General features: G+C 73.8%; 50 protein-coding genes and 1 pseudogene. 23 read left to right on the top strand and 28 right to left on the bottom strand.

What is annotated here, in order from left to right:
* Positions 1–686: 686 nt before the first annotated feature.
* Positions 687–1,949: a lanthionine synthetase LanC family protein gene (locus tag KV557_RS24970; protein WP_218203720.1), complete on the bottom strand. Its 1,263-nt coding sequence runs from the start codon at positions 1,947–1,949 to the stop codon at positions 687–689.
* Entirely contained in the window at positions 1,946–5,395 is a 3,450-nt protein-coding gene (locus KV557_RS24975; RefSeq protein ID WP_218203721.1) for a lantibiotic dehydratase, read from the bottom strand. Before KV557_RS24975 ends, KV557_RS24970 begins: the two co-directional genes overlap by 4 nt.
* A 268-nt stretch (positions 5,396–5,663) precedes the next feature.
* Between KV557_RS24975 and KV557_RS42960 the strand changes: the two genes are divergently transcribed.
* On the top strand, positions 5,664–5,795 hold the full coding sequence (locus tag KV557_RS42960; RefSeq protein ID WP_256177917.1) for a hypothetical protein: 132 nt from the start codon (positions 5,664–5,666) through the stop codon (positions 5,793–5,795).
* Between the two features lie 51 nt (positions 5,796–5,846).
* Here KV557_RS42960 and KV557_RS24980 read toward each other — a convergent pair whose 3' ends face one another.
* The 3 genes from KV557_RS24980 to KV557_RS24990 form a co-directional block, all read right to left on the bottom strand.
* Positions 5,847–6,764, bottom strand: a complete 918-nt coding sequence (locus KV557_RS24980) for a cupin domain-containing protein (protein WP_218203722.1) — start codon at positions 6,762–6,764, stop codon at positions 5,847–5,849.
* A gap of 510 nt (positions 6,765–7,274) precedes the next feature.
* Positions 7,275–7,619 carry a hypothetical protein gene (locus KV557_RS24985; RefSeq protein ID WP_218203723.1) on the bottom strand — a complete coding sequence of 115 codons (345 nt, stop codon included), beginning with the start codon at positions 7,617–7,619 and terminating at the stop codon, positions 7,275–7,277.
* A gap of 95 nt (positions 7,620–7,714) precedes the next feature.
* Positions 7,715–8,248 carry a hypothetical protein gene (locus KV557_RS24990; protein WP_308130059.1) on the bottom strand — a complete coding sequence of 178 codons (534 nt, stop codon included), beginning with the start codon at positions 8,246–8,248 and terminating at the stop codon, positions 7,715–7,717.
* A 578-nt stretch (positions 8,249–8,826) separates the two neighbouring features.
* Here KV557_RS24990 and KV557_RS24995 point away from each other — a divergent pair.
* Both KV557_RS24995 and KV557_RS25000 read left to right on the top strand, forming a co-directional pair.
* The gene (locus KV557_RS24995) at positions 8,827–8,970 is read left to right on the top strand and encodes a hypothetical protein (RefSeq protein ID WP_218203725.1); all 144 of its coding nucleotides are present in this window, start codon (positions 8,827–8,829) and stop codon (positions 8,968–8,970) included.
* A gap of 78 nt (positions 8,971–9,048) precedes the next feature.
* Positions 9,049–9,882, top strand: a complete 834-nt coding sequence (locus KV557_RS25000) for a PIG-L family deacetylase (RefSeq protein WP_218203726.1) — start codon at positions 9,049–9,051, stop codon at positions 9,880–9,882.
* Positions 9,883–10,298: 416 nt separating this feature from the next.
* On the opposite strand, the gene KV557_RS25005 is transcribed toward KV557_RS25000, so the two are convergent.
* Positions 10,299–10,646 carry a peptidoglycan-binding domain-containing protein gene (locus KV557_RS25005; protein ID WP_218203727.1) on the bottom strand — a complete coding sequence of 116 codons (348 nt, stop codon included), beginning with the start codon at positions 10,644–10,646 and terminating at the stop codon, positions 10,299–10,301.
* A gap of 419 nt (positions 10,647–11,065) precedes the next feature.
* Between KV557_RS25005 and KV557_RS25010 the strand changes: the two genes are divergently transcribed.
* Positions 11,066–13,297, top strand: coding sequence for an ArnT family glycosyltransferase (locus KV557_RS25010; protein ID WP_218203728.1), 2,232 nt, complete (start codon positions 11,066–11,068; stop codon positions 13,295–13,297).
* Positions 13,298–13,363: 66 nt separating this feature from the next.
* On the opposite strand, the gene KV557_RS25015 is transcribed toward KV557_RS25010, so the two are convergent.
* From KV557_RS25015 to KV557_RS25040, 6 genes are all read right to left on the bottom strand, one after another.
* Entirely contained in the window at positions 13,364–14,893 is a 1,530-nt protein-coding gene (locus tag KV557_RS25015; protein ID WP_218203729.1) for an AMP-binding protein, read from the bottom strand.
* A gap of 22 nt (positions 14,894–14,915) precedes the next feature.
* A complete protein-coding gene (locus KV557_RS25020; protein WP_218203730.1) occupies positions 14,916–16,202 on the bottom strand; it encodes an acyl-CoA dehydrogenase family protein in 1,287 nt (428 codons plus the stop codon).
* A 74-nt stretch (positions 16,203–16,276) separates the two neighbouring features.
* Positions 16,277–17,092, bottom strand: a complete 816-nt coding sequence (locus tag KV557_RS25025) for a 2,3,4,5-tetrahydropyridine-2,6-dicarboxylate N-succinyltransferase (RefSeq protein ID WP_218203731.1) — start codon at positions 17,090–17,092, stop codon at positions 16,277–16,279.
* Between the two features lie 331 nt (positions 17,093–17,423).
* Positions 17,424–19,829 (bottom strand): FtsX-like permease family protein, encoded by a 2,406-nt coding sequence (locus KV557_RS25030; RefSeq protein ID WP_218203732.1) that lies wholly within the window; start codon positions 19,827–19,829, stop codon positions 17,424–17,426.
* Positions 19,830–19,833: 4 nt separating this feature from the next.
* The gene (locus tag KV557_RS25035; protein WP_218203733.1) at positions 19,834–20,598 is read right to left on the bottom strand and encodes an ABC transporter ATP-binding protein; all 765 of its coding nucleotides are present in this window, start codon (positions 20,596–20,598) and stop codon (positions 19,834–19,836) included.
* Positions 20,595–21,098 (bottom strand): PadR family transcriptional regulator, encoded by a 504-nt coding sequence (locus KV557_RS25040; RefSeq protein ID WP_218203734.1) that lies wholly within the window; start codon positions 21,096–21,098, stop codon positions 20,595–20,597. The genes KV557_RS25035 and KV557_RS25040 overlap by 4 nt, the downstream gene beginning before the upstream one ends.
* A 134-nt stretch (positions 21,099–21,232) precedes the next feature.
* On the opposite strand from KV557_RS25040, the gene KV557_RS25045 reads away from it, so the two are divergent.
* The 6 genes from KV557_RS25045 to KV557_RS25070 all read left to right on the top strand — a co-directional run bounded on the left by KV557_RS25045 (position 21,233) and on the right by KV557_RS25070 (position 29,906).
* Positions 21,233–22,537 carry an ABC transporter substrate-binding protein gene (locus KV557_RS25045; protein WP_218203735.1) on the top strand — a complete coding sequence of 435 codons (1,305 nt, stop codon included), beginning with the start codon at positions 21,233–21,235 and terminating at the stop codon, positions 22,535–22,537.
* Between the two features lie 172 nt (positions 22,538–22,709).
* Positions 22,710–24,410: a glycoside hydrolase family 13 protein gene (locus tag KV557_RS25050; protein WP_218203736.1), complete on the top strand. Its 1,701-nt coding sequence runs from the start codon at positions 22,710–22,712 to the stop codon at positions 24,408–24,410.
* 50 nt (positions 24,411–24,460) lie between these two features.
* Complete coding sequence (locus KV557_RS25055) at positions 24,461–25,786, top strand: ABC transporter substrate-binding protein (protein ID WP_218203737.1); 1,326 nt, start codon at positions 24,461–24,463, stop codon at positions 25,784–25,786.
* A gap of 6 nt (positions 25,787–25,792) precedes the next feature.
* Entirely contained in the window at positions 25,793–27,103 is a 1,311-nt protein-coding gene (locus KV557_RS25060; protein ID WP_218203738.1) for a carbohydrate ABC transporter permease, read from the top strand.
* Positions 27,100–28,035: a carbohydrate ABC transporter permease gene (locus KV557_RS25065; protein ID WP_218203739.1), complete on the top strand. Its 936-nt coding sequence runs from the start codon at positions 27,100–27,102 to the stop codon at positions 28,033–28,035. The genes KV557_RS25060 and KV557_RS25065 overlap by 4 nt, the downstream gene beginning before the upstream one ends.
* Before the next feature lie 221 nt (positions 28,036–28,256).
* On the top strand, positions 28,257–29,906 hold the full coding sequence (locus KV557_RS25070; protein ID WP_308130060.1) for an LCP family protein: 1,650 nt from the start codon (positions 28,257–28,259) through the stop codon (positions 29,904–29,906).
* Between the two features lie 193 nt (positions 29,907–30,099).
* Here the strand turns inward: KV557_RS25070 and KV557_RS25075 are convergent, their stop codons facing one another.
* Both KV557_RS25075 and KV557_RS25080 read right to left on the bottom strand, forming a co-directional pair.
* A complete protein-coding gene (locus tag KV557_RS25075; protein ID WP_218203740.1) occupies positions 30,100–30,273 on the bottom strand; it encodes a hypothetical protein in 174 nt (57 codons plus the stop codon).
* A gap of 209 nt (positions 30,274–30,482) precedes the next feature.
* Positions 30,483–30,923, bottom strand: coding sequence for an arsenate reductase/protein-tyrosine-phosphatase family protein (locus KV557_RS25080; RefSeq protein ID WP_218203786.1), 441 nt, complete (start codon positions 30,921–30,923; stop codon positions 30,483–30,485).
* A gap of 89 nt (positions 30,924–31,012) precedes the next feature.
* Here KV557_RS25080 and KV557_RS25085 point away from each other — a divergent pair, with 89 nt between their 5' ends.
* Positions 31,013–34,120: an amidohydrolase family protein gene (locus KV557_RS25085; RefSeq protein WP_308130061.1), complete on the top strand. Its 3,108-nt coding sequence runs from the start codon at positions 31,013–31,015 to the stop codon at positions 34,118–34,120.
* Positions 34,121–34,174: 54 nt separating this feature from the next.
* Here KV557_RS25085 and KV557_RS25090 read toward each other — a convergent pair whose 3' ends face one another.
* Entirely contained in the window at positions 34,175–34,993 is an 819-nt protein-coding gene (locus KV557_RS25090; protein ID WP_218203742.1) for an SDR family NAD(P)-dependent oxidoreductase, read from the bottom strand.
* A gap of 258 nt (positions 34,994–35,251) precedes the next feature.
* Here KV557_RS25090 and KV557_RS25095 point away from each other — a divergent pair, with 258 nt between their 5' ends.
* The gene (locus tag KV557_RS25095; RefSeq protein WP_218203743.1) at positions 35,252–35,602 is read left to right on the top strand and encodes a hypothetical protein; all 351 of its coding nucleotides are present in this window, start codon (positions 35,252–35,254) and stop codon (positions 35,600–35,602) included.
* Between the two features lie 18 nt (positions 35,603–35,620).
* Here the strand turns inward: KV557_RS25095 and KV557_RS25100 are convergent, their stop codons facing one another.
* Both KV557_RS25100 and KV557_RS25105 read right to left on the bottom strand, forming a co-directional pair.
* A complete protein-coding gene (locus KV557_RS25100; RefSeq protein WP_218203744.1) occupies positions 35,621–36,376 on the bottom strand; it encodes a S1 family peptidase in 756 nt (251 codons plus the stop codon).
* A gap of 288 nt (positions 36,377–36,664) precedes the next feature.
* Positions 36,665–37,933 (bottom strand): MFS transporter, encoded by a 1,269-nt coding sequence (locus tag KV557_RS25105; RefSeq protein ID WP_218203745.1) that lies wholly within the window; start codon positions 37,931–37,933, stop codon positions 36,665–36,667.
* Between the two features lie 109 nt (positions 37,934–38,042).
* On the opposite strand from KV557_RS25105, the gene KV557_RS25110 reads away from it, so the two are divergent.
* A complete protein-coding gene (locus tag KV557_RS25110; RefSeq protein ID WP_218203746.1) occupies positions 38,043–38,933 on the top strand; it encodes a winged helix-turn-helix transcriptional regulator in 891 nt (296 codons plus the stop codon).
* Positions 38,934–39,062: 129 nt separating this feature from the next.
* Here the strand turns inward: KV557_RS25110 and KV557_RS25115 are convergent, their stop codons facing one another.
* The gene (locus KV557_RS25115; RefSeq protein ID WP_256177918.1) at positions 39,063–40,046 is read right to left on the bottom strand and encodes a transcriptional regulator; all 984 of its coding nucleotides are present in this window, start codon (positions 40,044–40,046) and stop codon (positions 39,063–39,065) included.
* A 60-nt stretch (positions 40,047–40,106) separates the two neighbouring features.
* The gene (locus KV557_RS42965; RefSeq protein WP_308130062.1) at positions 40,107–40,319 is read right to left on the bottom strand and encodes a helix-turn-helix domain-containing protein; all 213 of its coding nucleotides are present in this window, start codon (positions 40,317–40,319) and stop codon (positions 40,107–40,109) included.
* Between the two features lie 494 nt (positions 40,320–40,813).
* Here KV557_RS42965 and KV557_RS25120 point away from each other — a divergent pair, with 494 nt between their 5' ends.
* The 5 genes and pseudogenes from KV557_RS25120 to KV557_RS25140 all read left to right on the top strand — a co-directional run.
* Positions 40,814–41,017, top strand: a complete 204-nt coding sequence (locus tag KV557_RS25120; protein ID WP_218203747.1) for a hypothetical protein — start codon at positions 40,814–40,816, stop codon at positions 41,015–41,017.
* Positions 41,010–41,204, top strand: a complete 195-nt coding sequence (locus KV557_RS25125; protein WP_218203748.1) for a hypothetical protein — start codon at positions 41,010–41,012, stop codon at positions 41,202–41,204. The genes KV557_RS25120 and KV557_RS25125 overlap by 8 nt, the downstream gene beginning before the upstream one ends.
* 244 nt (positions 41,205–41,448) lie before the next feature.
* Positions 41,449–42,018 carry a glycine-rich domain-containing protein gene (locus KV557_RS25130; RefSeq protein WP_256177919.1) on the top strand — a complete coding sequence of 190 codons (570 nt, stop codon included), beginning with the start codon at positions 41,449–41,451 and terminating at the stop codon, positions 42,016–42,018.
* A 35-nt stretch (positions 42,019–42,053) separates the two neighbouring features.
* Positions 42,054–42,281 (top strand): hypothetical protein, encoded by a 228-nt coding sequence (locus KV557_RS25135; RefSeq protein ID WP_218203749.1) that lies wholly within the window; start codon positions 42,054–42,056, stop codon positions 42,279–42,281.
* Positions 42,282–42,362: 81 nt separating this feature from the next.
* Positions 42,363–42,799: pseudogene (locus tag KV557_RS25140) on the top strand (helix-turn-helix domain-containing protein); the annotation flags it as partial.
* Between the two features lie 39 nt (positions 42,800–42,838).
* On the opposite strand, the gene KV557_RS25145 reads toward KV557_RS25140, so the two are convergent.
* From KV557_RS25145 to KV557_RS25170, 6 genes are all read right to left on the bottom strand, one after another.
* A complete protein-coding gene (locus tag KV557_RS25145; protein WP_218203792.1) occupies positions 42,839–43,201 on the bottom strand; it encodes a hypothetical protein in 363 nt (120 codons plus the stop codon).
* A 164-nt stretch (positions 43,202–43,365) separates the two neighbouring features.
* Complete coding sequence (locus tag KV557_RS25150) at positions 43,366–44,223, bottom strand: hypothetical protein (RefSeq protein ID WP_218203750.1); 858 nt, start codon at positions 44,221–44,223, stop codon at positions 43,366–43,368.
* A gap of 55 nt (positions 44,224–44,278) precedes the next feature.
* A complete protein-coding gene (locus tag KV557_RS25155; RefSeq protein WP_308130063.1) occupies positions 44,279–46,090 on the bottom strand; it encodes a protein kinase domain-containing protein in 1,812 nt (603 codons plus the stop codon).
* A 405-nt stretch (positions 46,091–46,495) separates the two neighbouring features.
* Positions 46,496–47,188 (bottom strand): hypothetical protein, encoded by a 693-nt coding sequence (locus tag KV557_RS25160; RefSeq protein ID WP_218203752.1) that lies wholly within the window; start codon positions 47,186–47,188, stop codon positions 46,496–46,498.
* Positions 47,189–47,326: 138 nt separating this feature from the next.
* Complete coding sequence (gene cynS / locus KV557_RS25165; protein ID WP_218203753.1) at positions 47,327–47,797, bottom strand: cyanase; 471 nt, start codon at positions 47,795–47,797, stop codon at positions 47,327–47,329.
* A 57-nt stretch (positions 47,798–47,854) separates the two neighbouring features.
* Positions 47,855–48,469, bottom strand: a complete 615-nt coding sequence (locus KV557_RS25170) for a carbonic anhydrase (protein WP_218203754.1) — start codon at positions 48,467–48,469, stop codon at positions 47,855–47,857.
* Positions 48,470–48,602: 133 nt separating this feature from the next.
* Between KV557_RS25170 and cynR the strand changes: the two genes are divergently transcribed.
* Positions 48,603–49,511, top strand: coding sequence for a transcriptional regulator CynR (gene cynR, locus KV557_RS25175; RefSeq protein WP_256177920.1), 909 nt, complete (start codon positions 48,603–48,605; stop codon positions 49,509–49,511).
* An 85-nt stretch (positions 49,512–49,596) separates the two neighbouring features.
* On the opposite strand, the gene KV557_RS25180 is transcribed toward cynR, so the two are convergent.
* Together KV557_RS25180 and KV557_RS25185 are read right to left on the bottom strand one after the other, a co-directional pair.
* On the bottom strand, positions 49,597–51,024 hold the full coding sequence (locus KV557_RS25180) for a condensation domain-containing protein (RefSeq protein WP_256177927.1): 1,428 nt from the start codon (positions 51,022–51,024) through the stop codon (positions 49,597–49,599).
* Positions 51,021–52,457, bottom strand: coding sequence for a condensation domain-containing protein (locus tag KV557_RS25185; RefSeq protein WP_218203757.1), 1,437 nt, complete (start codon positions 52,455–52,457; stop codon positions 51,021–51,023). The genes KV557_RS25180 and KV557_RS25185 overlap by 4 nt, the downstream gene beginning before the upstream one ends.
* 256 nt (positions 52,458–52,713) lie before the next feature.
* Here KV557_RS25185 and KV557_RS25190 point away from each other — a divergent pair, with 256 nt between their 5' ends.
* The 4 genes from KV557_RS25190 (at position 52,714) to KV557_RS25205 (ending at position 56,452) form a co-directional block, all read left to right on the top strand.
* Positions 52,714–53,574 carry a class I SAM-dependent methyltransferase gene (locus KV557_RS25190; RefSeq protein WP_218203758.1) on the top strand — a complete coding sequence of 287 codons (861 nt, stop codon included), beginning with the start codon at positions 52,714–52,716 and terminating at the stop codon, positions 53,572–53,574.
* An 86-nt stretch (positions 53,575–53,660) separates the two neighbouring features.
* Positions 53,661–53,930, top strand: a complete 270-nt coding sequence (locus KV557_RS25195) for an acyl carrier protein (protein ID WP_218203759.1) — start codon at positions 53,661–53,663, stop codon at positions 53,928–53,930.
* Between the two features lie 41 nt (positions 53,931–53,971).
* On the top strand, positions 53,972–55,204 hold the full coding sequence (locus tag KV557_RS25200) for a beta-ketoacyl-[acyl-carrier-protein] synthase family protein (protein ID WP_218203760.1): 1,233 nt from the start codon (positions 53,972–53,974) through the stop codon (positions 55,202–55,204).
* A gap of 165 nt (positions 55,205–55,369) precedes the next feature.
* The gene (locus KV557_RS25205; RefSeq protein WP_218203761.1) at positions 55,370–56,452 is read left to right on the top strand and encodes a BTAD domain-containing putative transcriptional regulator; all 1,083 of its coding nucleotides are present in this window, start codon (positions 55,370–55,372) and stop codon (positions 56,450–56,452) included.
* Between the two features lie 145 nt (positions 56,453–56,597).
* Here the strand turns inward: KV557_RS25205 and KV557_RS25210 are convergent, their stop codons facing one another.
* On the bottom strand, positions 56,598–56,837 hold the full coding sequence (locus KV557_RS25210) for a hypothetical protein (protein ID WP_218203793.1): 240 nt from the start codon (positions 56,835–56,837) through the stop codon (positions 56,598–56,600).
* Position 56,838: the final 1 nt, after the last annotated feature.

Genomic DNA, 56,838 nt, shown 5'->3' on the forward strand with positions numbered 1-56,838 from the left:
CGCCCGACGGATGACCCGGCGCAAGTCGAGCACCGAACTGGTGCTCGCCCGACAGGCCGCCTGCTGATCACCCACCAGCCGACCCACCAGGCCAGCACACCCCGACGTCAATTTCTCCCAACGCCGTAAGCCGACCAGTCACAACCGCCGGACGGCCGGCGCCCGGCCGCACCCCGGTGCGAGCCGCCCGACACGGCCGGCCGACCTGCACGCGCGACCTGACCACTCCCCTTCACCCCGGGGCCGGACAGGGGCCACCAGGGGGACCCAGCAGGGCCCGTACCCACGCGGACGCGTGGGTACGGGCCCTGCTGGGCTCTGGGCGTGCGCGCCGAGTTCGGCGAGGGGTGGGCCCCGGCCCGACGGCGGCCGGACCGGGGCCTGAGGGTACGTCAGGCGGTGGGGTTGAGGCTCCAGCGCTGGTTCGCGTGGTTCTCCGCGTACCACTGGATCACCGGGGTGCCATCGCGCGGGGCCCCTGCTCCACCGGAGTGATGGTTCAGGGCCTGCCCGTCGCCGCTGGCCGCCCATGTGGCCGGGTCGTGAGGGAACCGGCCTCCCGGGACGGACCACGCACGGGATGCGTGTCGCCCAGCGGGGTTGAGTACGCCGGGGACCAGTGCGCCCAAGACCGTTCGGGGCGTGCGGCTCATCGGGAGTCACTCCTGATCAGTCCAAAGGAACGGTCAGCCGATCAGGAGGAAGGCGTCCCACTCCGCCGCGGGGTCGGCGGTGGTGGTGCGGGTGTAGCCGTGGAGGGCGAGGGCGGCTCCGGCGGTGCCCTCCAGGAGGCCGGAGGGGTGACCGGCGGCGAGGGCGGTGTCGAGTTCGGCCCCGACGGTGGCGGCGAGCGCGGGCAGGTGTGCGGCGAGTTCGGCGGAGCCGGACTCCTCGGCCGTGCGCTGGGTGATCCGCAGCAGGCCGGCGGTGCCGTGGCAGAGGCCCGGGCCGTCGAGGTTCCAGCCGCACGGGTCGGCGGCCAGGGTGCCGGCCAGGGCCGCGACGGCGGTGGCCTGCCAGTCGGGGCGGCGCAGGGCGGCGCCGGCGAGGAAGAGGGCGCGGGCGGCGCCGGGGGTTCCGTAGCACCAGGCGGCCCGCGTCGGCGGATCGGCGGGCGGGCGGCCGGCCCGTTCGTCCTCGACGCGCAGGGTCATCGGCCAGGAGCCGGTGGGGGTTTGACGGGCGGCGAGCCAGCTCGCCAGGGCCTCGATCGCCTCGTCGATCGCCTCGTCCTGACCGGGCAGGCCGACCCCGCGCAGCCTGGCCAGGGCCAGCAGGGCGAGCGGGCCCGGGATCCCGTGCGCCAGGCCCAGGTTGAGATGCCCCTGAGGGAAGTCGGGGTCCGCGCCGGGCAGTCCCGGTCCCCCGGCGGTCCACCAGCGCGGGAGCGTGGTGCCGGTCGGCTCGGCCAGCTCGACGAGTGCGGTGAGCAGGTCGGCCAGTGCCGGGCCGTCCGGCTCCAGGGCGAGCAGCAGCCGGCCGAGGCCGGCCACGCCGGAGACGGTGTCGAAGGTGTGCGCGCGCAGGCCCGCGCCGGCGGCCAGGTCGGCGCGCAGCTCGGCGACGCGGGCGGCGGCGGCCTGCCGGACCCGGGGGGCCAGCGCGTCGAGCAGCGAGCGGTACTCGCCGGGGCGCCGGGCCATGGTGCGGGCGGCGAAGGCGAGCGCGGCGGCGCCGGAGAAGAGCCCGCCGCCGCGGGTCCCGCCGGGGGACTTCACGGCGGCCGCGAGCTGGCCGTGCGCGGCGCGGCGCAGCTCGGCGGCTGCCTCCGGGGCACCCTCGGCGTCCTCGTGGTCGGCCAGGACGGCGAGGGCAAGCGCGGTGCCGGTGCGGCCGGCCGCGAGGGCGTGCTCCGCGCCCTGGTGGGGAGCGGGCGCCGGGGGTCGTCCGGGGGTGCCGGGCCGGCTGAGGAGCTCGGCCACGGTGCGGATCCGGTCCGTCGTGCTCAACGTGCCTTCCCGGGGTTCGAACGGCGGGCGCGGTGGGCTTCGACCGCGCCCCTGGCGAGGGCGTAGGCCCGGCGCTCGGCCTCGCGGTCGATGCCGACCAGACGGTTGTGGCCCATGTGCAGCAGCGAGGCCAGGACCGGGTCGGCCGACGGCGCGTCCAGTCGGACGGCGTAGCGGGCGAGGGCGGTGGCCCGGTGCTGCCAGGCCTCGGTCAGGCCGGGCTCGGCGGACAGCAGGCCGCCGGCCGGGAGGGTCGGCCCGTCGGGGCCGATCGCCCTCAGTGCGGCTGCACGCTGGGAGCGGAACGCCTGGTGGTGCCGCTCGGACTTCGGGTACACCGCCGCCAGCCAGGCGCCGACCGGCGGTGCGCCGGGTGTGGCGGCGGTGGCGGCAGCGGCGGTGGCGGCGGTCGTGGCGGTGGCGTGGTGGTCCGCCGGGTGGGCGGCGCGGGCGGCCAGGAAAGCCTGCGCGGTGCCGGCGATGTTCACGGCGGCGAGCAGTTCCCGGGAGAGCCGGCGATCCGCCCGGGCCTGACGCAGCGCGGCGAGGGCGACCAGGCTGTCGGCGTGGAAGACCCGTTCGGCGTCGGCGAGGACCTCGGCGCCGCCGTAGCGGTCGGTCTCCGGCGCGTAGCTGTCCAGGCGCAGGTCGGCGGCGAGACCGGCTCGGCGCAGCTCCAGTGCCCAGTCGTGCAGGGCGGGCAGCAGGGCGGTGGCGAGGGTCGGCGGCGCGCCGTGGAAGCGCAGCCGCAGATGCGGTGCCGGATCCTGGTAGCGGACGAAGAACCAGCGGTCCACCTCGGCCGGCAGCGCCTCGACCAGCCCGGGCAGGTGCTCGGCGAGGATCTCCTCCTGGCGCGCCTCGGTGGCCGCCAGCCGGGCGAACAGCCAGGGCCCTCCCGGCAGTTCGGCCATGCGGGGACGGCTGACGGGAAGCCGGCGGCGGGTCCGTACCGCGGCCGGCGGGTCCGTCCGACGGCGCAGCGGGACCACCAGTTCGGCGGTGCGGGCGCCGTCGGGCCCGTGCAGCCAGCCGTGGTCGCCGGCGGGGGCGAGGTCCTCCTGAAGCACGGTGTGTTCGGCGGAGCGCGCGTGGCTGTGCAGCAGGCGCCGGTGCCAGGGGAGGTCGAGGTCCAGGCTGATCCGCTGGTCGCCGCTGACCAGTTGGACGGCAACCGGCACCCCCCAGCGCCGGCGCCAGCGGGCCAGTCCCTCGGCCCACTGGGCGAAGGGGGCCGAGGCCGCCGGGACGGGAGCGGTCAGCCGCCAGGTGGCGGGCGCCAGCACCACCCGGCCCCGGCGGACCCGGGGCAGCGCGGGTGCGCTGACGGCCGAGCCCCAGTCCCAGGGCTGCCAGGGCCGCTGACCGATGAGCGCGACCTCCTGGAGGAAGCGGGCCGCGTTGGGCGCGCCGGTACGGAGGTTGAGCACGTGGTGGGCGGCGGCGCGGACCTCTCGGCCGAGGCGGCGGGAGTAGACGGCGAGGCGCTCGAGGTCGGCGAGCACGACCAGATCGTCCAGCGGCAGCACGGAGGGGCCGCCCGGGTCGGCGAAGGCGCTGACCACCACCCGGTGGTCGAGCCAGCGCGGGGTGAGCGCGATGTTGGCGTGGCGGGGCCGGTAGGGGGTGAACTCCAGGTGCGCTTCGAGCGCGTCGTCGTCGCCTGTCCCAGCGCTGGGGCTGGAGTTGGGGCCGGGGCCGGCGCCGGGGCTGGAGTTGAGGCCGGGGCCGGGGTCGGCGCCGGGGATCAGGCTGGAGCTGGGGGTTTGGCCGGCGCAGGGGGCGAGGCCGGCACCGGCGGCCTCGGCGAGCAGGGCACCCGGAGCTGATGGGCCATCATCTTCGGCGTCGGCAAGCAGGGTTGCGAAGCGGCCGAAGGTGGCCCCGGCGCGGTCGCTGCCGGCCACCGGGGAGAGCACCAGCCGGAAGTCCCCGGCGGCCAGCGCCTCGGCGGAGTCGGCCGCCAGCTCGGCGTACAGCTCCAGGGAGGCGGGCGGGGTGTCGGCGGCGGCGTCGGCCCCCTCGCGGGGCGGCGCGAGGCGGGCCAACAGGTCGTCGTCCAGGACGACTTCGGGCAGCAGGCCGTCCGGTCCCCGGTCGGCGAGGGCGCCCGCCGCGAGCTCGGCCAGCAGCCGGTCGCGGGCCGCGTCGGCGTCGGTGCGGGCCCGGGAGGGCTGCGGGTTGGCCGCGCCGCGGCCGCCGACCGGGCGCCGGTAACCGGCCGGCGCCCCGAGGCCGGTGTCGGGGTCGAGCAGTTCGGCCAGCGGGACGGGGCTGTCCGCCCCGTACCGCTCGACGAACTCCGCGTGGTAGGTGCGCAGATGCTCCGGCGCGGAGGTCGGCGGCGAGAGCTGCCACAGGACGGACGCGGCCTGCTCCAGCTCGGTGCGGACCTCGTCCGGCAGGACCACCTCGGCGTCCAGCGCGAGGTCCGCGTGGAGTGGGCGGTCGGACGGGGCGAGGCGGGTCATCCGGGCCCGCGCCTGGCGCAGCAGCCCGGTGGCCCGTCCGCGTGGCAGTGCGGACGCGCGCGCCAACAGCTCGCGGACGGCGGCCAGTTCGGCGTGTGCCGGGTGGCCGGCGGGCAGCCGGTCGAGCACATGGCCCAGCAGGTCGGTGCAGTCCGGCGGGGGCGTCAGGTCGGTGAGCAGGAAGCCCTGGGCGACGAGCGAGCGGACCAGGCCGACGACCGCCTCGGCCGGGGCCGCCGGGAACTCGGCGGCCAGCGCGGCGAGCAGCTCGGCGTGCCGCAGCGGCTCGGCGGCGGCCCGGACGGCGGCCCGCACCACGGCGGTCGCCCGGACGGTGCGCTCGGCGACCGGCTCCGCCTGGGCGCCGGTGGCGGGGCCGCCGGCGGCGGGGCGGCGCCCGGGCAGGTAGGGCAGGATCAGCCGGTCCCCGCGCAGGTGGACCTGCTGGTCCACCGCCAGGCGAAGGCCGGGCAGCACCGTGGGGTCGGTCCGCAGCCGGTCCAGCAGCGGGAGCAGCCAGCCGAGGTCGGGGCGCAGGGCGCGGCGCTCGGCCCTGTCCCAGCGGATCTCGGCCGCCGCGCCGAAGCGCCCGCGTGCCACGGCGGCCATCAGCCCGAAGGGGGTCGGCCGGGTGGCCATCCGCAGGCGGTAGCGGCTGACCGCCTCGGCCGCCCGGCGCAGGGCAGCGGGGCGCAGCGCGGCGGCCTCGGCGGGTGTCGTGCCTGCCGCGGCCTGGTCGAGCAGGTCGGCCAGGGAGGGGCTGGAGACCTCGATCGCCTCCCGCAGGGCCGGGTCGGCGGCGGCCTCGGCGAGGTACGCCAGCAGCGCGGCGGCGTCGGGCTGCGCTGCCGGCTGGTCGGCGGAGGTGGCCGGAACGCTGTGCCGGTCCGAGCGCGGCAGCGCCGGCGTCCGCAGCAGGACCGGGCCGGTCGCGGTGAAGAGTTGGTCCTGCCGCGCTCCGTGCGTCTCGCCCACCGTGCTCCTCGTGCCGTGTGCCGTATGCGCCGTGCCGTGTGCCGCCGCCGGGTGGGCGGCGCCGGGCGCCGTAGGCCGCTCCGGCCGGCGGGTTGGGTCGTGTCTATCCCGACGATCGAAAGCTGTCCACCGATGATCAGCCGGCGTTCATATTTGGCTGAATTCGTCTATTCATCTGCGCGCAATCATTGTCGGTGCCATGCACGAGTACCTAACGTCCGCTGCAGTCCGCCGCGATCAGACGCGGTACCGACGAAGGGAGGCCCCCATGGCCACCGACATGCAGGAGCTGTTCGACCTCGACGTGCAGGACCTGGTCGCGACCGACACCGTCGAGCAGGAGGAGTCCTTGATCAGCATCTCCTGTGACGGCTCCTGCTTCCGCCCGTACTGCATCTGACTCTGACCCAGAGGCAGCACCGCGCCCTCGCGCGTTCCCGTCGGCCGTTCCCTAGACGGTCAGCGGCCCCCGGCCCGGCGCCGCCGCATCATCCCCGACCGGCTCGGGCAGCGGCCCCCGGGCCAGTCGCAGCAGTTCCTCCGCCGTCAGTTCGGCCAGCCGGGCGCGGCCCAGCCGGAGCACCTCGGCGGCCGTGGCCAGCAGCTCCGCCTCCGTCGCCGGGCGCTGCGGCAACGCGTTCGCCCAGCCGCCCGCGGCCAGCCACTCGCCCACGGCGTCGCGCAGCCGCCCCGTTCCCGCCTCGCGGATGGTGAACGACAGGTGCACGGAAAGCCCCTGCCGGCCCGTCGCCATATGCGGCGCACCGCGCGGCACGTACAGCACCTCACCCGGCCGAAGCACCGACTCGAGCGCCACCGCGCCGGGTTCGGGGGCCGGCCCCGGGTGCCAGCGCCCGTCGGCGGGCGCCTCGTGGACCGTCCACTCCTTCTCCCCGGCGAGCTGCACGACCAGCACGTCCGCGTCGTCCCGGTGCACGTCCAGCCCGCGCCGGCCGGCGCCCGTCGCGAAGCAGAACGCCTCGGTCCGGCGGCCCAGTTCGAGCGCGATGCCGGTGGCCAGCGCACGCACGGACGCGTGCCACTGGTCCAGCTGCGGCAGCAGCAGTGTGGCCCCGTCGGCCAGCAGCGCGGCGATCCGGTCCGGGTCGGCGAAGCCCCCCTCCCTGCGCCCGGCCACCGTGCGGGCCGTACAGAACTCGGCGGCCGGGACGACCTCGCCCGCCCGGACCATCTCCACGTACGGCACCCGCAGCAGTCCGCCGCGCAGCACGGCGTCCAGCTCACCCGTCCGGGGCAGCCCCGGCGGCCACTCCTCCGTGCGGAACACCTGCGGCCGGCGTTCCTCCAGCACCTTGCGGAAGACCTCCGTGTCCCCCACCAAGCCGGCCAGTACCCGCGTTCGCTCCATAGTCCGTACCTCCGTCCAGCGGCCCGCCACCGGCCGGCCGTCGCACAACCTACGGATGGACACCGGGAGTCGGTTCACCGGCGTGTCGCCGGCCCGATCAGGACCGGCCAGCTTCACGCCTCGCCCCGCCGCCCGCCGCCACCCGCCCGGACCTGGCCCGACGCAACGTCACCCCGCCGACCACACCCGGCCCGGGACTCCGCAGGGCGTCCGCGGAGCCTCCGTGGGAAACATCACACCCGGCGGCGCGGCCGGTCAGACGATGCGACGGGAACCGCTGACAGACCACGTCGGGCGGGAGCGCCGGTCGCCACGCCGGGGCGCAGAGGCGCAGCCCTTCGCGCTCACGGACTCCACCTCCGCGAGCGGCGAATCCTCAGGACCGCCGGCGGCGAGGTACCAGGCGGTGGAAGCCAGGGGCCCCGCGGCACCGCGGCCCGTCCGTGAGGTACGCGTGGCCCGTGATGTCGAAGCGCCGGCGTACCCCCTTCCGCCTGTCCGCGCGAGCTCTCAGAGGTAGTTCCCGTCGAAACCGCGCTCGCCGGCCGCGGCGCACGTGTCGTCGCAGTCGTGGGCGACGTCGGCCAGCCAGCCCAGCAGCGGCGCGCACACGTCGTCCGCCGCCCCTCCGCGTTGTGTTCCGCGGCGGGCGAGAAGCGCTGCGACAAACAGGGCGACCGGCGCGGTGGCCTCGTGGATGCTGTTCTGATGACGCACCAACTCGAGGCCGCCAAAGGCGGCACGGGCTTCGGGCACGGTCGGGCCCGGGTCGAGGAGCCGGACCAGGCACGGGTACAGCTCCTCGCCGGTCCCGAAAGCGGTCTCCGGCGATGCCCAGTCCGTCCCGCGCAGCACGGCCCACGGGCCGGGCGGTGCGCGAGCGGATTGCCGTGCCGCGTCCGAAGGCCAGGACCTCGACCCGGCGGCCGGCCGGTTCCCCCGAGGCCGGCTCAAACGGGCCCTGCCGCCGTCCTTCGCGCCCGGGCCCGCGCCCACGACCACAAACCCGCGCCCACCAGCAGAGCCGCCCCCAACGCGTACACCGGCAGCCAACGCGTCGTCGTCGCCGCCAGGCAGTCGTTGACGGCCTGGCGGCTCTGCTCCCTCTGCATGTACGCCAACGCGTCAGCGTCACGACCGGCCAGCTCCCCCAGAGTGGCCTGCGTCCGCAGACTCCCGTAGCGGCCGGACTCCACGCACCCGCGCCGGGCGCCCGGCATGGGGAACAGCCAGTCCCAGCGCTGCAGTGCCGGAGCCAGCGTCAGTGCCACGCACAGACCCACGACCAGCGAGTACGCCGCCAGACTCCACGCGTAGGCAGCCCGTCGACCCGGCTCCGGCACCGGCGCACGGCCGAAGGACAGGACCACCGCGAGAAGCGTCACACCGAGATAGGTGGAGAACCACTCCCACGAACCCTGCGCGAGCGAGAACGCCAGCACCACGGCAAGCGCGGTCCCCAGCACACCTGCATCACCGGCCACCCGCTCCCCGCCCACGGCCATGGGGCGACGGACATCTCGACGGCTGCGCCCACCCACATGCTCTCCCGCTCTCCAGTCCGCCTCCAGGGCACCAGCCTCCCGCCACCACCCGCCACCACCCCCTGCCACCACACCGGTACACCCCTGCCCCCACTCGCCCGGCCCAGCCACCCCGGGACACCAGGACCCGGACAGGGCGAACCCACGACAGGCCCCAACGGCCACGCCGCAGCCCGGGACGATTGACTTCCTCCCCGGGCTAAGGCACGGGGATTCCGGCCGCGCGTGCCGCGCGGGGGCTTCGCCCCGTGCGTGTGCGCAGGTCCTGACCGGAACCGGCGATGCCACGATCCTCTACACCGACATGCACTCCCGTTACTGGAGCCAGCACGACCGGACCGGACGCAACTGGGCGGGACGACTCCTCGAACTCGTCCGCGCCGAACTCGCCGCGCAGCGGCACGGCCTGACCTGCTGAACGGCGCCGGTCATGGTGGCGCCGGCGCGAGCCGACCCACTGCCTGCCGTGGCGGCCCGTCCGTATCCACCCATACGCTGCATGTCAGGGCACCGCCGTGATGTCACCCTGCCCGGCCGAACTGACCGCCGACGGCGGGCCGCTGGACCGGGCCGTGGCCGTCTACCGCCTCGTGCTCGCCCACACCCTCGGCTCCGTGCTCCACGAGGTCCCGCGCACCGGCGCCGCCCCGGAAAGGGACTGACGGGAGGCCAGGTGCCGGCGGGTGCCGGCCCGGCGCAGACTGGGACCGATCGTTTCGACCGACCCGAGGACGGATCCCATGGCCGACCGGCCCCTGACACTGATGGCAGTGCACGCCCACCCGGACGACGAGGCCACCGCGACGGGCGGCGTCCTCGCCCGCTACGCCGCGGACGGCGTCCGCACCGTGCTCGTCACCTGTACCGACGGCGGCTGCGGCGACGGTCCGGGCGGTGTCAAGCCGGGCGAGGCGGGACACGATCCGGCCGCCGTCGCTGCGCTGCGCCGCAAGGAGCTCGAAGCCAGCTGCCAGGTTCTCGGGGTCAGCCACCTCGAACTGCTCGGATACGCCGACTCCGGGATGATGGGCTGGCCGGCCAACGACGCCCCCGGGTCGTTCTGGAGCACGCCGGTCGCCGAGGGGGCCGCCCGGCTCGCCGAACTGATGCTCCGCTACCGGCCCGACGTGGTGGTGACCTACGACGAGAACGGATTCTACGGCCACCCCGACCACATCCAGGCGAACCGGATCACGACGGCTGCGCTCTCGCAGGCCGGGCTGACGCCCAAGGTCTACTGGACCACCGCGCCGCGTTCGACGATGAAGAAGTTCGGCGAGATCATGCGCGAGTTCGGCGCGGACTGGGAGGAGCCGGACCCGTCCGAGGACGGGGCGCGGCCCCAGATCGGGCTCCCCGACGAGGACATCACCACCTGGGTGGACACCACGGAGTTCGGCGGCCGGAAGTACGACGCGCTGCTCGCGCACGCCAGCCAGAGCGAGAACATCTTCTTCCTGCGGATGGGCAAGGAGAGGTTCACCGAGCTGATGGGCGTGGAGACGTTCGTCCGCGTCCACGACACCACCGGCGCGGCACTGCCCGAGCGGGACCTGTTCGCCGGACTGCGCTGATCCCCGGCATCGAGTCCACCCCGCGCGAGGCCCACGACCGCGGCTGCACCGCCCACGTCGTCCACGTCGTCCACGACGCCTGCGCGGCCTTCACCCGCGCCCGGCAGGACCACGTCCGCGAGCACGTGATCCACCACTTCGGCGCCGGGACCGACGCCGCCGCTAACGAGGTCCGGGCGGTGATGCCGGCCGCTGCGATCCGGCACCCGCTCAGCGGCGAAGGCCGACGGCCGTGCGGCTGGACCGAGTTGCAGGGGCAGCGGATGGGAACGGCGAAGGGGCGGTCTGCGCGGCGGGTGCGGGCGCGCACGCGACGGTGTTGCGGGCGGCCGGCCTCGCGCTGCTCGCCGCCGGCACGGGCCGAGGCCCGGCCCCGCCCGGGTGGGGCCGGGTGGGGCCGGGCCGTTGGCAGTGGGTCAGCAGGCGTAGTCGGAGGCGGTGGTCCAGTAGTCGAGCGCCGCCCAGGTGTTCGGGCCGACGATGCCGTCGACGTCGAGGCCGGCACACTGCTGGAACCGCCGGACGTCGTTCAGCGTGCCGCCGCCGAAGATGCCGTCACGGGTCAGGTTGCTGCCGGTCATCGAGTAGTGGAGTTCGCACTGGAGCTGCTTGACGGCGGTGCCGGTGGAGCCCCGGGACAGGGTCGGCTCGCTGTTGGTGTAGCTGCACGAGCTGGAGCTCTGCGCGGAGGCGGTGGGCGCGGCGGCGACGCCGAGGGAGAGCGCGAGTGCGGCGACGCCGAGCGCGGCGGTGATCTTCTTCATGGTGCCGTCCCCCTTCAGGGATCATCTGGAAGCCGGGTGCATGACAAAGCATCCGGCGGGCCCGCTCCGGCAAGGAGCCGGGCGGACGCCGGACGGGCGGCGGCGGGAGGCCACCCCGGTCGGCCTCCCGCCGGCGCGCCCCGTCCCGGCGCTCCCATCGTGCCGACGGCTCCGGGACGTTGTCGCCGTGCTTCGGCGTCAGCCGAAAAAGGACAGATCCTCCGGCCCGGCTGCGCGGCCGGGACGGTCACGTCCTGTCGTCCGGTGCCGCGTCCCCGGCCAGGAGATGCACCGTTTCTTCACAGACCAGCCGAACGGCGGGAGCGCAGTGCGCCGATCGGCGCGCCGTAGGTATAAAAATGCCCAAACCGGGGCGCTTTCCAAGGGAACTCTCATCGACGCAGCCGAGGGTGCCGCCCATGGCTACCAATGTCCTCACCGTCCCCCGGGAGTCCCCGCTCCCCCCGCCTCCCCGCCGCAGAGCGCCGTGGAAGTCCCCCGACGGCCAGCCGTCCTACGCCCGCCCCGCCCTGCTGGGGATCGCGGCCGTCGCCGCCGTGCTGTACGCGTGGAACATCAACCACAGCCAGTACCACAGCTTCTACGCCGATGCCGTGCGCAGCATGACGGAGAGCTGGAAGGCGTTCGTGTTCGGGTCGTTCGACCCGGCGAGCACGATCACGCTGGACAAGCTGCCCGGTTTCCTGTGGCCGCAGGCGCTGTCGGCGCGGGTCTTCGGCTTCCACCCGTGGGCGCTGACCCTGCCGCAGGTGGTCGAGGGCGTGCTGGCCGTTCTGGTGCTGTACCGGGTGGTGCGCCGGTGGGCCGGGGCCGACGCCGGGCTGCTGGCGGCCGCGGCGTTCACCCTGACGCCGGTCGCCGCCGGGCTGTTCCGCACCGCGGTCGAGGACGCCGCCTTCACGTTGCTGCTCCTGCTCGCGGCGGACGCGGCGCAGCGGGCCGCCCACACGGCGCGGCTGCGGCCGCTGCTGCTGGCCGGGGTCTGGGTGGGGCTGGCGTTCCAGACGAAGATGGTGGAGGCGTGGGCGGTGCTGCCCGCGCTTGCCGCGGTGTACCTGCTGGCGGCGCCGACCACGTTGCGGCGGCGGCTCGGGCATGTCGCCGTGGCCGGGCTGGTGGCCTTCGCCGTGTCGGCCTCCTGGATGCTGGCCGTCACGCTCACCCCGGCGCAGGACCGTCCGTACGTGGACGGCACCACGGACAACTCGGCGTTCAGCATGGTGGTGGGCTACAACTTCCTGAACCGTTTCTCCTCGCTGGGGATGAGTGCGGCGCAGACCGGCAGTGTCCAGGCTGTCCGGGGCGGTGACGGGGGCCGCGTTGTCGGGGCCGGTGGGGGTTCCGGTGCGGGTTCGCAGGGCGGGCAGTCCCCGTCCGCGGCGCAGAGTTCTTCCGGGGCGTCCGGCCAGGGCGGCGGGGGCGGTCAGGGCGGCAATGCGGGTGACGGCGGGTGGACGAAGATGTTCGGCTCGCAGTTCGCCCCGCAGACCGGCTGGCTCTATCCGCTCGCCGCCGTCGCGCTGGTCTGCGGACTGGCCTGGCGGCGCCGTGAGCCGCGCACCGACGTGCTGCGGGCCGGCTACGTCCTGTGGGGCACCTGGCTGGGCGTGTTCTTCCTGGTCTTCAGTGCGGGCAGCGTCGGCGGGCACAGCTACTACATGGGTGTGATCGCCGCTCCGCTGGCGGTCCTGGGCGGCGCGGGGACCGTGCTGCTGTGGCGGGGTTTCCGCGACGGCGGTGTGCGGGCGTGGGCGCTTCCCGCCGCGATCGCCGGCACCGTCGCCTGGTCCGCGTTCCTGGCCGGGGAGTTCCCGGGCTTCCTGCCGTGGCTGGCGCCGACCGTGATCGCCCTGGGCGTTGTGGCGCTGGCACTGCTCGGGGCGGCCAGGCTGGGCCGCTTCCCCGGCCGGCGGCTTGCGCTGGCGGGTCTGCTGGCGGGCGTCGCGGCGATGCTGGTCGCACCGGGCGCCTGGGCGTCGTCGGTGCTGAGCTCGACGTACGGCAACTCGGGCATGGGCACCGTCGGCCCCGCCAAGGGCGGCCGGGGTGGCGGTGGCCGTCACTCGTTCCCGGGGGCGGCGTCCGCTGCGGGCGCCGGCGCCGAGCGGGTGCAGCGCGGCGGGTTCGGCGGCTCCTCGGAGCACCTGACGGCGTCCCAGCAGGCTCTGTTCGACTACCTGAAGGACCGTCGGAGCGGCGCCCGTTACCTGTTCGCCGCGACCAGCTGGAGCGCCGCCTCGCCCTTCATCCTGGCGACGGGCGAGGAGGTCCTGCCGATGGGCGGCTTCAGCGGCTCGGCGCCGTCGCCGACGCTGGATCGGTTCCGACAGCTCGTCGGGACGGGCGAGTTGCGGTACGTCCTGCTCGGCGCCGACCGCGGCGGCAGCGGCCGGCACGGCGGCGCAGGCGGTGGTGGCGGCGGTGGCGGCGGTGGCGGTGGTGGCGGCGGTGGCGAGTCGGCCAACCCGACGACGGCGCAGATCCAGTCCTGGGTGCGGACCGGTTGCACCGCGGTGCCGGCGGCCGAGTACGGCGGCGGCGCGGTCGCGACGGCGTCGGCCGCCGCCGGTGCGCGAGGCGATGACGCCACGGGCGCCCAGCAGCTCTACCTCTGCACGCACGCGGGCTGACGGATCGATCGGTTCATGATTCACGGGAACGCGGGGCGGCACTGCCCCGCGTTCCCGTGGATGCGGCTACCGGGTGGCGGCCTGCTCGCGGAGGAGCTTCTTGTCGGGTTTGCCGGCGTCGGTGAGCGGGAGTGTGCGGGCGAAGGTGAGGTGGGCCGGCTCGTGGAGGGGGCCTCGGCGGGTGCGGACCAGGCTGCGCAGGTCGTCGGGGTCGAGCCGGGCGCCCGGGACGGGCACGACGACGGCGTGGATGCGTTCCACCTGGTTGGCGTCGGGGACGCCGAAGACCGCGCTCTGGCGGACCTGGGGGTGGGAGTTGAGCAGGTCCTCGACCTCGGAGGTGTAGACGTGGCCGCCACCGGTGTTGATCAGGTCCTTCAGCCGGTCGACGATGTGGAGATAGCCCTCGTCGTCCAGGTAGCCGACGTCGCCGGTGTGCAGCCAGCCGTCCTTGAGGACGGTGGCGGTCAGCTCGGGCTGCTTCCAGTAGCCCGACATCAGGCTGTCCGAGCTGACGCAGACCTCGCCGCGCGCACCGGCGGGCAGGTCCCGGCCCGACTCGTCACGGATCGCCACCCGGTACCCGGGCGCGATCCGGCCGACCGAGCGCAGCCGCTGCGGGCGGCCCGGGTCGTGGTCCTCGGCGTCGAGGACGCTGATGATGCCCGCCTCGTGCTGCCCGTAGAGCTGCACCAGCACCGGGCCGAAGCGCCGGATCGCGTCGGTGAGGCGGGCCGGTGAGGCCTGGCAGCCGCCGTAGGTGAGGCGGCGCAGGCTGCTGGTGTCGGTGTGCGCGCACTGCGGGTGGTCCAGCAGCTGGTAGAGCAGCGGCGGCATCAGGAACACGTCGGTGATGCGTTCCTGATCGATCGCCGCCAGGACGGCGCCCGCGTCGAAGCCGTCCAGCAGCACCACACTGCCGCCGGCGCGCAGCGCCTTGTCACTCATCTGTCCTGCGGCGTGGGCGATGGTGGTGCAGACCAGCAGCCGCGGCGGGTTCTGCGGGTCGCCGGGCAGGTCGGGGCCGAACGGGCGGTGCTGCCCGTAGGTGATGCAGATCCCCTTGGAGTGGCCGGTGGTACCTCCGGAGTGGCGGATGGTCCGTACGTCCTGCGGCCGGGCCCGGCTCGGGAAGGGGTCGGCCGGCTGGGCGGCGGCGAGTGCCAGCAGGTCGGTTCCCACGGTGCCGGGGCCGAGGACCAGGACGGTCCCGACGGGGGCTCGCCCGATGATCTCGGCGGCCCGGTCCGCGTGGCGGGGATCGACGATCAGCGCGTGCGTCTCGACGTCGCGGACCATGACGGCCTGTGTCTCGGCCGGCAGCCGGGTGTAGAGCTGGTTGACCCGGCAGCCGATCAGGTTGGCGGCGTACCGTGCGGCGATCGCCTCCGGCAGGTTGCCGGTCAGCAGGGTCACCGTGTGGTGGCGGTCGATGCCCCGGGCGCGCATGGCCCGCGCGAGGCGGTGGGTGAGGTCGCGGAGTTCTCCGGCGGTGGTGGGCCGTCCCTGGTGGACGACTGCCTCCCGCTCGGGAGTGGCCCCCAACACGTCCAGGATTTCCGTGACTTCGGTGCGGAAGGGCGGAGCGGCTGGCATCTGCGGTTCCTTGCGCCTCGGGTCAGTGGTGGGCGAGGAGCTGGACGTCCTCGGCCGGCCGGTGCTCGGTCTCCTCGGTGGGCCCGTGCCCGGCCCCCTCGGTCAGCAGGGAGTGGGCCAGCACGCTGTAGAGGGTGTCGTTGGGCCCGTCGGCGATGCGCAGCCCGCGGATGTCGCGCAGGCGCTTCTCCATCGGGGTCCGCTTGGTGTAGCCCTCGCTGCCGTGCAGTTGGAGGGCGAGGTCGACGGCACGGTAGGCGGCGTCGGTGGCCAGGGCTTTGGCGGCGGAGCACGCGGCGACGTCGGTCTCACCCTGGTCGATGCGCTCCAGCAGTGTGAAGCACCATGCGGTGGCGGCTTCGACCTCGGCGGCGGCGGTGCCCAGGCGGGCGGCGACGGAGGGGATGCCGGCCAGCGGCATCCGTCCGACGGTGCGACTGCGGGTGCGGGCGGCGGATTCGAGGATCGCCGCCACGGCGGCGCCGAGGCAGACCAGGGACATCATCAGCCGCCAGGCGGAGAAGTGCTCGTCGAAGATCCGGCGGCCGTCGCCGGGTTCGCCGAGCAGGAAGTCCTTGTCGAGGCGGGTGTCGACGAAGTGCAGGTGGCCGAAGCTCCATCCGCGCATGCCCAGCGGGTCGGTGGTCTCGCTGAGCACGCCCGGGGCGTTCGTCGGGACCCAGACCGCGGAGAGCGGCACGGCCCGCAGGTCGGCCCGGCCGACGTCCTGGCGGTCGATCAGCTTGCAGAAGACGACGAAGCCGTAGGCCTCCTCGACGCGGCTGATCAGGCCCTTGGACCCCGAGAGCGTGTAGTGGTCGCCGTGGTCGACCAGGACGGTGCGAAAGCCCCGCAGGTCCGAGCCCGAGTGCGGTTCGCTGGACGCGATGCCGGCCAACTTGCCTGCCGTGACGACCTGTTCGCGGGTGCTTTGGACGAGCGTGGGCGAGCCGTGGCGCAGCGGCATCGCGGCGTGCCCGGTGCTGAAGATCTCGCGGGCGTCGCAGTCCCGTTGTCCGGCGAGGAACATGGCCATGCCCTGGGCGACGCGTCCGGTCACGCCCGGCGCGTCGGGCTCGGTCGGATCGCCCGGCTCACCCGGCTCACCCGGCTCGCCCGGGGAGGCGAGGTCGATGCCGGTGAGCCCGGCGGCGGCGGCCTGCGCCCGCAGGGAGAGCCAGTCGGGGCGGGGGTCGTTCTCGCAGACCGGGTTGGGCAGGTGGGTGTCCAGAAATGCTGTCAGCCGGGAGTGGAGGTCCCCGAGTTCGGGGTGACGAGCCAGAAGCGGGCTGATGCCGGTGGCGTGCATGGGTGAGGGTTCCTCGGGAGTCGTCAAGGAGCCGGCGTGAGGCGGCTGAGGCGGCGTGAGGCGGCGGACCTGGGTCAGAGGATGACCGGGGGCTGGGTGCGCACCGCGTCGTTGAGCTTGGCCTTGTCGTGCCGCTCGCCCTTCTTGAGGTGCTTGATCACCAGCAGGCAGGGGAGGCCGAATGTGCCACCGGCGAACTCGCGCGGACGGCTGGCGGGGACGGCGACCGTCCACGGCGGCACCTCGCCGCGGCCGAGCTCCTCGCCGGTGGCCGCGTCGATCACGGGGATCGTGTCGGTCAGCAGGGCTCCGGCGCCGAGCAGGGCGCCCTCGCCGACCCGGGCACCGCTGTAGATCATCGAACGGGCGCCGATGAACGCGTCGTCCTCGATCACCACCGGCCTGGCCATGGGAGGTTCGATCATGCCGCCCAGCCCGACCCCGCCGGACAGGTGGACGTTGCGGCCGATCTGGGCGCACGAGCCGATGCCGACCCAGGAGTCCACCAGGGTCCCCTCGCCCACGTACGAGCCGATGCCGATGTGACTGGGCATCACCACGGCACCGGGCTCCTGGTAGCTGCCCCGCCGGATCACCGCGCCCGGCGACACCTGGACCCCCGAGCCGTCGATCCCGGTCTTCAGCGGGATCTTGTCGGCGCACTGGAACGGCCCGAACTGCGAAGTCTGCGGCGAGGCCTGCTTGTAGAGCAGCAGGATCGCGTTCTTCAGCCAGTCGTGCACCACGACCTCGCCCTCGACCAGCTCGGCCACCCGCGCGCGACCGGTGTCCAGCAGGTCGATCGCCGCGTCGACGGCGGCCACCGCCTCGGCGGACTGCAGCGAGACCTCGTCCCGCCGCTCCCAGAGGTCTTCGAGCTCGCTGCGCAAGCCCGCCACATCGACACCACGATTCCGCATCGCACCCCACGCATTCCAGATCGGATGGACGGCCCTTCCGGCGAGAGCCGGGGCCGGAGCCGGACCGCATGCACGCACTGTCCCCGTACGCGGTCTCCGGCTGCCGTGCGACGCCCCCATCCCTCCCCCGGGGACGTCCGCACGAGAACGGCACTGCGGTTACCGGTTGGTAACGGAGCGCCAGGCACAGCCTCGCATACCTGCGATTCGCAGAGCAAACCGGAGATTCTGGCATTGATATCAAGCTTGAAAAGTGAATCAATCTTGGAAAAGTAAATCTATGCCTCTGCTGAAGGCACCCTTATCGGCCGTCAGGACGGCCGGGATCGTGCCCGGCGGTGCCGTCCTGGGCCCGGGCTGACGGGGCGACACGCAGGACCGGCAGCGCGGAGAGCGCGGCCGCCGCCGTAGCGCCGGCGGCGGCCATGGCGAGGACCGTCCAGGCGGACGGGCCGTGGGCGATGCCGGCGCCGATGCCGCCCAGCTCGCCCTGCCGGTCGATGACCCAGCGGGCGAGCGGGATGCCGACGGCCGAGCCGGCGGCGACCGTGGCCAGGGCGATGGCCGTCCCCCGGGTGGCCAGCACGACGGCGCACTGACCCGGTGTCAGGCCGATCGCCCTGAGCAGCCCGAGATCCCGGCGGCGTTCGAGGAAGCCGGCGGCGGCCGTGGTGAGCAGGTCGACCAGGCAGATGAGCGCGAGCAGGACCAGGAGGCCGACCACGCAGACCCGCAGGGCGTCGGGCCGGGTCACGGGACCGTTGGGGAGGCGGATCTCCACCTGCCCGGCGAGGCCGACGCGGGCGGGGAGGTCGCGCTGGACCTCGGCCGGGTCATGGCCGGGGCGCAGGACCAGGCGCCAGAAGTCGGGGTGCGCGGGGTCGCCGGGCCGGTCGAGGGTGTCGAAGCCGGTGGACAGGACGCGTCCGCCGTGTTCCGGTTCGAGGTCGCGCCCGACGATGTGCAGGATGCGCGGGGTGCCGCCGGTGGTGACACGTACCCACTGGCCGACCCGGGCGCCGAGCAGGTCGAGGGCGCCCTGTCCGGCGACCGCCTCGTCGCTCGCGCGGATCGCCCGGCCCTCGACGACGGTGTACGGGTACGGCGCGTCGGTGGTGCCCACCGCCCGCAGGGTGAGGGTCGCGGACTGGCCGGGCGCGAGGGCCTGGATCTCGGCGCCCGGGTAGACGCCCTGCACGGCGGTGTCGGAGGCCAGGGCGCCGGCGAGCTGCCCGTCGCCGGGAGTCTGCTCGGGGGAGGTCCGGCGGACCGTGACGGACGGGGCCGTGACACCGCCGTCGGGTCGGGTGACGGCGTCGAGCGTGGCCCAGGTGCTCAGGGCCAAGGTGGCGGCGACGACCGGCACGGTCAGCCGGGCGGCGCTCACGACCAGGCCCGAGCGCTGTCGCAGGGCACCGCCGAGTCCGAACACGAGGGCCGGCGGCAGGCGTCGGAGCAGGCCGAGGCGGACGGGCCGGGCCGTCATGGCCGGTGGCCGGGTGCCGTCCGTCGGGGGGACGGGGGCGACCCTGGCGGCGCGCAGGGCGGGCAGGGCGGCGGCGGCCCCGACGGCCACGAGAGCGGCAGCGGTGACGGCGCCGGTGGTCGCCGTGCCACCGGGAACGAGGTGGTGGAGCGCGTCGGTCCCGCCGCCGAGTGCCGGGACGGCGTGCGCGGCGATCGCGGCGCCGCCGGCGCCGAGCAGGACTCCGGTGCCGGCCAGCAGCAGCTGTTCGACGATGAACATCCAGGCGACCTGGCCCGCGGTGAAGCCGAGCGCCTTGAGCAGGGCGATGTCACCGGTCCTGGCCCTGATCCGCCCGCCCGCCGCGCCGGCCACCGCGAGGGCGGCGGACAGCAGCGCGGCCAGGCCGCTGAGTCCCAGCAGCAGGCCGGCGAGCCGGTTGTCCTGTTGCCGCGCGGCCCGCGCGTCCAGCCAGGTGGTGATCCGGGACACCCGGTCGGCTCCCAGGACGCTGACCACGCGCTGCGCCGTGTACCCCGCGTCGGAGGGCCGGGCCAGCCGCAGCCCGAGGGTGAGGCCGTGCGCGGCCTGGTCCGGCTGGACCAGGTCGAGTGTGGCGGGGAGGGTCCAGCCGAGGTCGTATCCCGCCGCCGGGCTGGGCAACTGGTCGGGGCTGTCCGCGATGCCGAGCACGCGCAGTTCGACCGCGGCGCCGTGGCTGTCGAGGACGGTCAGGCGGTCCCCGGGGTGGGCCCAGGCAGCGTCGGCCGCGGACTGTTCGAGCACGATGCCGTGCACGTCGGCGGGGTCGAGCCAGGTCCCGGACCGCAGCAGCGGGCGGGCCGCTCCCGGGGTGTCGCCGCGCAGGACGAGCGTGGTGCGGTCGGTGCGCTCCGCCGCGCCGGTGGGCGCGGCGGCGCCGTCGGCATGCCGGCCGACCAGGGTGGTCTCGGCCGTGTGCTGGGGCGGTGAGACCGCGAGCACGCCGGGTTCGCGGGCCAGCGCGGCGACCGACGGCTCGTCGGTGCTGCCTGCGGTGGTGGCGGACGGGCGGAGGTCGATCCTGATGTCGGGTGATCCGGCGGCCCGGAACTGCCGCTGCCACGGGTCGGTGGCGGCTCCGAGCAGGGTGCCGGCGAGCAGCAGGGCCGCGACGGTGCCGCCGGTGGCGAGGACGATCAGGAGGGCGTGGGCGCGGTGCGAGCGCAGGTCGGCCCGGATCCAGCGGAGGAGGGCGCGCACCGGGTCACCCGCCGAAGTCGATGACGTCGCGGACTCCGTTGGCGCTGCTCCACGCGTCCGGGGGCTCCTCCACCCGGGCGTCGTCGGCGATCCGGCCGTCGAAGAGGCTGACGACCCGGTCGGCGGTGCTGGCCGCCCGGGCGTCGTGGGTGACCAGCACGATGGTGGTGCCCTGCTGGTGGTAGCGGCTGAGCAGGGCGAGGACGTCGCGGGTGCTGCGGCTGTCGAGGTTGCCGGTCGGCTCGTCGGCGAGGAGCAGCTGCGGCCGGTTGACCAGCGCGCGGGCCAGGGCGACCCGCTGGCGTTCGCCGCCGGAGAGCTCTCCGGGCCCGGCGGTGGCCTTGTGGGCGAGAGCGAGGTCCTCCAGGAGTTCCTGGCGGCGTTCGCGGGCGGTACGGCCGGACATGCCCGCGAGGAGGGCGGTCAGTTCGATGTTGTCGGCGACGGAGAAGTCGGAGAGCAGGTTGCCGCTCTGGAAGACGATGCCGTAGTGGCGGCGGCGCAGGCGGGCCCACGCGGCTTCCCGGAGCCGGTCGACCCGGCGGCCGTCGAGCCGCAGCTCGCCCTCGTCCGGCCGGAGCAGACCGCCGAGCAGGTGCAGCAGGGTGGACTTGCCGGCACCCGAGGGGCCGGTGACGGCGACGAACTCGCCCCGGTCGATCCGCAGGCTGATGCCGCGGACGGCGGGTATCAGGGTCGAGCCGCTGAGGTGCGAGCGCACCAGGGCGTGGGCGGCCAGCAGCGGCGGGGTCGGCTCCGCGCCGGTCATGTGAGCTCCTCCTGGCAGCGTTCCAGCCAGTCGAGGTCGGCCTGCAGGTGCAGGACCGCTCCCTCGATCAGCAGCAGCGAGGTCCGGTTGCCGCGTTCGGTGGCGGCCAGTTTGTTGAGTCCTCGCATCGTGTTGAGGCAGTGCCGGCGCTGGTTGTTGATCAGCGTCAGCTGGTCGGCGAGGTCGGTGCCTTCGGCGAGGATGAGCTTCATGAAGAACTCGTCCCTGACCCTGGGCCCCTCGGTGGGCGCCTCGAACCAGCCGGCGAGTTCCTCGGTGCCCTTCTCGGTGATCTCGTAGACCTTCTTGTCCGGTCTGCCTTCCTGCGTCACCTCGGTGCCGCGGATCAGGCCGGACTTCTCCAGTCGGCTCAGGGTCACGTAGATCTGGCCGATGTTGGGCTGAGGGTACGCCGCGCCGAAGGTCTGCTCAAGGCCCTGCTTGAGTTCGTACCCGTAGGCGGGCTGCCGGGCCAGCAGCGCCAGCAGCTGATGGCGCACCGGGCGTCACCTCTTCCTCTTCGCTGGTTACACCTCGGTCACACAGTACGGGCAGGTGGGTGCCCCCCAGCAGGGAGGCCGTATAAAGGGACGTGCGTCGGCGCCCACCCGCGCCGGCGGAACGAAGGAGTTCCATGGAAAGCCGGCCGCCCGCCGGGCCCGACCTGGGCCGTCGGCGTGTAACGCGCGCGCTGGTGGGCGGGGCGGTGCTCACCGCCGGGGGCGCGTCCGCCTGGTACGGGCTGGCCGGACGGGCGAAGGCGGCGGGCGACCCGCAGGGCGTCGGGCCGGTCACCCTGGCCACCGGCCGGGACACCACGCGCTACCTGCGCGGGCTGCTGGCCGACTGGAACGAGGAGCACCCCGACCAGCCGGCCGAGCTGGTCGAGCTGCCCGAGGCTGCGGACGAGGTGCACGCCCAGCTCGCCGGTGAACTGTCCGGCGGCGGCAGCCGCTTCGACGTCCTCAACCTCGACGTGGTGTGGACGGCCGAGTTCGCGGCCAGGCGCTGGACCGTGCCGCTGGAGGAGTCGGACTTCGCGCTGGAGCGCTTCCTGCCGCCGGTCGTGCGGACGGGCCGCTTCGGCGGCCGGCTGTACGCAGTGCCGTTCGTCGCCAACGCCGCCCTGCTGTACTACCGCAGCGACGTGCTGGCCGCCGCCGGCGAGCAGCCGCCCACCACCTGGGCCGAACTGGCGCGGCAGGCGAGGACGCTGGCTCCCGCTCACGGACTGTCCGGGTACGCGGGGCAGCTGAGCCCGTACGAGGGGCTCGCCGTCAACGCGCTGGAGGCCATCCGCTCGGCCGGCGGGGACCTGCTGGCCGGCGACGGATCGGTGGTGGTCGACAGCCCGCAGGCCCGGGCCGGGCTGGAGTTCCTGGCCGGGGGCGTGCGCGACGGCTGGATCCCGGCCGAGGTGCTCGGCTACCGCGAGGAGGAGTCCCGCGAGGCGTTCGGCCGGGGCGGCCTGCTCTTCCTGCGGAACTGGCCGTACGTCTACCACGCGGTCGGTGCGGCCGGTTCGCCGGTCGCGGGACGGTTCGGCGTGGTGCCGCTGCCCGGCCCGCACGGGCCCGGCAGCGGTGTGCTGGGCGGGTCGGGACTGGCGGTCAGCCGGTTCTCGCGGCGCCAGCGCACCGCACGGGCACTGATCGCCTACCTGACGAGCCGTCGGGCGCAGTACCGCGTCCTGACCGACGGCGGGCTGCCGCCGGTCTGGGCGGACCTCTACGCGGATCCGGACCTGACGGCCCGGTTCCCGTACCTGCCCGTGCTGCGCACGGCGATCCTGGCGGCGGGGGCACGCCCCGGCGTTCCGCAGTACCAGCAGCTGAGCCTCGCGTTCAGCGAGACGGCGTTCGAGGTCGTGTCCGGCCGCCGCAGCGCCGAGGCGGCGCTTCCCCGGCTGGCCGCCGACCTGCGCGCCATCGTCGGCTGAGCCGAACCCGGCGGGGTTCCCGGCCCGTACCCGTGAGTACATAACGCGAATCTATGCCCGATCCGGCATGCCACTCCTTCACTTCTGAGAAACCACAGCAAAACAAGGGCTTAACACGGGCCATCTCCGCCTGCTATACCTAACGCGAATGCATAACCGTTGGAGTAGCGAGATGCCCAACCCCACCCTCCCCGACCGCGACGCGGTCACCCTGCCGCGCGCCCGATCGCACGCCCCCACCATCCCTGCCGCCCGTGCCTGGTGGCGCGACGCCGTGATCTACCAGATCTACGTGCGCAGCTTCCGTGACACCGACGGCGACGGCATCGGCGATCTCGCCGGAGTCCGGGAACGGCTGCCGCACGTACGGCGGCTGGGTGCGGACGGCGTCTGGCTCAACCCGTTCTACGTCTCACCCCAGCACGACCACGGCTACGACATCGCCGACCACTGCGCCGTCGACCCGCTCTACGGTGACCTCGCCGAGTTCGACCGCCTGGTGACGGACTGCCGGATGCTCGGCCTGAAGCTGGTCCTGGACGTCGTCCCGAACCACTGCTCCAGTGAGCACCCGTGGTTCCAGAAGGCGCTGGCCAACGGCCCGGGCAGCCCGGAGCGGGCGCGGTTCCACTTCGCCGACGGGCGCGGCGAGGGCGGGGAGCTGCCGCCCAACAACTGGCGTGCCATGTTCGGCGGCCCGGCCTGGACCCGGGTCGCCGAGGGCGACGGCAGGCCCGGCCAGTGGTACCTCCACCTGTTCACCCCGGAGCAGCCCGACTTCAACTGGCGCAGCCCCGACGTCGCCGCCCACTTCGAGGAGGTGCTGCGGTTCTGGCTGGACCGGGGTGTGGACGGCTTCCGGATCGACGTGGCGGCCGGGCTGTTCAAGCACCCCGAGCTGCCGGACTCGCCCGATCCGGACGCGGACGAGCGCACCCGCGACTCGGTCAACCCGCTGGCCTGGAACCAGCCGCAGGTGCACGAGGTCTGGCGCCGGTGGCGCGCGATCTGCGAGGAGTACACCGCCCGCGACGGCCACGAGCGGCTGCTGGTCGGCGAGGCCTCCGTGCCCACGCCGGCGGAGCAGGCACTGTACGTACGCCCCGACGAACTGCACCAGGCCTTCTTCTTCCACCTGCTGCACGCGCCGTGGGACCTCGCGCACTTCCACCGGGTCATCGACGACGCCGTACGGGACATCGCCGCCACCGGATCGACGGTCACCTGGGTGCTCAACAACCACGACCAGGTCCGCACGGTGAGCCGGTTCGCGGGCGAGGACCCCGCCGGCGGCCCCGCCCGCGCCAGGGCGGCCGCCCTGCTGATGCTGGCCCTGCCCGGGGCCGCCTACATCTACCAGGGCGAGGAGCTCGGGCTGCCCGAAGTCCTGGACCTGCCGGACGAGTTGATCACCGACCCGATCTTCCGCCGGACCGGGAGCCGGGCCGGGATCCGCGACGGCTGCCGGATACCGCTGCCCTGGTCGGGCACCGAGGCCCCGTTCGGGTTCAGCCCGCCGGACAGCCCGGCCACCCCCTGGCTGCCGCAGCCGGCCTCCTTCGCCTCCCACACCGCCGAGCGGCAGCGAACCGACACCGCGTCCGTGTTCCACCTGTACCGCACCGCCCTGCAACTGCGCCGTGAACTCCCGCAACTCGGCGAGGGCACGCTGCGGTGGCTGAAGACCCCGCCCGGGGTCCTCGCGTTCGTCCGCGGCGAGGGCCTGGTGTGCGCCGTCAACTTCGGTGACACCGCCGCGCCCGCGCCGGTCGCCGGTCCGCCTCTGCTGGCCAGCGGCCCGTGCCCCGAGGGCACCCTGGCGCCCGCCACCGCCGCCTGGTGGATCGGCGCCCGCGCAGCCGACGGGATCTGACGATCACCAGCCGTATGAACCCCACCCACCCCCTGAAGGAAGACTCGACGATGAGACTCCGCCGCACCCTTCCCACCCTGGCCGCCTCCGTCGCCCTGGCCGCCACCGCAACCGCCTGCGGCAGCAGCGGTGGCGGCACGGGCGGGTCCACCACCCAGGACCTCAAGGGCCAGAGCCTGACCGTCGCCGCCGTGTGGAGCGGCACCGAGCAGGAGAACTTCAAGAAGGTGCTGGACGTCTTCACCGCGAAGACCGGCGCCACCGTCAGCTACACCTCCACCGGCGACAACCTCTCCACCGTGGTCGGCAGCAAGATCGAGGGCAACGACCCGATGGACGTCGTCATGGTGGCCCAGCCCGGCGTGATCAAGCAGTTCGCCGACAAGGGCTGGCTGGCGCCGCTCTCCCCCGCCGTCACCGACACCGCGAAGAAGAACTACGCCGGCATCTGGTCCAGCCTCGGCACCGTCAACGGCACCCAGTACGGCCTCTACTTCAAGGCCGCCGACAAGTCGACCGTCTGGTACAACCCCACCGCCTTCCAGAACGCCGGCATCCAGCCCCCGACCACGTTCGACGACCTGCTCAAGGCCGGCCGCACGCTCTCCGACTCCGGCACCCCGGCCTTCTCGGTCGCCGGCCAGGCCGGCTGGCCGCTGACCGACTGGTTCGAGAACATCTACCTCTCCCAGGCCGGACCCGAGCTCTACGACAAGCTCACCAAGCACGAGATCCCGTGGACCGACCCGTCGGTCGGCAAGGCCCTGACCACCCTCGGCAAGGTGTTCGGCGACCGGCAGCTCGTCGCGGGCGGAGGCCAGGGCGCGCTGCAGACCGACTTCCCCACCTCCGTCCAACAGGTCTTCGGACCACAGCCCAAGGCCGCCATGACCTACGAGGGCGACTTCGTCGGCGGCGTCATAGCCTCGGAGCTGAAGAAGCAGGTCGGCACGGACGCCAAGGTGTTCCCCTTCCCCGCCGTGGACGGCGGCAAGGCCCCCGTGATGGGCGCGGGCGACGCGGCCGTCGTCCTCAAGGGCGCCAAGCACCCCGAGGCCGCGCAGAAGCTCGTCGAGTTCCTGGCCGGCCCCGAGGCCGCGGCCGTCTGGGCCAAGGCCGGCGGCTTCATCTCGCCCAACAAGGCGGTCGATCCGTCCGTCTACCCCGACGACACCACCCGGCAGTTCGCCAAGTCGGTGATCGACGCAGGCGACGCGTTCCGCTTCGACATGTCGGACCAGGCGCCCGCCGCGTTCGGCGGCACCGCGGGCCAGGGCGAGTGGAAGGACCTCCAGGACTTCCTCGCCAACCCCTCCGACGTCCAGGGCGCCGCGGCGAAGCTCGAAGCCGACGCGGCCAAGGCGTACAAGGGCTGATCCACCATGTCTCTGCGCTCACCCCGCAGGGACCGGGCAACCGGTGGCGCGCTCCGGCGCCACCGGGGCCTCGCCCTGCTCCTCGTCCTGCCCGCCCTGCTGCTGCTCGGCGCCCTCGTCGTCTACCCCATCGGCTACTCGGTGGGACGCAGCCTCTTCGACGCCTCCGGCCACCGCTTCGTCGGGCTGGACAACTACGGTGCCGCCTTCACCGACCACGCCACCCTCACCGCCGTCCGCAACAACGCGATCTGGGTCGCCGTCGCCCCGGCACTGGTGACCGCGGTCGGCCTGGTGTTCGCGGTGCTGACCGAGAAGATCCGCTGGGCCACCGCGTTCAAGCTGCTCGTCTTCATGCCGATGGCGATCTCCTTCCTCGCCGCCGGGATCATCTTCCGCACGGTGTACGACGCGGACCCGCACCGCGGCGTGCTCAACGCCGCCGCGGTCGCCGTCCACGACACCTTCACCGACCAGCCCTCCTATCCGGGCGCCCGCCCGCGCCCCGGGACCGGACTCGACCAGGCCGACGGCGGCGACGTCCGGGTCCCGGCGGCCACGGGCACCGTGCTGCTGCCGCTGGTCGGCGTGCAGCCCGGCGCGGTCCCGGCCACCGCCCGCACGGCCCGGCCCGCCGACGGCGACGGGGTCCGCGGCACGGTGTTCCTGGACTTCGTCCCGGGCGGCGGCGGCCACCCCGGGCAACTGGACCCCGGAAAGAAGGGCCTGCCCGGCGTCAAAGTCCAACTCCACGACGGCGCACGGACGATCGCCACCACGACCACGGCCGACGACGGCACCTTCCGGTTCTCCGCCGCCCCCTCCGCCACCGCCTCGGTGGTCCTGCCGGCAGCCGACTTCGCCGCCCCCTACCGCGGCATCGACTGGCTCGGGCCCGCCTTCGTCACCCCGGCCATCATCGGCGCCTACACCTGGATCTGGGCCGGCTTCGCCATGGTCATCATCGCCGGCGGCCTGGCCAACCTGCCACGCGAGACGATCGAGGCGGCCCGACTCGACGGCGCCGGCGAGTGGCAGATCCTCCGCCGCATCACCGTGCCCCAACTCGCCCCGGTCCTCGGCGTCGTGTTCATCACCATGGTCATCAACGCGATGAAGATCTTCGACCTCGTCTACGTCATCGCGCCCGGGCCCGTCCAACAGGACGCCGACGTACTGGCGCTGCGGCTCTACCTGGTCTCCTTCGGCGGCGGCAACGACCAGGGCCTCGGCAGCGCGCTCAGCGTCCTGCTGCTGCTCCTGGTCGTCCCGGTGATGCTCCTCAACATCCGACGCTTCCGAGGGAGCCGATCATGACCACGACGCAACCGGCCCCGCCGACGCGGACCACAACGCCCGCCGGGACCGCGAAGCGGCCGGCTCCGGCCGGCCGGCCGGGCGTTCCGCTCACGACCCGGCTCGCTGTTCTTACTCGCCACAGCCTGGTCCAGGCCGTGCTGATCGTGGCCGCCGTGGCCTGGCTGGTGCCCACCGTCGGCCTGCTGATCTCCTCGCTGCGGCCCAAGCAGCTCACCGCCACCGGCGGCTGGTGGACGGCACTGACCCGGCCCGCCCAGCTCACCCTGCAGAACTACACCGCCCTGCTGGGCGGCGGCGACGTGCCCAAGGCACTGTGGAACACCGTGCTGATCAGCGTCCCGGCGACCCTGCTGACCGTCGCCCTCGCCGCGACGGCCGGGTACGCCTTCGCCTGGATGCGCTTCCCCGGCCGCGACGGCGTCTTCGTCGCGGTCGTCGGATTGCTGGTCGTACCGGTCCAGGTTGGCCTCATCCCGGTCGCCAAACTCGAAGGCGCCGTCGGGCTGTTCGGCACCATCCCCGGCGTGGTGCTGTTCCACGTCGGCTACGGGCTGCCGTTCGCGGTGTTCCTGATGCGCAACCACTTCCTGGAGATCCCGGCGGAACTCCTGGAAGCGGCACGGGTGGACGGCTGCGGCGAATGGCGGATCTTCCGCACCCTCGCCCTGCCGCTCGCCGCGCCGGCCGTCGCCTCGCTGTGCATCTTCCAGTTCCTCTGGGTCTGGAACGACATGCTGGTCGCACTGATCTTCGCCGGCAACGACTCGCAACCGCTGACCGTCTACCTGCAGTCCCAGATGCGGCAGTTCGGCAGCAACATGGACATCCTCGCGCCCGGCGCGTTCCTCTCCCTCCTGGTCCCCGTGGCGGTGTTCCTCTGCTTCCAGCGGTTCTTCGTCCAGGGAGCCATGGCGGGCTCCGTGAAGTGAGACTGCCAGGCGCGCCCATGGCCGCGCCTGGCAGCGGCGCCACCGCGACGCACCGGGAGAGGCACCCACGCGGCAGCCCGCGTTGGGCGTTCACCGGCAGGCGCTTCCGCGGCACGCCGTTTCGCGGTGTGATCCTCACAACAATCGGCGCGGGGGTGTAACACCTCGTAGGCATCATGACGTCTCGCGAGTAACGGCAGGTGATATCGGGAGGGGCCACGGTGGGACATACGTCGGGTCGGCGCGGGCGCAAGCGGCGCGGTGGCGGGAGCGAGGCGGACCGAATATCGCCGCTGACGGTCGCCGGGCGGGCCGTGGCCTGCGCGGCCGGCGGGTCCGTCATGGCGGTCAGCGGGTTCTCCTGGTACACGTACCACGACCTCACCGACGGCATGACCACCTCGGATGCGCTCAAGGCGGTGCAGGCTCCCGGCGCCTCCGCCCCGCCGCATCTGGACAAGGCGGTCAACCTGCTGCTGATCGGCCTGGACAGCCGCAAGGACCAGGACGGCAAGGACCTGCCGGACGACTTCGTCAAGAACGAACTGCACGCCGGGAACAGCGGGATCGGCGCCTACGAGACCAACACGCTGATCCTGATGCACATCCCGGCCGACGGGGGGAAGGTCGAGGCCTTCTCGATACCCCGTGACGACCTGGTCGATCTGGTCAACGTGCCCGGCGGTCACCCGCTCGGCCGGAACAAGATCAAGGAGGCCTACAACCAGGCCAAGTACTACGCCGAGCAGAAGCTGTCGAAGCAGTACTCCGGAGCCGAGCTGGAGCACCGCGGTCGGGACGCCGGCCGCGCGGCGACGCTGCTGACCGTGCAGAAGTTCCTCAACGTGCCGATCGACCACTTCGCGGAGCTCAACCTCAAGGGCTTCTACGACGTCGCCAGGGCACTGGGACCGATCACGGTCTGCCTCAAGCACGACACCAGCGACCCGACCCACGGCCGCACCGCGAGCGACCCGGGCGCGGGCGGCGGTTCCGGCTTCGTCGGTCACCAGGGGCTGAACACGCTCGACCCGGCGATGGCGCTCGCCTTCGTCCGCCAGCGGCACCACCTGGACGATCCCAGCAACGAGGGCGACTTCGCCCGGACCCACCGTCAGCAGGCGTTCATCGCGGCGGTCACCAACAAGCTCAAGCAGGAGGGGGTGCTCGGCGACCTCGGCCGGATGCGGGGCCTGCTCGACGCCGTGAAGCAGGACGTGGTCATCGACAGCAGCTGGGACATCCTGGACTTCGCGCAGCAGGCCACCAACCTGACCGGCGGCAACGTCGAGTTCAACACCCTGCCCATGGAGCACTACGGCGACGACCCGGTCGCCGGTGCCGTCAACATCGTGGACGTCGCCAAGATCCAGGCCATCGTGCGCCAGACCATCGGGGTCGCCCCCGCCGCCGCGCCCGCCGCCGGCGCGGCCTCGCCTTCCGCCGCGCCCTCGTCCTCGTCCTCGCCCAGCATCGCACCGGCCACCGTGGACGTGCAGGGCACCACCGCCGCCAAGGCGGACGAGGCTGCCAAGGACCTCACCGCACTGGGCTACACCGCCGGGCAGGCGAGTGCCGGGACCACCCGGCACAGCAAGACCACGGTGGTCTACGGCGCGGGCGCGAAGGATGCCGCGCAGCAGATCGCCACGCACCTCAACGTGGCCTCCACGACGGCTTCCTCCGGCGTCCAGGCGGGCCATGTGCTGGTCACCCTCGGAGCCGACTACGTGCCGCCGGCCACGGCCGCACCGAGCACGCCGCCGGCCACGGACTCGGCGACGGCCCCGGGCTCGGGCACGCCGAGCGCCTCCACGGCCGACCAGTACGCGGGCCCGGCGGTGATCGGCGGCAACACCTGCGTGGACTGAGCCGGCCGGACGGACGCTGCCGGCGCTGCCGCGGGATCCGCCGGCAGCGCGGGCAGAAGCAGCCGGAAGTCGCGCCGGTACTGCTCGGCGGCCTGCTGTATGAGGGCGTGGCAGCGAAGCGGCACGCGGGATAGCCCCGGACACGCCGAGGCCCACCATCCCTACTGCCCCGGGATGGTGGGCCTCGTGCTACTCAAACGTCGTCGTCGACATTGTTCGCGGTCTCGTCCTCGGCGGCCAGCTCGCCCTCCGCGGTCGTTCCGTCGGCGATGTCAATTGTGCCGCCACCCACGGCCGGCCCCGCTGCCCCGATCATCACATGCTCGAAGTCGTTACCACCCAGGAAGTTGTCGCCGTCCGTGGCCATGCTGCCCACCCTTCGTCTGGGCCCCGCCGAGTCACGGGACCTGACGGACTGTAACAACTGGGCTCCTGGCCGTCGTTGTCGGTCCAGGTGCCGAAGGGCCCGGGCAGGCCGGGCTGCTCGGCGCTCCGGATAGCGCGGCAGCTCGCTGACAGCGTGAAGGGCGGCCCCGGCCTGGATGGCCGGGACCGCCCTTCGGCGTACTCGGTGTTCTACGCGGCGACCAGGTGGTGCTCGGCGCCGGCCTCGACGGCGGTCACGCAGGCGGTGAACGCCTCGCTGGGCTGCTTCCACGGGTCGGGCACGTCCCGGCCGTCCAGGTAGAGCGCCAGCTTCGGCACGGTCTGCTCGTCGGCGAGTTCGCGCAGCGCGTCCAGGACGGCGTGGTCCATGGCGAGCACCACGTCGGCCCAGTCCAGCAGTTCGGGGCTGACCTGGACGCCGCGGTGGCCGCTCAGGTCGTAGCCGGCGCGGGCGGCGGCGGTGACCATGACCGGGTGGGCGCCCTCGCCGATGTGCCAGTCGCGGATGGCGGCGGCCCGGGTCTGGACCGCGCCGGCGCCGCGCTGGGCGAGGACTGCGGCGGCCAGCGGGGCGCGGCAGTAGCCGCCCTTGCAGACCGTCAGGATCCGGCGCGGCCGGGCCGCGTCGATGTGACGGTCCGATCGTGGTGGGAAGGAACGGTGTGTCGGTTCTCGGGAATGGGCCCGCGCGTGGGGTCAGTCGGCGGGGGTTCATCGGGGTGGCGGCGCTCGCGGGGGCCGGGGCCGCGCTCGGACCCCTCGCGCCGGGCGCGGCTGCCGAGGGGGCGGCCGGCGAGAGCGGGCGGCGGTCGCGGACGCTGGCGTTCACGGCGGGCACCAACGCCGCCGTCGCCCTCTCGCCCGACGGCGAGCGGATGGTCGTCGAGGTCCAGGGCGTCCTGTGGGCGCTGCCGCGGCGCGGGGGCACGGCGAGCGCGCTGACCGCCCCGGGGCTGGAGCCGACCCGCCCGGCATGGTCGCCGAACGGTTCGGCCGTCGCCTTCTGCGCCTACCAGGACGGGGGCTTCCACCTGTGGACCATGGACCCGGACGGCTCGCACCTGCGGCAGCTGACCTCGGGGCCGTGGGACGACCGGGGCGCCTCCTGGTCCCCGGACGGCCGGCACCTCGCCCTCTCCTCCGAGCGCGCCGGCGACGAGGTGTCCGGCAGCTCGTACGACATCTGGACCGTGGAGGTCGCCACCGGCCGGCTGACGCGCCTGACCGACCGGGCCGGCGCCGAGGACCACGACCCCTCGTGGCACCCGGACGGCGACCGGATCCTCTTCGTCCGCGCGGACGCCTCCGGCGGCCGGACCATCGCCTCCGTACCGGCCTCGGGCGGGCAGGTGAGCGTCCAGCGCACGGTGGACACCGGCACGATCGTCTGCCCCGTGGCGTCCCGGGACGGCCGGCTGGCGTACGTGTGGATCGGCGACGCCTCCGCCGCCACCTCCTACCAGGCGGGGAGCGCCTCGCTGGCCGTCGATGGCGTGGTGGTCTCGGGCGGCGAGGACGTCTCGCCGCTGCCGCCCTGCTGGACGCCCGACGGCGGCATCGTCTACTTCGCCGACGGCCGCCTCACCGACCGCTCCCCCACGCTGAGCACGGCGAAGGAGATCCCGTTCACCGCCCGGATCGACGTGCCGCGGCCCCAATACCGGCGCAAGGCACGCGACTTCGACTCCACCGACGAGCGGGACGTACGCGGCGTCCACCTGCCCGCGCTCTCCCCCGACGGGCGCTCCGTCATCTTCTGCGCGCTCAACGCCCTGTGGCTGGCGCCGATCGACGGGCAGCCGCGCAAGCTCCTCCAGGCCTCCCCCGCCCACTACGTGCAGATGCCCTCGTGGAGCAGGGACGGGCGCAGCGTCCTGTACGTGCACGACGGGGACGGGGACGGTCTGGGCGCGGTCCACCGGCTGACGCTGGAGGGCGGTGCCGACACGGTCCTCGCCCGGGGAGGCCGTTTCAACCCTGCGCTCTCACCCGACGGCACCAGGCTGGCCTGCCAGGACGTCACCGGCAACCTCCTCGTCGTCGACCTCGCCACCGGGGCGGAGACCCGCCTCGCCACGCCGCTGGGCAGCAACGGCCTTCCGGGGCGCCCCAGTTGGTCCCCCGACGGCCGCTACCTCGCGCTGTGCGACCGCAACCGCCTCAACCACCGCTTCCGCGAGGGCTACAACCTCATCCGCGTCATCGACACCCGCGACGGCACCTCGAAGGCATTCCTCCCGCTCCCGCACACCTCCGTCTCCGACCGCGGCGACAGCGGACCGGTCTGGTCGCCCGACGGCGCGTGGCTGGCACTCGTCGTGGAATCCGCCCTGTGGGTCCTGCCGGTCGGGCCGGACGGCTCGCCGACGGGCGAGCCCCGGCAGATCACCGACGAGGCGGCCGACCACCCGTCCTGGTCGGGCGACTCCCTGCGGCTGCTCTACCTCTCCAACGGGCAGCTGCGCCTGATCGGCCGCGACGGCACCGACCGCCGCACCGTCGCCCTCCCCCTGCGCACGGCCCGCAGCCTGCCGCCCCGCTCCGACGTCACCCGCATCCACGCCGCCCGGCTCTGGGACGGCACCGGCGAGCACGTCCGCGAGGACGTCGACATCGTCATCAGCGGCAACCGCATCACCGCCGTCGAACCGCACCGCTCGGACGCGCGCCGCGCGGGAGAACAGCTGATCGACGCCTCCGGCTGCACCGTCCTACCGGGCCTGTGGGACTCCCACACGCACCCGTACCAGAACACCTACGGCGGCCGCCAGACCCGCCTGATGCTGGCCTACGGGATCACCGGCACCGCTTCCCTGGGCGGCTTCGCCTACGAGCAGGCGCGCATCCGCGAGTCCGTCGACGCCGGCGTGATGGACGGGCCCCGGTTCCTCACCACCGGCGAGCTGATCGACGGCAGCCGCGTCGCGTACAGCATGGGCCGCGCCCACGGCACCGCCGACGGGGTGCGGCGCAGCCTGGAGCGCGCGGCGGCACTCGACTACGACTTCGTCAAGACGTACGTGCGCGCGCCCGGCTGGATCATGGCGGAGGCGGCCCGGACGGCGCACGAGCGCCTCGGTGTCCCGGCGGGCAGCCACCTGCTGACGCCCGGGGTGCAGGTGGGGCAGGACCTGACGACGCATCTGTCGGCCACCCAGCGGCAGGAGTACGGCCGGGCCGCCTCCCCCACGGGCCGTACGTACCAGGATGTGCACGAGATCTACCGGGGCGGCGACTTCGCCATCATCATCACCCCCTTCTCCGCGCTCTGCCTGCTCGGCGACGACCCGTCCCTGGCCGAGGACTCCCGGGTCACCGCGCTGATGCCCCCGTGGGGCACCGCGACCGTGCAGCACCAGGCCAAAACCGCGGCCACGCCGGAGCAGCTGCGCGCCGTGCAGAGGGAGATGGCCGTCTACCGGAGCATCCTCGACGACGGCGGGGCCCTGGCCATGGGCACGGACTCCCCGCTCACCCCGGTCGGTCTCCACGTGCACCTCGGGCTGCGCGCCCTGCACCGCTACGCCGGCTTGTCCCCGGCCCAGGCGCTGCGCACCGCCACCGTGGCGCCGGCCCGGCTGTTCGGGGTCGAGGACGACCTGGGCACGGTGGAGGCGGGCAAGCTGGCGGACCTGACGGTGGTCGACGGGGATCCGTTCCGCGACTTCGCGGATCTGGTGCGTACGGCGTGGGTGATGCGCGACGGGGTCGTCCACCGCCGCGAGGACCTGGTGGGCGGTGGCGGGCAGGCGCGGGCGGCGGGCGGGGGCGAGGACTGGCACGCGATCGGGCAGGCGCTGCGGCGGGACGGCTGCTGCGCGCTCTGACCGGCCGTCGGCGGTGAAGTCCGCCACGCGCCGGGCCCTTCGTCGGACGAACCCTCAGTTTGCCGAGTGGCGCGGCTCCACGTGGAAGTCGAACGGGATGGTGCCGGGGTCGACGGCCGTCACACCGCCGTCGACGGTGAGCACCGCGCCGTTGACGAAGGAGGCCGCGGGAGACAGGAGCCAGGCGATGGCCTGGGCGACCTCGTCCGGCTCGCCGGGGCGACCGGCCGGGAGCAGCCGGGTGGCGGTCCGGTAGGCGGTGTCGAGGCCGTCCGGGCCGAGGCCGGCCTCGTCGGCGAAGCGGGTCATGCGGCGGTCGGCCATGTCGGTGCGGATCCAGCTGGGGCAGACGATGTTGGCGCGCAGCCCGTGGCCGCCGTAGTCGACGGCGAGGGAGCGGCAGAGTTGGAGCAAGGCGGCCTTGGAGGTGGCGTAGGCGGCGTTGCCCCTGCCGTTGCGCAGGGCGGAGACCGAGGCGACCGCGACCACGGCGCCGCGGGTCTCCAACAGGTGTGGGAGGACGGCGCGTTGGAGCAGGAACGGGCCGGTGACGTTGGTGCGCATCACGGTCTCCCAGTCCTCCGGGGACAGGTCGCCGACGGCGCCGCCGCGTCCGATGCCGGCGTTGAGCACCAGCCCGTCCAGCCGGCCGTGGGCCGCGAGGGCCGCGTCGACGAGGCCGCCGACGGCCTCCGGGTCGCCGATGTCGGCGGGATGGTCGACGGCTCCGGTCTCCTCGGCGATCCGGCGCAGCGGCTCGGGGCGTCGACCGGAGACGACCACCCGGTGTCCGGCGGCGCACAGCAGCCGGGTGGTGGCGGCGCCGATGCCCGTGCCGCCTCCGGTCACGATGTACACCTGCTGGTCCGTCATCTTGCTTGGCCTCCCGATCCGTTCGCCCACCATCGGGCTGATGATATGCGGGCGTGTGGTGGACGGGTGGCCGCTGTGTCAGCAGAGGGCGGCGGCAGCCTTCATCCCGGCGGGCACGGCCGCGGTGCGGCCCGTCCTCGGGCGGCGTGCCCCTGCCAGGTGTCAGGGACCGCTGTGGCCTGCGGGTTCCTAGGCTGCTGACCGCCGGCCGGACGCCGCGTCGGGCCGGGCACCGTAGCAGCCAAGGGAGAACCATCCATGCGCAGGATCATGCACGCCACCCTCGCCCTCGCCCTTGCGGGCGCGGCCCCGCTGTTCGCCCTGGCGGCCCCCGCCGCCGCCCGGCCCGCGTCCGTGCGGACCGACGCATGGCCGTGCGACGGCCCGGCCCAGTTCTTCGCCGCCCGCGACGGCAACAACAAGTGGACCTGCTGGGCGAACTCCGGCGAGTCCTACGCCAAGGCCTACGGGGTGCGGCACTGGCAGTCCGGCCACAACTCGGGCCTGTTCGACTACGAGTGCCACGGCCAGACCGGGTCCCACAGCTTCGGGGAGAACGACGGCGGCGACCTGCCGGACTGCACGATCTACCACGTCGAGATCAACTGAACCACTGCAGGCGCGGTCCTAGCGCAGGAGGTCCGCGGGGACGTCGGTGGCGCGGGTGAAGACGGAGACCGGGTACTGCGTGTCGCAGTACTTGTTCCCGGTGGAGACGATGCCGATCACCACTCCGTTCACGGCCAGCGGCCCGCCGGAGTCGCCCTTGCAGATGCTGTCGGCCCGGCCGGGCTTCGGCAGGCCGCAGACCTTGAGACGCGGCGAGTCGCCGGGCCCGGTGTAGGGGTCGCAGCCGGCCAGGAGCGAGAGGGTCAGGGCGGCCTGCTTGAGGTGGGTGCCCGGTCCGTCGGCGCCGGTGCGGCCGTAGCCGTAGACGGTGGCCGTGGTGCCCGGCCGGTACAGCCCCTCGTCGCCCTGGCGCGCCACCCGGGCCGGGTGCTGCGGCAGCGGCCGGTCCAGGGTGAGGACGGCGGAGTCGTGGTCCAGGCCGGAGGTGTAGCGGGGGTCGAGCTTGAAGCTCTTCACCTGCCGGACCTGCCCGGCGGAGGTGGTGAGGTCGGTCCGTCCGGCGATGACCCGGAGCGTGGCCGGGTCGTCCGCCTCGGCGACGCAGTGGCCGGCGGTGAGCACCTTGGTGGGCGCGATCAGGGCGCCGGTGCACCACTGCTCGCCGCCCGCCGTCTCCAGAGCCACGACGAACGGGTGGGCCGCGGTGGTGGTGTCGGCGCCGCCGTGCACGGCGGCGGCCGGCGGGGCGGCCACCGCCACGAGGCCGGCGGCGACGAACAGCAGGGACATATGGAGCCGCTTCGGCTTGTGCATCGGGAGGGCTCGCTTTCTGTTCGGGGTGCTGTCCAGGCGTCGGCGCCGGTCGCCGCGGCCTGCTGGACGCAGACTGGCCCGGGGCCCGTCCCGGCCGCCAGCCCTGACGGGCAGTCCGGGACGCTGGAACGCCGACAGGTGCTCTGAGCTGGGAATTCGGCCGGTGCCTGGAACGCCGTTCCGGGACGGGGGCATCGCGGAAGTCCCCGTGGAGACCGCTTCCACAGGGACTTCCGTGCGCTTGCCGGACAGCGGCACCCGCACCCGGCGGGGCGGCTCCGCCCGAGGTCAGGCCAGCTCGCGCATCCGCCGGATCCGGCTCGCCAGCAGGATCGACGGGCTCGCCACGCTGCTCACCGCCAGCAGCACCAGGGCCGTCCGCGTGCCCCAGACCGCAGAGGCGGCACCGGCGGCGAGCGCGCCGACCGGGATCGCGCCCCAGGAGACGAACCTCACGGTGGCCATCACGCGAGGGAGCAGCTCCGGCGGGGTGTGGGTCTGGCGGTGGGTGCGGGTCACGATGCTGGTGACCACGACGCCCGCGGAGAAGCCGGCGTTGCCGAAGGCGAAGAGCAGCGTCCCCCAGCCGGGCCCGGCCGCCGGGAGCAGGAAGGCGAAGGCGGTGGCGGTCAGTGCCGCCCGGCGCAGCGCGCCGCCGCTGCCGGTCCGGGCGACCAGGCGGGGTGTGGCGGCGGCGCCGAGCAGGCTTCCCAGGCCGCCGGTGGCCATCAGCGCGCCCACGGCGGCGGCCGGCGCGCCGAGGGTGCGGACCAGGAACACCGGGGTGAGCGTCATCAGGCCGCCGCAGACGAAGTTCACCGCGGTGGCGACGGCGACGCAGGGCCCGATCACCGGGTGCTGGGTGACGAAGCGCCAGCCCTCTCGGATCTGCTCCCGCACTCCCCCGGCAGGCGCCCGCTCGGCAGGCGGCTGCTTGGCGGCCGGCAGGGTGCGCAGCAGCGCGGCCGAGAGGAGGTAGCTGACGGCGTCGAGCAGCATCGAGGCGGCGCCGCCCAGGAATTGGACCAGCACCCCGCCGAGCGAGGGGCCGGCCAGCTGGGTCGTGGCGGCGCTGCCGGACATCAGGCTGTTGCGGACGGTCAGCTCTTCCTTGGCGACGATCGAGGGCAGGAAGGTCGCGTTGCCCACGTCGAAGACCACGCTCGCGAGGCCGACCAGCAGCGCCACCACCACCAGTTGCGGCAGTCCGAGCACTCCCAGGGCGGCGGCCAGGGGCACCGAGGCCACGGCGGCTCCCCGGATCAGGTCCATCGCGACCTGTGTGCCGCGCAGCGGCAGCCGGTGGACCAGGACGCCGGCGGGCAGTCCGATCAGCAGCCAGGCCAGGTAGCCGGCGCCCGTGATCAGGGCGACCTGGAGCGCCGTCGCGTGCAGGGCGACCACGGCGACCAGCGGCAGCGCCACTCTGGTCACCTCGTCGCCGAGCTGACTGACCGTCGAGGCGCTCCAGTAGCGCCAGAACACTCCCACCCGGTCGCCGTGCCGCGCCTCGCCCCGTACCTCGTTCCGTACCGAGGCTGCCGTCTCCGTCGTCATGTCCCGCCCCTTCGCTGTGACCGTCCCCCGCCTGCGAGCCCGTCTCGGGGGCTCGCCCCGGCGAGTGAGTCTCTATTAGGGACTCACTCGCTCACTATAATCGGTGCTCATGCGGCACACCGAAGCGGCGGACCCCGACTGCGCGATCTCCCAGGCCCTGACGGTGGTCGGCGACGTGTGGACCCTGCTCCTGATCAGGGACATCGCCGGCGGCACCCACCAGTTCGACGCACTGCGCACCGGACTGGGCATCAGCCGGAAGATCCTCACCGAGCGCCTCAAGGCGCTGGTCGCCGACGGGGTGCTGGAGAAGCGGCTCTACCACCCGCACCCGCCGCGCTACGAGTACCACCTGACGCAGACCGGGCGCGGTCTGCTGCCGGTCCTGGTCGCCCTGCAGGACTGGGGCGGGCGGTACGTCCTGGGCGACGGCTCGCTCTCCGGCACCAGCACTGCCGACTCCGCCGAGACCCGCCGGGTGATGGCGCTGACCGGCCGCCGGCTGCCCGAGCTGGAGCTCACCGCCACCACCGCCTCCGGTGACCGGGTCGACCCGGTCACCGCGGACCGCGCCTGGACGGTGCTGTACTGCTTCCCGGGCGCCTACCCGCCCGGCGGCCTGGACTACCCGCCCGGCTGGAGCGCGATCCCCGGCGCCACCGGCTGCACCCTGGAGTCCTGCACCTACCGCGACCGGATGGCCGAGTTCGCCGCCCGCGACGCCGCCGTCCACGGCGTCAGCACCCAACGCCCGGACCAGCTGGCGGCGTTCGCCGAGCACGCGCGGATCCCGTTCCCGCTGCTCTCCGACGCCGAGCTGCGGCTGGCCGCCGCTCTGCGCCTGCCCACCTTCCGGGCAGCCGGCGTCGACCGGCTCAAGCGGCTCACCCTGATCCTGGACGCCAACCGCACCGTGCGGGGCGTCCTCTACCCGGTCACCGACCCGGCGGGGTCGGTCGAGGACGCCCTCGACCTGCTCGACGGCCTCGCGGCGGACTGACGGCGCCCCGGCAGACGGGAGTTCGAGGACCGGCCCTGAGGTTGGTCCCGCCCCGTCCGGGCTGCTGCCGGGACCCCGGTGGCACCGTACGAGCAGACTTGGACAACGCAGACCAGCGCAACACCCAGCTCAACTCGTGGCCAGAGCCTCCCCGAGCATCAAGTGCCCGCGACCGGTCAGCTTCTTGTGCAGCAGCTCAGCGCGTGACCGAATCAGCCCCTCCCGATACCCGTTGGGCAGCCTCTCCCATACCCCGGCCGCCATCTCGGCCGCGCCAGCGTGGTCACCATCCACCCGCAGACACGCGGCGGTGTCCATCGCCAGCAGTGCTCGTGCCATGACCGATGGGGAGTCCGTGAGGTCGAGGGCCTGGTCCTGTGCGGCGTAGGCGGGGCCGGAGTCGCCGAGCAGGGTGTACGCCTGGGAGAGGTGCACGTGGTGCTTCTGTTCGGGGTAGCCGAACCATGTGTCGGCCGTCTCGGCGCCATCCAGCTGTTCCGCGAGAGTGCGGACGTCGTCGACCGCCCTCCGCGCACCCTCATGGTTGCCGGAGGCCGCGAGGGCTCGGGCGGTGACCGCCGCCGCGAGGGCGCCGGCGGCCGTCGGACCGTTGCCGGCTTCGAACCGTGCCCTCGCAGCTATCCGCGCCGCTGCTTCGGGCGCCCCGTAGTTGAGCGGCACCATCGCATGCCGGGCCATTACCCAGGCGAGCATCCGGTGATCACCCGACTCGCGCGCGGCCCGCTCGGCGGTAGCGAACCACTGGAAGGCGTCGCGCTGGTCGCCCCGGTCGTGCTGGACGATGGCGACCAGGCCCGTGATTCCGGCCGCCGTCCGTGCCAGGTCCGCTCTGGCGTGTGCGGGATGCGGGCGGTTGAGGACGTCCCGGAGGAGGTCAAGATCGGACAGCATCTCGGCTAGGACCCTGTCCGGCGACCGTCCCCGGTAGCCACCCCGGTGCCGCTCGAAGGCTGACTCCAGGTAGGCGAGATCGCCGCCCCCGGACGGTGCGAGCGCTGACGCGATCCCTTCGCGAGCCTGGGCAATGCCGGGCAGCACCACGACGCCTGCTGCTGCCGCCACCCCCACCCCGATGAACTGCCGCCGGTTCACCTTGTCCTCCGCCTCGCGCTCGCGTCGATACCGCCGAGATCGGGCTACGGCCTCGGCCACCTAGTCCATGGGGAGACCGTAGGCGTCGGCGATGCCCTGGAGCGAGGGCCGGCGCGGAATACGCTTCTCCGCTTCCCAGTTCTTTACCGTGTCCGGGCTGCACCACTCGCCTGTTGCATCTCCGACTGCATCGGCCTGTTCCTCGCGCGACAGCCCAGCTCGCTCGCGGCTCTCCCGTAATAGCTCGCCGATTCCGTTCGGGGTGACGGGCACAGGCTCCCCCTCCGCTCATAGGTGACGCAGCCTCAATTGTGGCCTAGAAAACGGCCCAGGGCCGAAAAAACGGCCCCGCTCGCGGCCCCTCTCCTACGGCATGCCCACGGAGTTGACTGGCTAACAGCCGCTCCACAGGAAAGAGCCGGACACCCGGCCCTGGGCCTTCGGAGCGGCTGCCCGCGGCGGCTCTGCGAATGCGTCCCCCGACGATGCGGGGCCGCCGCGCCAACTCCCGTCCGAGAGACCTGGAGCGTCCATGGCGACTGCCGAGCGTCCCCCCGACGCCCCGAGACCGGCGGACACCGCTTCCGCGTCCCGTCGTCGCAGGCCGCGGCGACCTCCGAGCAAGCCGGCGAGCGCGGCGTTGATTGCCGCTTGCAGGGCCGACTACCGGCAGGGGCAGCAAGAGGCGGCGCGCCAGCCCCCGTACCCCTACAGACACGCGCCCCTCATGTGGGAATACCACCAGGCCAACGGAACGGGGCCTGGCCGTGTCGCTTCGTGAGACCCCGGTGCGCGCCCCGGAACAGCGAGCGGTGAACGCGGGCGTGTGCCTACCGTGCGTATACTTCCGCCGCGCCGCGCGGCAGTACCCGGCGATGGACTACCCCATGGTCGCCCGCCAGTTGGCGCGGTCCTGGCAGCAGCACGTGGACGACGGCGAGTGCCTGGTGGGGGAGTCGGGTGATGGGTGAGCCGGAGCACCTGCCGCCGAGTTGGGCGCTCTTTCTCGGCGGCCCGGTGCCGTACCCGGACGATGTCGACGGCCAGCCCAACACCGAACCGCCTCCACCGCCGCTCGAACCGGTGACGGAGTCGCTGACTCTCCGACGGCTGCGGGCCGAAGTGCGCAAGATCAACAACCGCTATTGGAGGCTCTGAGTGCGCCCCTGGTGGTTCCCGCCGTACTGGCGCCGCATCCGGCGCTACTACTCGGGCCGGCCGCCGACCAGAGGCGAGCGCCCCTCCACCCGGCCGCGCCGCTGATGGACTCGCGCGCCCCCACAGACCCCCGCTCCGGCCGTCGTCCCTGGCAGGCAGCCGGCCGGAGCGGGTTCCGTAACACCGAACGGCCCCCGGCCGCCATCCGGCGCCCGGGAACCCCTCAGTGTGAGGAGACACCAGTATGACCACTCCCGAACCGGCCCCGACGCCGGCGCCGCCCGGTCCCGGCCCGCTGCACCCGGTCGCCCCGGAGCAGCTCGTCAACCCGGCGACGTTCGACGCCGTCGTCGCCACCGTGCTCGACAACAACCCCGGCATGCTCGACGACATCGCCAAGCGGATCGTCACCGAGGCGATCAAGTTCGTCATCACCGCGGCCACGTTCCCCACCGTGCGTGTCACGCCGTCCAACGTCGTGGACGAGGGGTGGCACGCCCTCATCCTCCACACCCGTCCGTACGCCGAACTGTGCGTCCGGCTCGGTGGGTTCGTCCACCACTACCCGGAGCGCCCCGACCCGGCGCGCCACGACGAGGCGGCCTTGACCCGGACCGTCGCCCTGATCGAGGAGGCTGGCTACACCCCCGATCACGAGCTGTGGACGGGGCCGACCCGCGCCCTGGTGGCCGTGGCCGCGAACTGCTCCCACACCCCCGTGCCCGGCGGATGCGGACCCATCAACCCCGGCGCGTGCGCGTCGCACTGCAACGGCGGAGGCGGGGGTGGGGGCGGAGGCGGCGAAGGCAGCTAACCTGAGCCCCACCGAACGCGGAAAGGGCGGGATACATGGACGAGGCCGACGCCCAGCGGGTAGCCAGCACACTCCGCCGCCTAGGGATTCGGGGAGTCGTCTCCCCCGAAGACCTGGACACCCCGAACGGGCAATGGCGGGTGTACGACAGCATCAACCCCGTCACCCGGCGGGACATCACCGATGAAGTACGGGCGATCATCAGGGGCATGTCCCGTAAGACCGGTCCGACGCGAGGATTCGTCGTCCCCATCCCCCACTGAACAACGCCTCCCACGAGACACGGCCCCGTCCGGCGAGCTTGAGTTCTAGGGATCGTTGCAACACCCCAGCTGGGGAGTGCAATGACCTTCGAGATCCGCAAGGGCCAGACGGTGGCCCAAGGGCGTCGGAAGCTGACGCGTGAGCGCGAGGCATACTTCCAGCTCGTGCAACAGGGTGTCAGCTACGCCGAGGCCGCCAAGGCCGTCGGTATCAACCTTCGTACGGGCAAGCGATGGCGTAACGGCCGGAACCCTTCCGGCCGGCACAGGGCGGCAGCACCGGTCAGGCCGGTGCTGCCGCCCGTGGTGCGTCCCGGTACCTGTGCGAGGACGACCGCGTCCACATCGCCGACCGGCTGAGGAAGAAGGCGACGATCCGGGCGATCGCCGCCGAGCTGGGCCGCAGTCCCTCCACGGTCAGCCGGGAGATCCGCCGCAACCGCCATCCCGAGAACGGCCAGTACCGCCCGTTCGCGGCTCAGGCGCGTGCTGACGACCGACGGCGGCGGACTCCACCGTTCGGGTCAGCCGGCGGGCCCGTCCTCGCGGGCCCGTCCTCAGAGTCCCGCGGCGGCACGGACCTGCGCGGCCGTGCCCTCCGGATCGGCGACGGCCACGACGAGCACGTCGAAGTCGACCTCGCCCTCGGCCAGGTCGACGCGTACGGCGCGCCGGCCCCGGTTCGCCAGCACGAACTGCCGTCCCTCGGTCGAGCTGTGCCAGGTGCCGGCCTTGACGACACCCGGGACGCTGGTCCCCGGGGCGCGCATGCCGTACGGCGCCGTCAGCGGCTGGTCCTCGACCGACACCGAGCGGACGGCGGTCAGGGGCACGGTGACGTCCCCGTGCAGGGCCTCCATCCGTTCCCACGCCGTCAGCCGGACCGTCAGCCGGTCTCCGCCAATCACGATCTCCGCCATGCCCGTGCCTCCGAAGCAGTCTCAAGGAGGTACCAGGACTTATCACCAGGACCGGCTCCGGGTGGGTCAGCGACACCCTGTCACCGCCGACCGACCGCCGCCACTACCGCGTGCGGGCGTAGCGGCCGGGCTCCGAAGCAGGTGGACCCGGGGGCGGCTTGGGCTCAGGGGCAGTGGTAGGCGAAGGTGGCGGCTGCGGTCCGGGGGGCCGGCGAGAGGATCTGCAGGGTGGCGGTGGCCTGAAGGGTGCCCTGGCCCTCGAAGCTCCAGCGCAGCACCAGGTCGGTGTGGTGCACGCCGGAGCGGACGTCCTGGACGATCTCGTCCGAGGCGGTACCGTCGCTGCGCAGCCAGCGGTAGCGGACGGTGCCGGAGCCACCGTTGGTCTCCACCGCGGCCGTGACCACCGCGGTGCCTCCGCAGCCGGGGCCTGCCGGGTCGGTGGTCACGGCGACGCCGGTGACCACCAGGGCCGGGGTGTGGAGGCGCCAGAGCAGGAACGCCAGGACCGCCAGCACCGCGGCGGCCGCCACCAGCCACCGACGCGTCCGGCGGGGCCGCCGGGGCTGCGGCGCGGCCGGTGGCGCCTGGCCGTGCCACACGGCGGCGGCCCGCGGCGGGACGCCGGGGCCGAAGCGCCGCAACTCGCCCGGGGCGAGCGGCCGTTCGTCCGGCGGGACGTCGACGAGCGTGGCACCGGGCGAGGCCGTGGCACCGGGCGGGGTTGCAGTGCCGGCCTCGGCGGTGGTGGGCGCGTCCGCGTCGGGTGCGCCGCCCCAGACCCGGGGGTCGAGGAAGGTCGCGCTGTCGGCCTCGGTGCCGTCGAACCGGATCGTGGTCGCGGTGTCCGGCCCGCCGGCGGGGGTTGCCGCGGCGTCCCGGTTCAGCCGGAGGGTCCGGGTCTCCCCCGCCGCGGGGGGCTCCAGGCGGACGGTCTCCTCGCCGTTGCCCGTGTCCGGACCGGGCTGGACGGTCTGGTCCGCGCCCGGGACGGGGGCGGAGTCGGGGCGGGGCGTGGGCATGACGTCTCCAGGGCGAGGGGCAGAGGTGGGGGCGGGGACGGAAGCGGGGCGGGGATCAGCGGGGCGGGTTGCAGAGGAAGGCGGCCGTCTCGGCCGACGTCCTGCCCGGATTCGCCGCCGCCGGGGTGGTGGCCACGCGCACACCCCAGGTCGGGAAGGTGTCGGCCGAACCGAAGTCGTGCGTCCGCGTGATGGTGGCCCGGCCGTTCTGGACCGCCACCGTGTCGGTCGCGACGGTGACCGCGCGGCCGCCCGAGCTGTGGTACCAACTCAGCGTCAGCGTCCCGCTGCCGGTGCCCTGGGCGGCCACCGTGACGGTGGCGGTCAGGCTCCAACGGCCTGCGCAGACCAGCGAGTCCAGGTTCACCGAGCCGACCGTGAGGGTGGCCGGGGCGACGGTCGGGCTCGGCGTGGGAGAGGCGGTGCCGGAGGTCGGCCCGGCCGTCGCGGGGGCGGCGGGAGGTGCCGACGGGGGCCCGGCGGGAGCGGACGGTGCCGGCGGCAGACCGGTGGCGGGAGGTGTTCCCGGCACCGTGGGTGCTTTGCCGGTCGGCGCAGCCGTGTGGGTGCCGCTCGCCGTGCCCGGGGTCGCGGACGGAGAGGCCGTCGGAGCCGTCGGGGCGGCGGACGGTGACGGGCTCAGGCTCGGGCTCGGGGTGCCGCCGTCGCCGCCCGGTGCCGGGGAGGGACCGCCCGCCGGCCCGTTCGGGCCGAGGCTGGTGGTCGCCTCCGGGGAGGCGGCGCCGGCGACCGTACGGGCACCGCCGTCGGCGGCCCCCGCCATCGCCATGCCGGCCAGCGTGGCCAGGGTGAGGGCGCCGGCCGCAATGCCGGTGAGCGCCTTGCCGCGGGTTCCCGGGCGCGCACCGCGGCGGGTGAGGGCCTGCCGCACGGCGGCCGGGACGGTGTCGTCGCCCACGGCCGCAACCGCATCCGGGGGGCCCTCAGCGCTGCCAAGGGCGGTGTGGGCCAACGAGGTGCCGCCGGCGGCCTCGCCGGCCGCGCCGGGCAGCAGCAGCGCGAGCAGGGCGACCAGAGCCGTCAGATCGAGGCGTCCCTTCTCCTCCCACCCCGGCCCGTAGCCGGCCGCCGCGACCGCCTCCAGCTCCCGGACGAACGCGGCCGCGCCGTCGGGCCGGGCCTGCGGGTCCTTGGCCAGGCCTGCCAGGATCAGCGGCCGGACCGGGCCGGGCGCCGACTCGGCCGGGATCGGGGCCTCGGTGTGCTGGACGGCGAGTTCGGCGATCGTGGTGCCGCCGTAGGGGCGGGCCCCGGTGAGGCACTCGAAGAAGGTGACCGTGGCGGCGTAGACGTCGCCCGCCGGGGATGCGGGCCGGCCCGCCCACTGCTCGGGCGGCATGTAGGCGGGGGTGCCGGAGACGTCGCGGTCGTCACCGCTGGGCACCGCGATGCCGAAGTCGACCAGCTTCGACGTGCCGGCCGTGTCGACCAGCACGTTGGCGGGCTTGTAGTCGCGGTGCACCACGCCGGCCTCGTGGGCGGCGGCCAGTCCCAGCAACGAACCCTTCAGCACCACCAGGGCCGCCTCGGCCGTGGTGGCGCCCTCCGCGCGGAGCAGGTCGCGCAGCGCGATCCCGTCCACCAGCTCCATCACGATGGCCGAGCCCCGCTCCCCCTCCACGTACTCGTAGAGGCGGGTGACGTGCGGGGAGTCGATCCTGGCGAGGACCTGCGCCTCCGCGCGCAGCGCGGGCGGCGTGCCGACGGGGCCGTGGAGGTACTTGATCGCCACCGGGGTGCCGGTCTCCCGGTGGCGGGCGAGCACGACGCGGCCGCTCGCCCCGGCACCGAGCTCCCGCTCGTGCAGGTAGTCGGGGAGCTCCCAGGGACGCGCGTCCTCGGCCACCGGGGCATCACCCGCGGCGGGGGCCGGTCTGCCCCCGGCCGGTCTGTCGCCGGCCGGTCTGTCGCCGGCCGGTCTGTCGCCGGCCGGTCTGTCGCTGTCCGGACTGTCGCCCTGCTGTGTCTGGTCGTCCATTGCCCGGCGCTCTCCCCGTCCCTGCCTGCTGCGGCGTGCACCCTATGGCACGGCGGCTGCTGGCGGGGACGTGGCCCGTGAACAGCCGGTTCCGGGCCCGTCGATCCGTTAGGTCACGATTCGGGTGATTCGCACAGCGTCCGAACCACGGGCTCCGGAACGATGGGGGCAGAAGGCTCGTCGGGGTCGGCCGGGTCGGCGGGGAGCGGTGCCGGGCGTGGGCCGAACAGCTGTGGCAGGCGTTGCCGGGGCCCGTTGCCGGTCCAGGGGGTGTCAGCCATGGGGGCGGCGGAAGTCGACGTAGGGCGGGTGGGCCTTGAAGGAGATGTCGACCTCGGGGCGGCGCAGGTCCGGGTCGGGCAGGAACTGGCTGGTGATGCTGGTGGTCAGCACGTGGTCGCCGTGGACGACGCCGGCCTGGCGGGGGCCCCAGCCGGCCGCGTACTCGAACGCGGCGCAGGCAGCGGCGAAGGGGGCGCGGCTGCCGGTCAGGAAGAGAGTGCGGGCGTGGCTGACGGGGCGCAGCCACTCGCGGGTCTCGGCATGCTCGCACTGGCGGTTCCAGGCGGCGGCATCGCGGGCGGTGCGGCGTTCGTCGGTCCGGACGGTCAGCGGGACGCCCTGGACGAGGCGGCGACGCAGGTCGGGCCAGGCGGTGGGGCGCAGGCCCAGTGAGTGGTGGACCAGGACGAGGTCGACCCGGCCCCCGCAGTTCTCCAGGTACTGCTCGTACCCGCCGTCCATGGACACTCCGTCCCGCAGCGGGACGTGCACGATGGTGTGCCGGGAGTAGGCGGCGAAGGAGAAGAGCGCGGCGAGCCGCGACAGGCCGTCGTGGTCGCCGATCAGCCAGCCGTAGCCGGCCGGGTCGGCGAGTGCGGTGTGGCGCAGCGGATGCCACGGCCGCACCACCCGGTACTCCCGTGGCCCGATCCGGGGACGGAACTGACGCAACTTCAGCTGCATGGACGCGCTCGCATGGCACCAAGGGTCTCCGAGGCGAAGGCTCTGGCGCAAAGGGTATTCATGCCGCAGCAGAGGGCAGCGGGGGCAGGGGGTTGGGCGGGCCGGGGAACCGGCGAGGTTCCCCGGCCCGTCTGGTGGTCAGAACGGCTTGGTGGGCAGGTACTTGCCGTCGAGGGTGATCACGGCACGGTGGCCGCCGTCCGGGTCCTCGACGGTCTTGAAGTCGAGCTTGAAGTTGATGGCGCTGATGATGCCGTCGCCGAGCTGCTCGTGGACCAGGGCCTTGAGGGTGGTGCCGTAGACCTGGAGCATCTCGTAGAAGCGGTAGACGGTCGGGTCGGTGGGGATGCCGCCGGGGATGCTGCCGCGCAGCGGGATGGTCTGGAGCAGCAGGGCGGCGTCCTCGTCCAGGCCCAGGCGCTCGGCCACCGCCTTGGCCGAGTCGGCGGGCAGCGGGTGCTGGCCGAGCAGGGCCGCGGTGACGAAGGCGATGGAGAGGCCGGCGGTGTCGGCGAGCTCCTGCCAGGTGAGGTCCTGGCGGGTCTTGGCGTCGACGATCCGCAGGGCGAGCTGCTGGCGGGCGGTCTGGTCGAACTGTGCGTGCACCATGAGATGGGCCTTTCGGGATGGTGGGAGGGGGTGTGGTGGTGGGAGTGGGTGCGGTGGTCAGGCGGCCAGGGCGGTGAACTGTCCGCTTTCGGTGTCGAGCAGCTCGGCGGAGCCGGTGCCGATGTCGTAGACCCAGCCGTGCAGGGTCACCCTGTGCTGGACCAGGGCCTTGGCCACGGACGGGTGGGTCCGGAGGTTCGCCAGCTGGGCGAGGACGTTGTCCTTCACCAGGGCGGCGACCCGCTCCGCGCCGGCCGGGTGCTCGCCGGCGTCGGTGCGGGCCTTGGAGGCGTCCGCGTGGTGCAGCCAGGTGGCGACGGCGGGCAGGCCGGTGAGGTCGCTGCCGGAGGCGAGGGCGGTCATCGCGCCGCAGGCGGAGTGCCCGCAGACGATCACGTCCGTGACCCCGAGGACGCTGATCGCGTACTCGATGCTCGCCGCGACGCCGTCCGAGCCCTGCGTGTACGGGGGCACGAGGTTGCCGGCGGTGCGGATGACGAACAGCTCGCCCGGATCGGTCTGGGTGATCAGCTCCGGCACGACCCGGGCGTCCGAGCAGCCGATGAACAGCGCGGTCGGCTGGTGGGTGGTGGCGAGCTTCTTGAAGAGTGCCGCCTGGGTGGGGAACACCTCCCGGCTGAACCGCTGGAAGCCCTGCGCCATCTCGTTCATGCGTGTCACTCCTTCGTCGACTGCTCGGTCCGGCTGTGCGCCTTCCGACGAGCTCAACGATGCATGACCTGGACCTATAGTGTCCAAGACGCAATAGCCATCGTGTCTATCGGTGATGTCTATAGTTGGCTCCATGGAACTGCGCCATCTCCGGTACCTGCTCGCCGTGGCCGAGCACGCCAACTTCACCCGCGCCGCCGAGGCCCTGCACGTCTCGCAGCCGACGCTCTCGCAGCAGATCAGGCAGCTGGAGAGCTCGCTGCAGGTGCAGCTCCTCGACCGCTCCGGGCGCACCGTGCGCCTCACCGACGCCGGCCAGGCCTACACCCACTACGCGCGCCAGGCCCTGCGCGACCTCGCCGCGGCCGAGCGCGCGGTCCGCGACGTCCAGGACCTCTCGCGCGGCACCCTGCGCCTGGCCGTGACCCCGACCTTCACCGCCTACCTGATCGGGCCGCTGGTCGAGGACTTCCACGCGCGCCACCCCGGGATCACCCTGGACGTCCGCGAGATGACCCAGGACCGCATCGAGTCCGAACTGGCCGCCGACCAGCTCGACCTCGGCATCGCCTTCAGCGGGGCGCACCTGCCGGCCGTCACCGCCACCGCCCTGTTCACCGAGCACCTCGGCCTCGTCGTCGCCTCCGCCCACCCCTACGCAACCAGCCCGGGCCCGCTCCCGGTCCGCGACCTGGGCGACCAGCAACTCGCCCTGCTCAGCCCGGACTTCGCCACCCGGCACCACATCGACCGCTACCTCGCCGAGCACCGGGTCCGGCCACGGGTCGCCATCGAGGCCAACTCCGTCAACGCGCTCGTCGCGATCGTCCGGCGGACCGGCCTCGCCACCGTGCTGCCCGACGCCATCACCCGCGAACAGCCCCACCTGCGCTCCGTACCCGTCGACCCCCCGCTCCCCTCGCGCACCGCCACACTGCTGCGCCGGGACACCGCCTACCAGAGCGCCGCCGCCCGCTCGTTCAGCGATCTCGCCCAGCACCTGGCACACACCTTCGGTCCCACGCCCGATGACCTGGTCTAGCGCGTCCGGCGCGAGAAGGCGTCCGGCGCGAGGGGGCGCGCCGGACGCCAGGCGGGGTCAGGGTGCCGGGGGTGCCGGCAGCGGGTCAAGGAGTCGGGTGGGCACCGGCTGCGGTGAGCATGATCTCCCTGACGCGGTCGAGGTACTTCGGCACACCCGTCGCGGCCTGCGGGGTGTCCGGCACGGTGACCGCCAGGTCGACCCGGTCGGGGAACCAGTTGAACCACATCGACACGCCGCTGGCGGCGTCGGGGCCGGTCAGGACGGTCGCGTCCGCACCCAGGTAGTCGTGGGAGCTCGGGGCGCTGCGTCCGTCCAGGTAGGAGACCATCGGGGGGATGGCGGAGACGTCCCCGCCGTCGTGGACCAGTTCGAGCGCCCGGTGCAGCGGCACGTCGCATCCTGCACGGGCGCGCTGGAAGCCCTGCTGCGCGGCGCCGATCGCGCCGGCGAGAGTCGGCGGGGCGGGCAGCCGGAAGAGCAGCGGCACGACGTTGACCAGCCAGCCCTGCACGTGGAACAGCCGGGGGTAGGCCCTGGTCGACACGGCCGTCAGCACCCGGTAGACGTCGTTGCCGGTGAACTCCCACTGGGCGAGCGCCAGCGCGGCGAAGGCACCCGCCGCGAACCCGCCGCCGTGCCGGGCGCAGTAGGCCCGGAACGCGCTGGCCTCGGCGCCCGTGAGCACCGGGTACTGCAGTCGCGCGCCGGGCAGCAGGGTGTGGCCGTCGGCGCCCAGGTCGACGGGGAAGTCGGGGAAACCGCCGCCGCCCGCGGCCAGGAACTCCGACCATGCGGCGAGCTCCGGCGCGCCCGGCGTCAGCGCCAGGGAGCGTTCCCGCTCGCGGCGGTTGTACTCCAGGTAGCCGGGTGCCGGGGCGAGGTCGACGGGAGCGCCGGCGCAGGCCGCGTGGTACCGGGTGCGGATCTCGTCGAACAGCAGCGCCAGGGAGTGCGCGTCGGTGTAGGTGTGGTCGATCGCGACGTACACGGTGGACTTCGTGTCCCGCCGGATCACTCCGGCGAGCAGGCTCGGCCAGCTCACCGCGGTCTGCTCGTCGATCCGCCGGTGCAGGTAGTCGTGCAGGTCGCCCGCGCTCGTGAAGTCGCCCACGCGCACCGGACGCACCGTCAGGGAAGCTGGCGGCATGCGGAATCCGGCCAGGTTCTCGGCCTGCGGGTCGTCCTGCGGCTCGCACTGCGGATCGGTCTGCGGTCCGGCCTGCGGTCCGGTCCGCGGCTCGTACCAGGTGTGGAACGCCTCGTGCCGGCGCACCAGCCCCTGCCACACGTCGGTGAGCGCGTCGAGATCGGCCCGGCCGGGCAGGTCGAACGCCAGGGCCACCCAGGGCGACTGCCGTTGTCCGGCGGCGCGGCGGGCGGCCGCCAGCTCCAGGTGCGCGCGCTGGAAGTACGAGGCGGGCACGTCGTGCGGCACCGGTGCCCGGTCGTTGGTCGGCTCGAACTCGACCACTTCGCCCGGCTCGGGCCGCCAGTCGAGGATCTGGGTCATCCGCACGGCAGCATCGTCTCCTTCTCGGGGCGCCCGGCTGCGGGCACGGTTACGGGCACGGGCAGGGCTTCGGGCGTTGGCACGGCGTCGACCCGGTGGCCGTCCGCGACGCGGGTGGCGGCCTGCGCGGCAGCCTGCTCGGCGGCCTGCACGAAGCGTGCGACGTTCGCGCGCGCCACGGCCGTGTCGGGGAAACGGGTCGTCAGGTGCACACCGCGCTCGCTCCTGGTCAGCCACATGTACACCTCGGCCGGGCTGTGGATCCGGCTGCGCAGCATCGTGTCCTCCTGCTGGGGCGGGGTGCCCTCCACCCGGCGCACGTCGAGATAGGACACGACGAACCGGGGGCGGATCTCCCGGCGCAGCAGCCGGCCGATGTGCGCCGGCGAGCTGCCCAACCCCGGCCGGTGGCGGCGCAGTTCGGCGGTGGCGAGGGCGACGGTGTCCTCGAAGGCGGCCCCGGGGGCCGTCGGGATCCGGACCGGCTGCAGGCCGACGAACCAGCCGGGCGCCGCCCGCCACCGGTCGGGCCGGGTGTTGGCCAGGGTCACGACGGACAGCTGCCGCTTGCCCGCGACCTTCGCCGCGGCGAGCGCGAGGCAGGCCATCAGTCCTGCGGCGGTCGTGCCGCCGCCCGCGCGTGACGCGGCGGCGAACCTGGCGGCCGCCGGTGCGTCGAGCAGCCATTGGTCGGTGCTGACCTGCGTGTGCGGCGCCTCGCAGGCGCCCAGCGGCAGGGGGAAGGCGGGGGTCCCGCCGCTTTCGCCGCGCAGCAGGGTCCGCCAGCGGTCCGCATGTTCGGGCCGCATCGGCAGCCGCTCGACCAGGTTCGGTTCCTCGGCCCCGAAGTCCAGGAAGGTCGGCCCGGGCACGTCCTCGGCGCCACCGGCCAGGAGGCCGCGGATCTGGCCGGGGACCATGGCGAGCGTGTAGCCGTCCACGACGCCGTGGTCCGCCCCCGCGAACACCGTCACCCCGTCCGCGCCCTCGACCGTCGCGAAGACCACCTGCGGCCAGCCCAGCGGGCTGACGCGGTCGAAGAACGCCTCGATCTGCCGCCGGACCGGGGCGCCGTCGGCGAAGACGCCGATCTCCTCCTGGCGCAGCGCGACCGCGTTCGCGGGGAGCGTGCGGCGTACCCAGTGCTCGGGGGTCGGCTCCAGCCGGCTGCGCAGATGCTCGTGTTGGCGCAGCCAGGCCGAGAAGGCGCGAGCGAGCCGGTGGCGGCCGATCCGGCCGACGCCGAACGACACCCCGATCCACGCCGGGTCCACCTGCTGCGGTCCGCGGGCGGCCGCCGAGCGCACGTGGTGCTCGTGGACGAGCGCGGGCGCTCGCGGGTCGTCGGCCCAGGCCGAGGCCCGGGCGGTCGGCGTCCAGAACACCAGTCGGCCGGCGGGAACCGTGCGGTCGCCCAGTTCTGTGAATTCCACTGCCTCACCGGCCCGATACCGTGCGAAGCCGGCCTCGAATCGTCATCATGCTGCGCTCCCTTTTGACGTCTCGGTGGAGGCTGCCGAAGCTATCCGGTCGCGATGAAGCAAAGATGAAACAGAGCCGTTCCTGCTGGTCGTGCAGTTCGGGGGCGTTGGTGCGGTAAACAGCTCTCTTGTTGCCCCTTCGGTGCGCTGCTAGCGTCGGCCCCCGTCAATTCGTTCCGCGCCGCGCCGATTTACGGAGGGTCAATTCATGGACGAACGAGAGGGCACCGTATCCGAATCCCCCGGGGCCGAATCCCCCGGGGCCGTGGGCGAGGCGAAACCGTCCACGGACTACGCCGCCCTGCGTCTCGACCCGGAGTACGCCGAGTTGTGCCAGGCACTGCTCGACCTGGTCCCGGTCGGGTCCGGGCCGGCCGTCCTCGACGTGGGGTGCGGGGACGGGGCCGTGAGCGAGCAGCTGCTGCTGCGCGACCCGGCCATGTCCCTGGCCGGCGTCGATCCCGATCCGGCCCTGCTCGACGCGGCACGGGCCCGCCTGGGCGACCGGGCCCGTTTCGCGGTGGGCGACGCGTCCTCCGTCTCCCGGTTGTTCCCGCCGCAGGCCTTCGACACCGTCGTGCTGGCCAACTGCATCCATCTCGTCCCGGACCTCGGCGAGGCGCTCGCCGCGATCGGGCACGTGCTCGCCGGCGGCGGACGCCTCGTGTTCAACTCGGCCTTCTACTCGGGCGCGGAGAGCGCGGCCGACATGCCGCTGTACACCGAGCTGGTCGGCACGGCCCGCCGCATCGCCCGGATGCGCGGGTTCCAGCTCGCCCGGTCGGCCGGCGGCCGCCCCTCGGGGCTGCGCAGGAGCGCCGAGGACTACCGGACCGCCCTCGCCGCGGGCGGATTCACCGGCGTCGTCACCACCGAGCGGGAATTCACCCTCGGCCCGAGCTTTCTCGCCGCCCTGTGCTCGACCCCGATGTTCGCCACCGCCGCGCTGCCCGGGATCGACCGGCACGCCGCTGCGGAAATGCTCACCGAGGCGCTGGAACAGCAATACGAAAGCGGCCCGTTCACGATCACGCGGCGCTGCGTGTACTTCTCCGCGATGCGGCCGTGATCCGGCCCGATCCGGCCGCTGATCCGGCCGCTGATCCGGCCCGCGATATGACCGTCCGTGAAATACCTCACGAAAGGAAATGCTTCATGCCCGAGGTGCTGCCCGTGGTCATCAAGGAGATCACCCGTATCCGGCCGGACCTGCGCGAATCCCACGCGTCCATCACCCGCGAATCGGCCCTCTTCTACGCCACCGATCCCGACCGGCCGGCGCTGGAACTCGATTCGATGGACGCGCTCGAACTGCTCGTCGCGCTGGAGCAGGAATTCGGGATCGAGCTGGCGGCGACCAGCACGAGGACCTCCGACCTGCACACGGTCGGAGACGTGGTCGACGCCGTGTCGGGGGCGCTGTGACGTCCGCGGCTGTGACGTCCACGGGGGCGACGTCCGCGGCTGTGACGTCCGCGGGGGCGCGCAACCGCGTCCTGGTGACCGGCATCGGCGTCGAGTCGTGCGCGGGCCCCACACCGGAGGAGCTGTGGGCCGCCCTGTCCGCCGGACGGCCCGCGATCTCGGCGCTGGAACTGGAGCAGCCGCTGCCGTGCCAGGTCGGCGGTGTGGTCACCGGGTTCGACCCCCGGGAGCACATGTCCGCCCAGCAGGCCCGCCGCACCTCGCGCTTCCAGCAGCTGCTGTTCGCCGCAGCGATGAAGGCGCGGGCGCACGCGGGACTGCGCGCGGCACCGGGGGCCCTGTACGTCGGCACCGGCGGCGGTGGGCTCGACGAAGCGGCGCGCTTCGTGACCGGCCTGCGCCGGAACGGGTGGTCGCGGATGGACCGGCTCGGCCTGCTCCGTCTGCTGCCCAACCAGGCCGCCGGGCTGGTCGCCCAGGAACTGGACATCCAGGGCCCGGTGCTCACCATCTCGACCGCCTGCGCATCCTCGACGGACGCCATCGGAGCGGGCATGCGCGCGGTGCGGGACGGCATCGCCGACGTGGTCCTCGTCGGCGGGGTGGAGAGCTGGCTGGACCTGCCGTGCCTGGCGTCGTTCTGCCTGCTGGACGCGCTCTCGCGGCGGCCGGCGGAGCAGGCGGCGGCCGCCTCCCGGCCGTTCGACCGCGACCGTGACGGCATGGTGCCGGCCGAGGGCGCCGCCGTGCTCGTGCTGGAGTCGGAGCGATCGGCACTGCGCCGCGGCGCGACCGTGCACGGCGAGGTGCTCGGCGCCGCGTCCACCTGCGACGCCCACCACCCCGTGGCCCCCCGGGCGGACGGCGCGACGGCGGCCAGGACGATCGAACTGGCCTGCGCCGACGCCGGTCTCGACACCGCCGCCGTGGACCTGGTCAGCGCGCACGGAACGTCGACACCGCTCAACGACCGGGCCGAGACCGCGGCCATCAAGCGCGCCTTCGGCCCGCACGCGCGGCACGTGGCGATCACGGCGCCCAAGTCGGTCATCGGCCACGCCTGCGGCGCGTGCGGGGTGCTGGAGAGCGTCGGCGTGCTGCTCGCCATCCGCGACAAGTACGTGCCGCCCACCGCGAACCTGGACAATCCCGACCCCGACTGCGACCTGGACTACACCCCGCTTGTGGGCCGGCCCGCCCCGATCAATGTCGCCATCAAGCAGAACTTCGGCTTCGGCGGCCAGAACTCGGCGGTCGTGTTCGGCGCCGCCTGACCGCACCGACCGGTGGCCATCCCGGTGCGCGCACCCGCCCCGGCGTGGTCACCGGCCGGATATGGCCGGTGCTCTGACCGGTCCCCTGGCCTGTCCTCGGTCCGACGCCGGGACCAGCATCGACGGCATCCACCGTAGGGAGCAATCCAGTGCCCGGGGGCCACGATGCCGATCACCACAACCACCGCTCAGCCGACCCTCACCGCGCTCAGGCCGCAGGAACGCGAGGTGCTCTACGCCGTCGGCTGCGGCCTGAGGGACGACGAGATCGCCGCCGCCCTCGCCGTCCCCCGGGACGTCGTGGCCGGACACCTCGCACGGATCCTCGCCAAACTCGGGCTGCCCGACCGGAGCGCCGCCATCGTCCACGCCTTCGACAGCGGCCTGGTCGCCCCCGGCCGCGGCCCCCGCAGGCGGGCGACCGGGCAGGCGACCGGGCAGGCGACAAGCCCGGCGCCGTCGGCTGCCGCCCGCCGCACGCCCGGACCGCGGTTGCAGATCTCGCTCCTCGGACCGCTGCGGGCGTGGCACGACGGACGGCCCCTGGACCTGGGGCATCTGCGCCAGCAAGCCGTCCTGACCGCGCTGGCCCTGTGCCCGGGGCGGACGGTCAGTCAGCAGGAACTCCTCGACGGAGTGTGGGGCGAGACGCCGCCGAGCACGAAGGTGGTGCCGGTCTACATCTACCGGCTGCGCAAGATCCTGCGCGTGGGAGACAGCCCGCACGAGGCGATAGAACGCGACCGGAGCGGCTACCGGCTGCTCCCCGGCGCGGTCACCGTGGACGTGGCGCGCATGGAGGAGCTGCTCACGGCGGCCGGCGCGGCCGAGCGGGCGGGCGAACCGGCCGAGGCGGTCCGCCTCTGCTCCCGGGCGCTGGACCTGTTCCGCGGCGAGCCCCTGGCCGGCCAGCCGGGCCCGTTCGCCGAGCTGGAGCGGCTGCGGCTCACCGAGCGCCGGATCGCCATGGTCCAGCGGAAGCTCGGCTGGCAGCTGCAACAGGGCCAACACGCCGAAGCGATCGCCGAGTTGTCGGCCCTGACCGAGGCGCAGCCCCTCAACGAACCGGTCGCCGCGATGCTGATGCACGCGCTGTACCTGAGCGGCCGGCAGGCCGACGCACTGTCCGTGTTCGACCGCACCCGCCGCCGTCTGGCCGATGACCTGGGCGTCTATCCGGGCCAGGTGCTGCAGCGGGCGCACCGGATGATCCTGCGTGGGGACGAGTCCTCCCTCGGCCCGCGCTGATCGTCGTCGTCCGTTTTCGCCGTCAATGGGACGGCGAAAACGGACGACGGATTTCCGGTCGGTCACGAGTTGTTCGCGGGTCGACCGCGATCCCCATCGAAGCGGAATGCTGCCGATGCGAATTCGTGGCACGACCGGTGCGGGGCTACTGGGCCGAGACAACGATCGAGTTGATGGGGCCGAGGTCGACCGCGTACCAGCCGGGCCCGAAGGGGGCTCCGCAGTTCACGCCGTTGTAGCCGGTGCACAGCCTCACGACGGCGCCGCCGGTCTGGTTGTTGAACAGCCAGTGCCGGCCGTACTGGTTGGAGAGGTTGTACGTCCCGTAGTTGTAGTACCTGGCGGTCACGTTGCCGTCGGAGGGCAACTCGCGCTCCGGTGACACC

Origin of the sequence: Kitasatospora aureofaciens, assembly GCF_019192735.1 — a bacterium.
Lineage (GTDB): Bacteria > Actinomycetota > Actinomycetes > Streptomycetales > Streptomycetaceae > Kitasatospora > Kitasatospora aureofaciens_A.

What these genes read in the sequence shown, in the direction of transcription:
- KV557_RS25145 (WP_218203792.1), bottom strand. Translation starts at nt 43,201, where the DNA reads ATGGCGGAGATCGTGATTGGCGGAGACCGGCTGACGGTCCGGCTGACG.
- KV557_RS25110 (WP_218203746.1), top strand. Translation starts at nt 38,043, where the DNA reads ATGCGGCACACCGAAGCGGCGGACCCCGACTGCGCGATCTCCCAGGCC.
- KV557_RS25205 (WP_218203761.1), top strand. Translation starts at nt 55,370, where the DNA reads ATGCCGATCACCACAACCACCGCTCAGCCGACCCTCACCGCGCTCAGG.
- KV557_RS25105 (WP_218203745.1), bottom strand. Translation starts at nt 37,933, where the DNA reads ATGACGACGGAGACGGCAGCCTCGGTACGGAACGAGGTACGGGGCGAG.
- cynS (WP_218203753.1), bottom strand. Translation starts at nt 47,797, where the DNA reads ATGGTGCACGCACAGTTCGACCAGACCGCCCGCCAGCAGCTCGCCCTG.
- KV557_RS24995 (WP_218203725.1), top strand. Translation starts at nt 8,827, where the DNA reads ATGTCACCCTGCCCGGCCGAACTGACCGCCGACGGCGGGCCGCTGGAC.
- KV557_RS25035 (WP_218203733.1), bottom strand. Translation starts at nt 20,598, where the DNA reads ATGACCGGCGCGGAGCCGACCCCGCCGCTGCTGGCCGCCCACGCCCTG.
- KV557_RS25125 (WP_218203748.1), top strand. Translation starts at nt 41,010, where the DNA reads ATGGGTGAGCCGGAGCACCTGCCGCCGAGTTGGGCGCTCTTTCTCGGC.
- KV557_RS25065 (WP_218203739.1), top strand. Translation starts at nt 27,100, where the DNA reads ATGACCACGACGCAACCGGCCCCGCCGACGCGGACCACAACGCCCGCC.
- KV557_RS25180 (WP_256177927.1), bottom strand. Translation starts at nt 51,024, where the DNA reads ATGACCCAGATCCTCGACTGGCGGCCCGAGCCGGGCGAAGTGGTCGAG.
- KV557_RS25015 (WP_218203729.1), bottom strand. Translation starts at nt 14,893, where the DNA reads ATGCCAGCCGCTCCGCCCTTCCGCACCGAAGTCACGGAAATCCTGGAC.
- KV557_RS25055 (WP_218203737.1), top strand. Translation starts at nt 24,461, where the DNA reads ATGAGACTCCGCCGCACCCTTCCCACCCTGGCCGCCTCCGTCGCCCTG.
- KV557_RS25190 (WP_218203758.1), top strand. Translation starts at nt 52,714, where the DNA reads ATGGACGAACGAGAGGGCACCGTATCCGAATCCCCCGGGGCCGAATCC.
- KV557_RS25100 (WP_218203744.1), bottom strand. Translation starts at nt 36,376, where the DNA reads ATGCACAAGCCGAAGCGGCTCCATATGTCCCTGCTGTTCGTCGCCGCC.
- KV557_RS25010 (WP_218203728.1), top strand. Translation starts at nt 11,066, where the DNA reads ATGGCTACCAATGTCCTCACCGTCCCCCGGGAGTCCCCGCTCCCCCCG.
- KV557_RS25195 (WP_218203759.1), top strand. Translation starts at nt 53,661, where the DNA reads ATGCCCGAGGTGCTGCCCGTGGTCATCAAGGAGATCACCCGTATCCGG.
- KV557_RS25005 (WP_218203727.1), bottom strand. Translation starts at nt 10,646, where the DNA reads ATGAAGAAGATCACCGCCGCGCTCGGCGTCGCCGCACTCGCGCTCTCC.
- KV557_RS25045 (WP_218203735.1), top strand. Translation starts at nt 21,233, where the DNA reads ATGGAAAGCCGGCCGCCCGCCGGGCCCGACCTGGGCCGTCGGCGTGTA.
- KV557_RS25130 (WP_256177919.1), top strand. Translation starts at nt 41,449, where the DNA reads ATGACCACTCCCGAACCGGCCCCGACGCCGGCGCCGCCCGGTCCCGGC.
- KV557_RS25000 (WP_218203726.1), top strand. Translation starts at nt 9,049, where the DNA reads ATGGCCGACCGGCCCCTGACACTGATGGCAGTGCACGCCCACCCGGAC.
- cynR (WP_256177920.1), top strand. Translation starts at nt 48,603, where the DNA reads ATGGAACTGCGCCATCTCCGGTACCTGCTCGCCGTGGCCGAGCACGCC.
- KV557_RS25075 (WP_218203740.1), bottom strand. Translation starts at nt 30,273, where the DNA reads ATGGCCACGGACGGCGACAACTTCCTGGGTGGTAACGACTTCGAGCAT.
- KV557_RS25160 (WP_218203752.1), bottom strand. Translation starts at nt 47,188, where the DNA reads ATGCAGCTGAAGTTGCGTCAGTTCCGTCCCCGGATCGGGCCACGGGAG.
- KV557_RS25170 (WP_218203754.1), bottom strand. Translation starts at nt 48,469, where the DNA reads ATGAACGAGATGGCGCAGGGCTTCCAGCGGTTCAGCCGGGAGGTGTTC.
- KV557_RS42960 (WP_256177917.1), top strand. Translation starts at nt 5,664, where the DNA reads ATGGCCACCGACATGCAGGAGCTGTTCGACCTCGACGTGCAGGACCTG.
- KV557_RS25050 (WP_218203736.1), top strand. Translation starts at nt 22,710, where the DNA reads ATGCCCAACCCCACCCTCCCCGACCGCGACGCGGTCACCCTGCCGCGC.
- KV557_RS25060 (WP_218203738.1), top strand. Translation starts at nt 25,793, where the DNA reads ATGTCTCTGCGCTCACCCCGCAGGGACCGGGCAACCGGTGGCGCGCTC.
- KV557_RS25135 (WP_218203749.1), top strand. Translation starts at nt 42,054, where the DNA reads ATGGACGAGGCCGACGCCCAGCGGGTAGCCAGCACACTCCGCCGCCTA.
- KV557_RS25020 (WP_218203730.1), bottom strand. Translation starts at nt 16,202, where the DNA reads ATGCACGCCACCGGCATCAGCCCGCTTCTGGCTCGTCACCCCGAACTC.
- KV557_RS25090 (WP_218203742.1), bottom strand. Translation starts at nt 34,993, where the DNA reads ATGACGGACCAGCAGGTGTACATCGTGACCGGAGGCGGCACGGGCATC.
- KV557_RS25150 (WP_218203750.1), bottom strand. Translation starts at nt 44,223, where the DNA reads ATGCCCACGCCCCGCCCCGACTCCGCCCCCGTCCCGGGCGCGGACCAG.
- KV557_RS25095 (WP_218203743.1), top strand. Translation starts at nt 35,252, where the DNA reads ATGCGCAGGATCATGCACGCCACCCTCGCCCTCGCCCTTGCGGGCGCG.
- KV557_RS24980 (WP_218203722.1), bottom strand. Translation starts at nt 6,764, where the DNA reads ATGGAGCGAACGCGGGTACTGGCCGGCTTGGTGGGGGACACGGAGGTC.